Below are 57671 nucleotides of genomic sequence, written 5' to 3' on the forward strand. Positions count from 1 at the left end.
TACCTGATTCTTTCTTGTAAGAGATGAGTTTGACCGCAAGACTGGCCCCTCACCCCACCCCTTTCCCCTTGGGGAAAGGGAAAAGAAAGAACGTTCTCCCCAGAGGGGAGAGGGAGCAGGTCCTTCGCGCAGTGTAGCCTCTACACTGTCGCCCCCTCCCTGTCCCTACCGTATCAATGGAAAAGCTCGACCCGCACACCGCCGCCCTGGCGTTGGTAACGTTCATCCAAGAAAACATCCCCCTCGCTCACACCATGGGGCTCGAACTGGGTAGCTACGACAGCGAGCGTCTGGTACTGAACTGCCCGCTCGCGCCCAACGTCAACGACAAGGGCTGCGCGTTCGGTGGCAGCTTGACCAGCCTCATGACGCTCACTGGCTGGGGCTTGGTGGAACTGGCCCTGCGCCAGCGCGGCGAAGATTGCGACGTATATGTAGGCGAATCCACGGTGCGCTACCTCGATCCGGTTTGGGGCGATTTCCAGGCCGAAGCACAGCTGGCTGAAGACGCGAACTGGGAAACCTTCTTCACCACTTTGTCGTCCCGCAAACGCGCACGCATCGCGGTGCGCTGTCAGGTACCCGGCGAGGGTAGCAAACCGGCTGCCACGCTTGAGGCACAGTTCGTGGCGAAGCGCCGCACAGCTGCGGCAGAATAAGCCTTCTTTGGAGGGGACTTAAGTTATGCGCCGTATTGTCGGTCCGATCCTGCTGTCGACCATGCTGCTCTTGTCTGGCTGTGCGACGGACAAGCGTAATGACTCGCTCACCCACACCATGATCGCTTACGCGAACGCGGTGCGCTGGGATGGTTTCGAAGCGGCGGAGCAGTTCGTCGATCCGAAAGTGCGCGACGCACATCCCATCACCGACCTCGACCGCGAGCGCTTCAAGCAGGTGCAGGTCAACGACTACGACGACGGCAACGGCCCGGTGGCCTCGGGCGAAAACGAAGTGCGCCAGAACGTACGCATCAGCGTGACCAACCTGCATACGCAGTCGGTGCGCAGCATCATCGATCGCCAGGTGTGGCATTACGACTCGGAAAAGAACAAGTGGTGGCTGGAGACGGGGATTCCGAACCTCAATCAGGGGGATTGAGGGATAACCGCGCCGCCATTCCGGCGAAGGCCGGAATGACGCCGTGGCGAAATCAAGCCTCCTGAAAAGATGAGCAACCCCAAGTCTTGAGGAACAGGGGCTATACTTCGCCGTTTATTCGAGCCTATTTGCGCCAGTGGCCCCCACATGAACGATTTCCTCCACAAGCTGCCCCAGTTCGTGGGCAACCATCTCGCGCTGTCCCTGCTGTTGGTGGTGCTGGTGATCGCGCTGATCGTCACGCAGATCATGCTGCTGCTGCGCAAATTCACCGAGCTGACGCCGGCCGGCCTGACCCAGCTGATCAATCGCGACAGCCCGCTGCTGATCGATCTTTCGGCCATCGCCGATTTCGAAAAAATGCACGTCCCGGGCGCCAAGCATGTGGCCATGAGCCAGTTCGATCCGGAGAACAAGGATCTGGCCAAGGCGCGCGAACTGCCGGTGGTGGTGATGGACAAGGACGGCCGCAACGTTGACGGCGCAGCCCAGCGCCTGGTCAAGGCAGGCTTCACCCGCGTCTATACGCTGGGTGGCGGTGTGCTGGCGTGGCAGCAGGCGCAGTTGCCGGTGGCGAAGGGAAAGAACTGATAACTATCGCAAGGTGGCTCGCGGCTACGCCTGCTCGGCAATACCCGCTCGCCCGGACAGAATCTGCGCCAGCACATCGGGCGCATATTCGAAGGAATCGAAATACAGCCGCTCTTCCGGCAAGCCGGATTCGATGAACAGCTTGCGGCCGGCATCGACCATCGCCGGCGGTCCGCTCATGTAGACGTCGTGGCCGGAAAGATTCGGGTGATCATCCAGCACCGCTTCGTGCACCAGTCCTTCGCGCATGCCGGCCATGCGTGCCTGTTCCGGATCGGAAAGCACAGCGTGAAAGCGCAGGCCCGGTGCCGCTGCCGCCCATTGCTCGGCAAGCGTGTGCAGATACAGATCCGCTGCACTGCGAGCGCCCCAATAGAGATCGATCGTGCGACGCGTGCCCAGCGCCAGGAAATGCTCAAGGATCGCTTTCACCGGCGCAAAACCGGTGCCGCCGGCCACGAAGATCATGGGCCGCTCCGAATCCTCGCGCGCCACGAAGGTGCCAAGCGGCCCTTCGATGCGCAGCGTGTCGCCCTCTTTCAGCACGTCGCTCACCCATGAGGTGAAACCACCGCCGGCGACATGGCGCACGTGCATCTCGATCACACCGTCCGCCTGCGGACCGTTTGCGATGGAAAACGGGCGGCGGCGACCTTCATCCAGCAGCACATCGAGATACTGGCCCGGCAGCCAATTCAAACGCAGCTCGCCCGGCGCAGGCTGCAGATGCAAGCCGATCACGTCGGGTGCGAGCTGCCATTTGCGGCTCACTTGCACATTCAGCTGGCGGCGGGCGATGTCTTCGACCGAAGTGACTTCGCGCGCCTGGACCACCAGATCGCTGGCGGGAACGGCTTGGCACAGCAGCACGGCGTGCTGCACGCGATCATGCACGTCCAGCGCTGTGGGCGGATTGCGGGGGTATTCGCAACGGCCGTGGATGAGCGCGGCCTTGCAGCTACCGCACACGCCCGCGCGACAGGAGTAAGGCAGCGCAATGCCCGCGCGCTGTGCCGCTTCCAGCACGGTTTCGCCGGGCAGGACGTCGAAGCGGCGGCCGGAAGTGGTGAGAGTGACGGTAAACACTTGAGATGACCTGAACGATCCCGCATTGTCGCCGCTGGGGTGGTCGGCGGACAATGCTGGCTTCTCTCGCGATCTCAATGCCCATGAGCATCTGGAAACAAGACACCCACCTCGAACGCCTCAACGGCTGGAGCCGCAACACCTTGATGGAGGCGCTGGGCATCCGCCTTACCGCCGTCGGCGAGGATTGGTTGCAAGGCACGATGCCGGTAGATCCGCGCACCCACCAACCGTATGGACTGTTGCACGGCGGCGCATCGGTAGCGCTAGCGGAAACACTCGGCAGCACCGCGGCCATGCTCACGCTCGATCCGGAAAAAGAACGCGCGGTCGGCTTGGACATCAATGCCAATCACGTACGCGGTGTTACCAGCGGCACCGTAACCGGCACTGCACGTCCGCTGCATCTCGGGCGATCGACGCAGGTGTGGGAAATCCGCATCGAAGACGACGCCGGCAAGCTGGTGTGCATTTCGCGCCTCACCATGGCGGTGGTGCCGGCGGCAGCGGTGGGTACTCGCTGATACATGTCCAACGAGACACCTTACGCGCGCCTAACGCCCGATCTTGTGCTCGATGCTGTTACCGCTTGCGGCTTGTGGCCGGATGGCCGCTTGCTTGCATTGAACAGCTACGAAAACCGCGTGTGGCAGGTGGGGCTGGAAGAAGGCTCGCCAGTGGTCGCGAAGTTCTATCGTCCCGGCCGATGGAGCGATGCGGCGATTCTGGAAGAGCACGCCTTTGCGCAGGAACTGGCCGAGGCAGAATTGCCCGTCGTGGCGCCGCTGCACTTCGCGGAACGCACGCTGTTGCATCACGATGGCTATCGTTACGCACTGTCGCCGCGTCATGGTGGTCGCGCCCCTTCGCTGGAATCGGCCGATCAATTGGAATGGCTCGGCCGACTGATCGCGCGCATGCATAGCGTCGGCGCACGCGCATCATTCGCGTATCGCGGCAACATCGATCGCACCACGTTGATTGCACAACCGATGCAAGCCGTGCTGTCTTCTTCGCTGCTGCCTTCTGCATTGCGCGATCGCTATCGCCAAGCTGTCGAACGTGTGAACGGATTGGTCGCTGCACGCTTTGAAAGCGCTGCCCCCTTACGTACGCTGCGTTTGCATGGCGACTGCCATCCGGGCAACGTACTGTGGACCGATACAGGCCCGCATTTTGTCGATCTCGATGATGCACGCATGGGGCCGGCGGTGCAGGATCTATGGATGCTGGCCCACGACGAACGCGCCATGGAGGCATTGCTGGAAGGTTATGCTTCGATGCGTGACTTTGATCACGCAGAACTTATCCTCATTCCCGCCCTGCGCGCCATGCGACAAGTGCATTATGCGGGTTGGATCGCGGCACGCTGGCACGATCCGGCTTTTCCGGCGGCGTTTCCGTTCGCGGCTGAAGCGCGCTGGTGGGAACAACACATAACGGACCTGCATGAGCAGGCGGATGAACTTGAATAATTCGTTCTTTCTTTGGGGTGTTGAATGCGTCAGATCCTGTTTCGCCTGATCGGTATCCTGGAAGTAGCCGGTGGTTTCTACGGCATGGCCATCGAGCTTCCGCATCTGCTCGCCTCCGGCCCGCTGCACACCGCGGTGATCCAGCTGATCGCCTTCGCACTCTATGCATTCGTGCTGGTGTCGGGTGTGCTGTTGCTTGAAAACAGCGAGCGCGGCATTCGTTTGTCCAGCATCGCGCAACTGCTGCAATTGCCGCTGATTGGCACGCCAATCTTCAGCTATGGGTTGTTTTGCGGCGCTTTCATCAACGTGTTCACCACGATCCACCTTCATCCGGAGGTCACCTGGCGCTTCGCCAGCCAGGGCTTCAATCTCGCGTTTGGTGGCCCGTCGGTGTCGTACCTGGGTATCAACTTGCTGGCACTGCTGTCCTGGTTGGTTCTCAAGTTGCGATGAACAGAACATCCTGTCGATAAGGCCGCGGAAAGGTGCTCACTTGCACGCCCTAACGAGTCGAACTTGTTGCGTGATGCGCAACACCGTATCATTACGGCGCAATGATCAAATCATTCCGGCACAAGGGATTGCGCAGACTGTTCGAGACAGGCAGCACTTCGGGTGTACAGGCGAGCCATGCAAAACGCCTTCGAATGCAGCTAGCCGCCTTGGATACCGCACAATCCATCGAGGACATGGAGATCCCTGGCTATCGGTTGCACCCTCTTAAGGGGCAAATGCGCGGACGCTGGTCCATTTGGGTTAGCGGCAACTGGCGCCTGACGTTCGAATTTCAAAATGGACATGCTTACGTTCTGGATTACGAGGACTATCACTAATGGCCATGCACAATCCTCCACATCCCGGCGAATTCATCACCGAGGTTTACCTCGATCCTCATGGGATCAGCGGCCGTGAACTCGCTGAAAAGCTGGATGTCGCCCCATCTACCCTCAGTCGCGTCCTGAAGGGCACCAGCCGAGTTACCCCGGAGATGGCACTGCGGCTGTCCAAGGCCATCGGCCGTTCTCCAGAAAGCTGGCTAGTCATGCAAGATGCCCATGATCTTTGGGTGGCCAGAAAACATGTAAATCTCCAGCGGGTAGGCAAACTCAAACTGGCCGCTGCCTGAAGCCAACCCGCTATCATTAGCGGATGAATGTTCCCGCCTCACTCCCCATCATCCGCCTGAAATCCGACCGCATGCCCGGCCACCCATGGGTGTGGTCGGCGCAGGTGCACAAGCCTGAATCACGCATACCGCCGGGCAGCGTGGTGGATGTGATCGATGCCAAGGATCGCTTTGTCGGACGCGGCTTCTGGAACGGGCATGCGCGCATTGCCTTGCGCCTGCTTACCGGCGACGCAGGCGAATCGATTGACGCGGACTGGATCACTGCACGCATCGATCGCGCCGTGACGTTGCGGCGGGAGTTGCTGCAGCTGGATGCAGTGACCGATGCGTGGCGCGTCGTGCACAGCGAAGGCGATGGGCTTTCCGGGCTGATCGTGGATCGCTACGCCGACATCCTGGTGATCGAATATTTTGCCGCTGGCATGTGGAAATTCCGCGATGCCATTCATGCCGCGTTGCTGCGGCAGTTTCCTGGTGCGCGGCTGTATGGGTTCGCCGAAAGCCACGTGCAGAAGCAAGAATCCTTCGACTGCCGAGTCAACGAAGCGCCCACGCCAGTGGAAGTCCACGAACACGGTTTGCGCTTCCACGCCGCACCGGGGTACGGACACAAGACCGGCTTTTTCGCCGACCAGCGCGAAAACCGTCGCCGCTTCGCCGAACTGGCGCGAGGCCGTCGCGTGTTGGATTTGTGCTGCAACGCCGGTGGCTTTGCCGTACATGCCATGGCCGGCGGCGCGCGCGAAGCCATCGGCGTCGACATGGATGCAGGCATTCTGGAGATTGCCCGCGCCAATGCCGCGGCGAACGATCTTGCCATCCGCTTCGAACAAGCCGACATCTTTGAATGGCTGCGCCAGGCCGTGGCGAGTGGCGAACGTTATGACGCGGTCATTCTCGATCCCGCCAAGCTGACACGTGATCGCACGAAGGTCATGGATGCTCTGAAGAAGTATTTCGCCATGAATCGCTTGGCGCTGGATGTGATTCCACCTGGCGGGCTACTGCTCACCTGTTCCTGCACAGGTTTGGTCAGCGAAGCGGATTTTCTGGAAATGCTGCGCCGTGTGGCACTCAATGCTGGGCGCGAGATTCAGATTCTGGAAGTGCGCGGTGCCGGTGCGGATCACCCCGTACGCACCGATGTGCCGGAAAGCCGCTACCTCAAGGCCGTCTTCTGCCGCGTGGATTAACGTAGGCTGGGTTAGCGTAGCGTAACCCAACGAATCGCTCCGAAAATGTTGGGTTACGCTGCGCTAACCCAACCTACGAACGACGCCACAACAACATCAACACATACGACAGCACCAGAAACGCCACCCATAGCGCTGCCGCATTGCGTAGCGTGAGCGCATAGCCAAGCTGCGACGCATCGATGAAGTGATATGGATAGCTGCCAATGATCACACCACGCGCCAGCACGTAGGCGAAATAGATCACCGGATACAAGCTCCACCACAGCGGCGCCGTCCAGCGCAATGCCACTCGATGCAGCGTGAACAAGCTGTACAGCACAACCAGCGACGGCACCACGTAGTGCATCAGCACATCCGCCACCAGTTGCAGTCCCTGCGGATTCCAGACGTGCCGCAACAACACAAAATACGAAACGCCCACGAACGCAATGCTGGTCGCTACCCAGCCAATGGCCATCGGCTGCACGAAGAACCGCCCCAGCGCTGAAGCAGACAAAACCAACGGCCACGTGGTCGCCATGCCGACCAGGATGTTCGTGAGTACGGTGAAATAGCCGAAATAGATGGCCAGCCCTTGTGTCGTGTTCATCCCCATCGAATCGGTCAAGCGCAGCGAGAGATAGAGCTGCAACCCCGCCCCAAACCATGCAAGCAGGGCGATCAACACGGCCAGTGGCTTGCCCCGGGCGATGGATGCACTCATGCAGATTCCCGCGAATGGCTGGCAATGCGCCGATACTACCCCCCGCGAGGTGATCTCAGGGATTGATACGACTGCGCGTAAACTGTACGTCGATACCATCGGGAATGCCCATGTCTCTGCTCGATATCTCACTGGCTCTGCTCGTCATTCTGCTTGTGCTGCAGGTGGTCGTACTGCTGCGCGGCCGTAGTGACGGCGGTCTCCAGGCCAAGCTGGACAGCTTGAAGGACGACGTGCGCCACCTGCGCGAAGCGCTGGCCCACGAACAACGCGAAGGCCGAAACGAACTGAGCCAATCGCTGATGCAATTCGGCCAGCGCCTGGATGTACTCACAGAGCGCACGGACAGTGGCCTGCAAGCCCTGTCGCAACGACTGGTCGAGGAAACACGCCGTGGCCGCGAGGAACTCGCGACCACACTCAATCAGCTCGGCGGCCAGCAGAAACAACAATTGGCAACGCTCACCGCCGACAACGAAAAACGCCTTGGCGAAGTGCGTACCACGCTCGAAACCAAACTCACCGCGATCCAGCAGGACAATGCCGCCAAGCTGGAGCAGATGCGCGCCACGGTCGATGAAAAACTGCAATCCACCCTGGAAACGCGCCTCGGCGAATCATTCAAGCTGGTGTCCGAGCGATTGGAAGCAGTCCAGCGTGGCCTGGGCGAAATGCAGTCGCTCGCCAGCGGCGTGGGCGATCTCAAGCGCGTGCTAAGCAATGTGAAAACGCGCGGCATCCTGGGCGAAATGCAACTCGGCGCGTTGTTGGATCAAATGCTCACCCCCGAGCAATACGCGGCCAACATCGCCACCGTGCCAGGTTCCGACGAACGCGTGGAATTCGCGATCCGTCTACCCGGCGGCGATCGCGATGATCAGGTATGGCTGCCGATCGATGCCAAATTCCCGCGCGAAGATTACGAACGGCTGCTGGATGCACAGCAACAGGCGGATGTGGAAGCCGTGGAACGCGCCGCTAACGCACTGGAACGTCGCGTGCGCGACGAAGCCAAGACCATCCGCGCCAAATACATCGCGCCCCCTGCTACCACCGACTTCGCCATTCTGTTCCTGCCGACGGAAGGCCTTTATGCGGAGATCATCCGTCGCCCTGGGTTGTTCGACAGTCTGCAGCGCGAACAACGCGTAACCATAGCCGGCCCGACCACGCTTTCAGCGCTGCTCAACAGCTTGCAGATGGGCTTCCGCACACTGGCGATCCAGAAACGCAGCAGCGAAGTGTGGCAATTGCTCGGCGCGGTGAAGAACGAATTTGGCAAGTTTGGTGATGTGCTGAAAATGGTGCGCAAGAAGCTGGACGAAGCGGGCAGGCATATCGATGCCACCGCCGTGCGCACGCGTGCGATCGAGCGCAAGCTGCGCGATGTGGAGTCGTTGCCGGGTGAACAAGCGCAGCAGTTGCTGGGGGAGTCGCTTAATGGCGATGAAGAGGTTGCGGAGGATTGATAAGCCACCCTTCAAGCGTAGGGTTTCTACACAACTTTTCGAGGCGTTTGATTGCACCTCACCGTCGTCCTGGCGAAGGCCGGGACCCAGCGACTTGTAGCTCATCAAAGTCACTAGGCCACGGCCTTCGCCGGGGCGACGGTGAGGAGAAATGTGGTTTTACGAGCGCGTAGGTTAGGGCGCAAACCCCAACAACCCCATGCTCACACATTTCGATGTTGGGGTTTGCACCCCAACCTACACGAGCTAACCGTCTTCCCGCATTACCCCAACGCATGCGAGGCCGCACGCGCAATCAACGCTTCATTCGGCCGCACGCCGGTATAAAGCACAAACTGCTCCACGGCCTGCAGCACGATTACTTCAGCGCCTGTAATCACCGGTTTGCCCAACGAACGCGCCAACTTGATCAACGGCGTCTCCGGCGGCAACGCAACCACGTCGAATACGGCTTTTGCCCGCTCCACCGCCTCACGCTCGAAGGCGAGCTGATCTTTTTCGGTACCTTCCATGCCGATCGGCGTAACGTTGATCAGCAGATCCGCTTGCACGTTCGACATATCCGCAACCCAGCCAAGACCGCTCGTTTCGGCCAATTTTCGGCCCGTCATCTCATTGCGCGCCACGATATACCCGTGCTTGAAACCGGCATCACGGAACGCGCAGGCCACAGCCTTGGCCATGCCACCGCTACCGCGCAGAGCCAAGCGCATATCGGCATTGAGGTTGTGCAGCTCGATCAAACTGCGCACGGCGATGTAATCCGTGTTGTACGCATGCAAATGTCCATCGTTGTTGACGATGGTATTGATCGAAGCGATGGCTTGGGCTGAATCGTCAATGCTGTCGACCAGCGCAATGCACGCTTCCTTGAACGGCATCGACACGGCGCAGCCGCGGATACCGAGTGCACGAATGCCGCCGATCGCCGCGGGCAAGTCACGTGTAGTGAACGCCTTGTAGACGTAATTCAAATCCAGCGCTTCGTACAGAAAGTTCTGGAAGCGCGTACCGAAATTGCCCGGACGACCGGACAAGGACATGCAAAGCTGGGTATCGCGATTGATGGAGCGGGTCATGTCGTAGTGCTTGGGAAACTGGGCGTTCCATCATACCGTCGCCCCGGCGAAGGCCGGGGCCCAGTGTCTTGTGCGTGAAAGTCGCTGGGCCCCGGCCTTCGCCGGGGCAACGGGGAGATGGGGCCTTGACGCGGGCGTTACACTTGCAAGCCTGAACCAGTATCCCTGTACCAAGGAAGCCGCATGAGCGAGCACAAGCCCACTGAAGTCACCCGCGAACAGGCCGAAGAGGCCGTGCGCACTTTGCTGCGCTGGGCCGGCGAGAATCCCTCGCGCGAAGGCTTGCTGGATACGCCGCGCCGCGTGGTGAAGGCCTATCGCGACTGGTTCAGCGGCTATCAGATCGATCCGGGCGAATACCTGCGCCGCACATTCGAGGAAGTCGCCGGCTACGACGAAATGGTGGTGCTGCGCGACATCGAATTCGAAAGCCATTGCGAACACCATATGGCCCCGATCATCGGCCGCGCACACGTGGGCTACCTGCCCACCCACCGCGTGGTAGGCATCAGCAAGCTGGCGCGCGTGGTGGACGCCTACGCACGCCGCTTCCAGGTGCAAGAAAAAATGACCGCGGAGATCGCGCGCTGCATCCAGGAAAACCTGCAGCCGGCCGGCGTGGCTGTGGTCGTCGATGCCAGCCACGAATGCATGACCACGCGCGGCGTGCACAAGCGCGGCGTATCCATGGTCACCAGCCAGATGCTTGGCGCGTTCCGTGACGACGCACGCACCCGTGCTGAATTCCTGGATTTCATCGGGATCCATGGCGGCCGCCGCTGATGCGCATAACCGCTGCGCTCCTTGTGCTTGGGCTGCTACCTGTCGCCGCGCTTGCGCAGAGCACGGCAACCGGCTTGTTCCAGGCCATGGATACCAATGGCGACGGCCGCATCAGTGAAGCTGAATATGTGGCTTATATGAGCCAAGGTTTTTATCGCCGGGACCTCAACCACGATGGCGTGCTGGAGCCGGAAGAGCTGCCCGGCGGGCATGGCAAGCCGATAACGCTCAAGGAATGGCAAGACAATTTGCGTCGCGAGTTCCATAAGCTGGATCGCAACCATGACGGGTATCTGAGCCCGCAGGAATTGATGCAGCCGCCGCGGTGACGTTGGCTTTTAAGCCCTCTCCCCTCTGGGGAGAGGGTTGGGTGAGAGACCACCCTTGCGAGATATTTTCCCGTTGCGATGCTGTTGCAATGTCTTGCGCTGAGAGAAGCAACCCTCACGCAAGATTGTCCCCTCACCCTAACCCTCTCCCCGAAGGGGAGAGGGAACTAAAAGCCGCGACATTTTCTGCACACTCCAGCCCATGCCAAGCCACGCCGCATCGGCTATCGTTGCGCCTTTGGCCCTACCCGTTCCGTGGCTATCCGCGCTCGCATGGACTCTGCACCCACCGCCCCTTCCTCACGCCAAACTGCTGCATTCGCCTTCATCTTCGTCACGGTGATGGTGGACATGCTGGCGTTCGGCATCATCATCCCGGTGTTGCCGCATCTGATCGTGGAACTCAGTGGTGGCAGCATCGCGCAGGCGGCGGTGTGGTCGAGTGCGTTCGGCACGGTGTTCATGCTGATGCAGTTCGTGTTTTCGCCGGTGCAAGGCACGTTGTCGGATCGTTTCGGTCGCCGTACCGTGATCCTGATTTCCAGCTTTGGATTAGGTGTCGACTTCATCGTGATGGCGCTCGCGCCAGCAGTGTGGCTGCTCTTCATCGGCCGTATCGTGGCAGGCATCTGTGCGGCAAGTTTCACCACGGCCAATGCCTACATCGCCGATATCGTGCCGAAGGAAAAACGCACTGCGGCCTATGGTGCAATGGGCGCGGCGTTCGCCATCGGCTTCGTAGTCGGTCCGGCATTGGGCGGCTTCCTGGGGCACTTCAGCATCCGACTGCCGTTCTGGGTGGCAGCTGTGCTGTCGTTGATCAACTTCTGCTACGGCTTCTTCGTGCTGCCGGAATCGCTGGCACCCGAACGGCGCAGCAAGCGCTTCGAATGGAGCCACGCCAACCCCTTCGGCGCGCTGGTGCTATTGCGCCGCTATCCGCAGGTGTTTGCACTCGCCAGCGTGTACTTCCTGATCAGCCTGGCGCAGTTCTCGCTCAACGCCACTTACGTGCTCTACACCGACTACCGTTACGGCTGGGGTGCGCAGGCGGTGGGCTATACGCTGGCACTGGTCGGGCTGTGCAGTGGCTTCGTGCAGGCCGTGCTGGTGCGGAGGCTGATGCCGAAGCTGGGCGAGAAGCGCCTGATCATCATCGGCTTGCTGCTCTGCGTGGTCGGCCACTTGTTCTTCGGCTTTTCTTCGGTGTCGTGGATGTTCCTGCTTGGCATCCCATTCCTGTGCCTGGGCGGACTCTCCGGGCCACCTACCCAGACGTTGATGACGCAGCAGGTGGACCCGCACGAGCAAGGGCGTCTGCAAGGTGCGTTGAGCAGCCTGGCCAGTCTGGCCGGCATCTTCGGGCCCGCGCTGTTTGCCAATCTGTTCGCCTTGTTCATCAGCGATCACGCCCCCATGCATCTGCCCGGTATCGCCTTCGTGCTGGCGGCACTGCTGCTTGTCGTCGCTACCGGTATCGCCAGCTATGCGGTACGACACGTGCACGCGGTGCCATCCGCCGATAGACATCCGACAACACCGCCGCATGGCGAACTTTCGCCCATTGCGGATGTGATTACCCACGAGTCCCTTCCTCATCATCACTCGGAGTCATCCCCATGAGTCTCTCGATGTACCAAGCCTCAGTACCGCTGTTCCTGCGCGCACTGACCAACCTGCATCACGTACTCAAGCTCGGTGAAAAGCACGCCAACGAAAAAAGCGTAGAAGGTTCGGTGATGTTGCATACCCGCCTCATCCCCGACATGCTGCCGCTGGTCAAGCAGGTGCAGATCGCCACCGACATGGCCAAGAACGGCGCCGCACGCTTGGCCGGCGTCGATCCACTGAAGTTCGAAGACAACGAAACTTCGTTCGACGAACTGTATCAACGCATTGAACGCGCCATCGAATACATCAAGAGCTTCAAGCCCGAACAGATCGACGGCAGCGAAACACGCACCATCACGCTGAAGATGCGCCGCGGCGACATGAACTTCGAAGGCCAGGCCTATCTGCTGCACTTCGTCATTCCCAACCTGTTCTTCCATTGCACCACGACGTACGACATTTTGCGTGCAGCTGGTACGAATATCGGCAAGGAAGATTTCATCGGCAAGGCGTAAGCCCATTTGCTTCCCTGCGCAGGGCGATGCTTTCGCCCTGCGCATTGTCCATCGAGTTGATGGATTTTCACTGCATCACGATTCGCATCTAGCCATCCGCGCACGGCAAGTTCTCGTACAAATCCGTAGCCGCGTCGACGAACACCCCTCTTTCCTGAGTCGCAACGACTCGCCCTACATCAAATTGGGCGAACTCCGATTGTTGCAAAAACGTTAGTGGCTTATTTGATCACTACGGTTTGCAACATCTTCCTTTTAGGGGTTGGACCGTAAGACCGCGATTGTCGCCTTCAAGCCATCTAATCGGCTTCGGAAACCTTTCGCCTTTTATCAGATGTCGCTTGTTGCTACGCAAGCAACGAGCAGCGACTCCAGGGAGAGATCACCTTGAAAACAGGAAACACTTTTAATTACTCATTGCTGTCGTTGGCATGTGTTGCCGCGTTGGCAAGCACGGGCGTGTTTGCTCAAGACAATCAAACAAACTCCAATACTCCAAGCCCAAAGAAACTTGAGGCTGTTACCGTCACTGGCTCTTTAATTCCCCAGACTCAGATTGAGACGTTTACTCCGACGACCACCATCACCTCTCAGGAGCTTAAGGCCAGAGGTTTTTCGTCGGTTGCAGACGCGCTTCAGCAGATGACGTTCTCTACCGGAAGCGTTCAGAACTCGCAGACGACCAATACCTTCACGCCAGGGGCAAAAACCCTGAGCCTGTTTGGTCTTCCAGTGGGTTACGTGAAGTACCTGATCGATGGCCGCCCGATGTCGAGCTTCTCTGCGCTTTACAACAGCACTGACGTCTTCACCAACCTCAATACGATTCCGACCGACCTTGTTGATCACATTGACATCCTTCCAGGCGGACAGTCCACGCTGTACGGATCTGATGCCATCGCTGGCGTCGTTAACATTGTGATGAAAAAGAAGATCGATGCGCCCGTCATCGACGTGCGGTACGGCTGGGACCAGCAAGGTGGTGGCGCAAGCCGCCACATCAGCTTTGCCGATGGCTTCAGCTTCGGCAAGCTCAATCTGCTGGTGGGCGCACAGTTTGAAAATACTCAGCCTGTGTGGTCCAAGGATCGTTCACTTACCTCCCACTTCTTCGAAAACGGCACATCCCCGGCTACTGCGAGCCGTGACTACCTCGTGTACAACAGCGACACGAGGAACAACTACTTGATGATGGATCCCAATCATTGCGCATTGACCACCGGTCAATTCAACGGCACCGAGGGCCTGCGCAATCGCGAAAGATTTGGCGAATACTGCGGTTCGTTCTATTCCCCAGGTCAGTCCACGCTGTCAAACGGCAGCAAAACGGCGAATGTCTATACTCATGCGACGTTTGACGTGAACGACAATGTTCAGCTGTACAGCGACGTCATGCTGAACTTCGATCGCGAAAAATATAGCCCTGGTTCGTCGGTTCTCTGGTGGGGAACAAACTCGAAGTACGGCTATATCTATGACCCGAACCTCGATGACTTCATCAACTTCCAGAAGGCCTTCAGCCCTGAGGAAGCCGGCGGGTTCCAAAACATCATGTACAAGACCTACGAGCGTAACTACACGTTTACGTTCGGCGCCAAGGGCGCACTCGGTGCCTCCAACTGGGAATATGACGCCTTTGCCATGCACGCGGAGGACAAGCTGAACGAAATGAACTTCGCTCGATTTACCGAGCCGATGGAGGCTTTCTTCGCTAATCGCGTGCTTGGCCCCGATCTCGGCCCGGATCCTTATGGTTTTGGTTTCAGCACGTTCCAGCCAAACTACGCAGCGTTTTATACGCCGATTTCCAACGCCGACTTTCGGACCTTCACCGGCTACACCTCCACACAAAGCAAGACGTGGCAAAACGTTGGACGCGTTACTCTGACTAATCCATCGTTGTTCCAGATGCCAGGCGGGGACGCGGGCGTAGCCTTCCTCTTGGAAGGTGGCAACGAAGGCTGGGACTACTCCCCCGATTCTCGCCTGCTGAGTGGTGACGTATGGGGCGCCTCTGCCGTACAAGGTGCGGGCCATCGCTCTCGCTACGCCGCAGCGACCGAATGGCGATTACCACTGCTATCGCAGCTGACAATGAGCGCTTCAGCTCGCTACGATGCATTCAACGTCGCTGGCGCCACGGTGAGCAAACCTACATACAGCGTGGGTCTTGAGTACCGCCCGTTCGACATGCTGCTGCTGCGTGCTCGCTATGGCACATCTTTCAAAGCCCCGACGCTGGCTGATGAGTTCCAGGGCGAAAGCAGCTCCTACGTGTCCCCCACCGACTACTACAACTGCGCAAAGCTGGGTTACGACGCAGCCGTCGCTCCCATTTCGTGCCCGGCAAAATACAACGGAGCCTCTGTGATTGCCGTGCAATCAGGCAATCCTTCCTTGAAGCCGATTTCTGCCTCCAATTGGAGCGCGGGCCTGGTGTTTTCACCCGTGTCGCGGATGGCCCTTTCGATGGATTTCTATCACTGGAACATCAAAGATGAAGTCAGTGCCCAAAATCCCGATCAAATTCTGCTACAGGAAGCTGCATGCCGACTGGGCCAGCTTGATATCAATTCGCCAAGCTGCGTAGCAGCCATCAACCAGGTCACGCGAAATGCGAAGGGTGACATCACTGAGATTTACACCCCCAAGGTCAACGTGTCCAACGAAGTGCTCGACGCTATCAGTGCGGGCTTCAACTATTCTTTCGGTATTGGTCGTTTCGGCGAATTGAATACGAACCTGGCATATACCGATATCCTGCAGCACAAGCAGCAGATGTATGCAGGCGATCCCTATGTCGACCTGCTGCGCTCGCCGTACTACAGCACGGACTTCAAAACCAAGTTGAATGCTTCGTTGACCTGGAAACTGGACGACTGGAGCGCCACGTTGTACGCCACCCGCTATGGCAAGTCGCCCAACTATCTGGCAACCCTTGACCTTGCCACCCCGTACCAACAACCGGGGGAAGGCACGCTACCGGCATGGGTTATCTACAACGCCAGCGTCTCCTATAGCCCGATCTCCAACCTGAAGCTGTCCTTCGTCGTTGACAATCTGTTCAACACAATGCCGCCCGCGGACAACAGCTATCCAGGTACATCACTCTCCCCGTACAACCAGTACAACTACAACGTGTTCGGGCGCACGTTCTTCTTGGAAGCCAACTACAAGTTCGGCAAATAAGCGCATATTGCTTGCCTACTAGCCCTGCATTCTCTTGCAGGGCTTTTTTTCGTGTTTGACCATATTCCACCACACGATGTCACATTGAATCGACCGGACCATGCCCCCACCAAAGCGGAACCAGCAGAACCCGCAAGGGGTTATCGTCGTGACCAACCTGCCTCAAGTAAAAATCGACTTCGTCTCCGACGTCGTCTGCCCCTGGTGCGCCATCGGCCTGAAATCGCTCGAACAGGCGCTTCAGAAGCTGGATGGGGAAGTGACGGCGGAATTGCACTTTCGCCCTTTTGAATTGAATCCGCAGATGCCGCCGGAAGGCGAGGATGTGGCCGAGCATCTGGCGCACAAATACGGCAGCACGCCGGAGCAGATGTCCAAGAACCAGGAAGCCATCCGCCAGCGTGGTGCATCCGTGGGCTTTACCTTCAACATGGACAAGCGCAGCCGCATCTACAACACTTTCGATGCGCATCGGTTGCTGCATTGGGCAGAGCTGCAGGGACAGCAGCCGGCGCTGAAGATGGCTTTGCTGGAGGCCTATTTCGGTCACGGCGAAGACGTCAGCTCGCATGATGTACTGACTCGGGTAGCTGGCGAGGTGGGGCTGGATGCCGCCGCAGCGCGCGAGGTGCTGGGCAGCGGTCGCTACGCGGACGAGGTTCGCCAGGAGGAGCGCCTCTACCAGCAGCAAGGTATACGCGCCGTGCCGTCGGTGATCGTCAATGGCAAGTACCTGATTCAAGGCGGCCAGCCACCTGAAATGTTCGAGCAGACCTTGCGCAAGATCGTGGCGGAGGTTTGAGTCAGGTTGGCGGTGAACACCCCAACACGGCAATGACGCATGCCATGGTGATGTTGGAGTTTTTACCCCGACTTACTTCAGTTTGAGGCGAGGTTGGCCCCTCACCCCAACCCTCTCCCCGGAGGGGAGAGGGAGAATGTGGGGCGACGTGAGAGAATACCGCTCCCGCTCAGCCTCATTTTGCAATGCTGCGACTCACCGACATCAAGCTCCCCCTGGACCATCCCGAGGAAGCGCTCACCGCTGCCATTCGCGCCAAGTTGCATGTCGGCGCCTCGGCCATTCGCGGCTATTCGGTGTTTCGCCGCGGCTATGACGCCCGCAAGCGCGGGGCGATCCAGTTGATCTACACGCTGGACGTGGATGTCGCCGACGAAGACAAGCTGCTGGTGCGTTTCGCGGATGATCCGCACGTGCGCCAAACGCCGGATACGAACTACCAATTCGTTGCGAAAGCCCCATCGGTATTTTCACGTGACATCCCTGTCACGGAGAGCGAAAGTCAAAAATCGGCCATCCATGGCCGAACTCCTCAAAAACACCCACACCGCCCCGTTGTCATCGGCCTGGGCCCATGCGGCTTGTTCGCTGGCTTATTACTGGCACAGATGGGCTTCCGACCCATCATCCTTGAGCGCGGCAAGGCGGTGCGCGAGCGCACCAAGGACACCTGGGATCTTTGGCGCAAGCGCAATCTGCATCCGGAATCGAACGTGCAGTTCGGCGAAGGTGGTGCGGGTACGTTTTCGGACGGCAAGCTTTACAGCCAGATTTCCGATCCCAAGCATTACGGCCGCAAAGTGCTTACGGAATTTGTGAAAGCCGGTGCTCCGGAAGAAATCATCTATGTGAGCAAGCCGCATATCGGCACCTTCCGCCTGGTGACGATGGTGGAGAACATGCGCAACACCATCGAAGCCTTGGGTGGCGAAATTCGCTTCGAGCATCGCGTCGACGACCTGCAGGTTGAAACCGACGCCGACGGTGTTCGCTACGTTCGCGGCGTAACGTTGGCGAACGGCGAGCAGATACGTACGGATCATGTGGTACTGGCGCTAGGCCACAGTGCGCGCGATACGGTTGCCATGCTGCATCAACGCGACGTGTATCTGGAAGCCAAGCCCTTTTCGATCGGTTTTCGTGTGGAGCATCCGCAGTCGATGGTCGACCGCGATCGCTTCGGCTCACAGGCAGGTCATCCGCTGCTTGGGGCGGCGGATTACAAATTGGTGCATCACTGCCGCAACGGCCGTTCGGTCTACAGCTTCTGCATGTGCCCAGGCGGGACAGTGGTTGCTGCCACCAGTGAACCCGGCCGCGTGGTGACCAACGGCATGAGCCAATATTCGCGCAATGAACGCAACGCGAATGCGGCCATTGTGGTGGGTATCGAGCCCAACGACTTCGCTCCCTATGACAGCAGTGGCAGTCCGCTGGCCGGCATCGCTTTGCAGCGCGAGCTGGAAAGCCGTGCATTCGACCTCGGTGGCGGAACCTATGAAGCACCGGGCCAGCTCATTGGAGACTTTCTCGCCGGCAAGGCATCAACCGTGCTTGGCGACATCATGCCTTCCTACAAGCCCGGCGTGCACCTCACCGATCTATCGACAGCACTGCCGGACTATGCCGTGGAAGCCATTCGCGAGGCGATGCCCGCGTTCGATCGCAAGATAAAAGGTTTCGCACGAGCAGATGCTATTTTCACCGGCGTAGAAACGCGCACCTCTTCGCCAGTTCGCATACGCCGCAATGACGATGATCTGCAGAGCCTCAACACACGCGGGTTGTTTCCGGCCGGTGAAGGTGCTGGCTACGCAGGCGGCATTCTCTCCGCGGGCGTGGACGGTATTCGCGTAGCTGAAGCCGTAGCGCTAAGCATCACACAGCAAGAAGTGCATGCTTACTGACGCAACCAAAGACAGTATTCGCGAAGCCTATGCGCGAGTGAAAGACGGCTTACCCGGTTTCCGCGCACGTGCGGCGCAAACGCGCATGATTGCAGAAGTGGCCAAGGCACTGGCGCAAGGTGGCGGCGCGGCGGTGATCGAAGCGCCGACTGGCACCGGCAAATCCATGGCGTATTTGATTGCCGGTGTGGAAGCGGCGCGTGCGCTCAAGAAGAAGCTGCTGATCGCCACCGCAACCGTCGCTTTGCAAGAACAGTTGGTGGAGCGCGATATCCCGCTGTACTTGAAACTCAACGGTTGCGAACTGAAAGTGGCGCTTGCCAAAGGACGCGGCCGTTATCTTTGCCCACGCAATCTACGCATGGCCGGCAACAGTCTTGCCGAAAGCGCGCAGATGGGCCTTGGGCTGGATGCGGATCTCGCGTTATGGAGCAAACCTCCGGCAGAACGCGACAAGCAGGTACTGCGCAAACTCGCCGACACCTTCGACCGCAACGAGTGGAACGGTGACATGGATGCCGCGCCTGAAACGCCCGGCGACATGCTGCGCGCGATGATCACCACCAGCACCGGCGGCTGCACCGCCCGCCGCTGCGCGTACTTCATGCAATGCCCGTTTTTCGCCGCGCGCCGCGCTGCGGCTGATGCGGACATCATTGTCGCCAATCAGGATCTGGTGCTTTCCGATCTCACCTTGTCCAGCGGCGAGGAAAGTTGGGGCGGCGTTTTTCTGCCCAAGCCGGAAGAAACGCTGTATGTGTTCGACGAAGCGCATCACATGCCCAGCAAGACCATCGACCGCGGCGCCGCCGATGTCATGCTCGGCACAGCGGTTCGGCAGATCAGCCGCCTTGGCCGCCAGGTGCATGCAGCCTATTCGCTTACCGACAAAGAAGTTATCGGCAAGCTCACACTCGACGCAGGCGATCAAAAACTGCAGGAGCTGAGCGACGCACTAGAGGCATTGGAAAAGGAAATCCGCCAATCGTGGATGCCGGACCCAGCAGAAACCGAACCGGTGTATCGCGGCTCGCTGGGGCAACTGCCCGACAACTGGGTCCAACAGGCCACTTTCCTCTACATTGCGGCTTCTGAAGTGCAACGCTGGCTCACCGCAGTGCGCCGCACCGTCACTGAGATGAGCGAGGGTGGCCCCACGCAGGAAGCCTTGGCGCGCGAACTAGGCATGGCGCTGGAACGCATCGATCGCCAGGTGCGCACGTGGCGCGCGTGGTCCAGCGATGATCCGGAACATGCGCCGCCGCTCGCTCGTTGGGTCACGCTATCTAACGACCAGCAACTGGTTTGCCACGCCTCCGCGGTTTCTGCAGGCGCACTGCTGCGCAATATTCTCTGGGACAACGCCAGCGCCGTGGTGATGACGTCGGCCACGTTGAGCGTGGGCGGCAATTTCCGCGGTTTTGCCGATGCAGTGGGTTTGCCGGATGATGCGGTTACCGTAAGCCTGCCTTCGCCCTTCGATCTTGGTGCGCAAGCGCGCCTGGAAATACCCGCGGTATCCGCGCTGCCCGACGCACGCGAACAACACGCACAGGAAATCACCGAGTGGCTGGCCGAGCATCTTGACTGGGACGCCGGCAACCTGGTGCTGTTCACCTCACGCGCGAAACTGGAACGCGTGTTGCAGCGCCTGCCGATCGACAAGGTACGCAAGGTGCGCGCGCAGGGCTCACTGGGCAAAACGCAATTGATCGCCGAGCACGTTGCGGCGATCGAAGCCGGCAAGGGCAGCACACTGTTCGGACTGGCATCATTTGGTGAAGGTCTGGATCTACCCGGCAAGCTGTGCGAAACGGTCGTGATCACGCAATTGCCGTTCGCCGTGCCGACCGATCCCGTCGGCGCCACCTACGCCGAATGGCTGGAATCGCGCGGACGCAATCCCTTCATGGAAGTCGCCGTACCGGAAGCCACCCGTTTGCTGATCCAATACTGCGGCCGCCTGATTCGCAGCGAGACCGACCGCGGCCGCATCGTGCTGCTGGATCGACGCGTCATCACGCGGCAATACGGCAGCCAGATGCTAAAAGCCCTGCCACCGTTCCAGCGTGTGATCGAGCGTACTGCATGAGCATCATCCGCCTGCGCGATTGTCCTGCCGTGCCATGGAAGAACGGCATGGGACGCACACGTGAATTGGCTATCCATCCTGCCGGAGCCGGCATGGGGGATTTCATCTGGCGAGTGAGCGTGGCTGAAGTGGATAGCGCGGCGCCGTTTTCTTCGTTCGAGGGCGTCGATCGCTACATCGCGCTGTTGGAAGGCGCAGGTTTTACGATGACGCTGGATGATGGTCGCAGTCATGCTCTCACTGAACCTTTCTCGCCTTTTGCATTTCCGGGTGAAGCGAAAGTGACGATTGCGCTGCAAGGCGGCTCCACGCGCGATTTCAACCTGATGTTGCGTCGCTCGAAAGCACGCGGCGAGCTGGTGACTTGGGAAGATCCAGGCCGGCAGGTGGTCGACGATGCGGTTGCGCTGATCTACTGCGCACGCGGGCATGTCGATACGTCCGATGGGCGCCTGCAGCCTGGGGATGCGTGGTTGCCTACGCCTTCAACGGGGCGCGTTGCGCTGGATCGCGGGACGTTGGCACTTGTCGCGCGGGTGGAATTGCTGGGTAATTAGTAGTCGGCATCGTCGTCATTGACCAGCTTCGCTGTTGTAAAGCGCCTCGGCGAAGAAGGGCGTAGGTTGGGTTAGCGCAGCGTAACCCAACAGGTCTTGCCAAACGCGATGGAATCGTTGGGTTACGCTAGCGCTAACCCAACCTACTCCGGCCTTCGCCGAGGCGCTTTACAACAGCGAAGCTGGTCAATGACGGTGAGGTAGTTGTAAGGCATTTCGGCTAGATCCCGCTCCCTTGCGCTTGAGGTTCCCACCATGCTCGTGCTGATCCTCGGTCTTATTATTTTCATCGGCTTGCATTCCATCCGCATCGTCGCCAACGACTGGCGCACGCAGCAGATCGAGCGTATCGGCCTCAATCGGTGGAAGGCCATTTACTCCATCGTTGCAGCGGTTGGTCTCGTGCTAATCGTCGTCGGCTTCATCATGGCAAAGCGGCATATTGTGCCGTTGTATGTGCCACCGGCATGGTTACGGCATCTCAACGGCTTGTTCATGCTGATCGCACTGATCCTGTTTCCCGCTGCACGCGTGCCGAACAACTCCATCAAGGCCAGGCTGCATCATCCGCAGGTGCTGGCAGTGAAAACCTGGTCGTTCGGCCACCTGCTCGCTACCGGCATGCTGCATGACGTGGTGTTGTTCGGTGCATTCTTCGTTTGGTCTGTGGTTTTATTTGCAGCTTCGCGCCGGCGCGACCGGCTCAACGGCACGGCCTATCCCCCCGGAACGGTGAAGGGCACCGTGATAGCCGTCGTGGCAGGCATTGTGCTCTGGACCTTGTTCGCGTTCGGGCTGCATAACTTCCTGTTTGGCGTGAACCCGATGGCGTGACAGGTGCCGATGGTCATCTACGCCGGCATGCCGGGCAGCGTTATAGTCGTGCCGTCCAATAGATGGAGGTGACGCCCATGGTTGGCTTTCTGCTCTGGTTGGTGCTGCTGGTGTTCTGCTGGCCGCTCGCGCTGCTTGCGCTGGTGCTGTACCCCATCGTGTGGCTGCTGTTGCTGCCGTTCCGGTTGGTTGGTATCACGATGAATGCCGTGTTCGCCTTTCTAAAAGCGCTACTGATGCTGCCTGCGCGGGTATTACGCGGGCCGGCATAAGCTCCCTCCCCTGCGTGCAGGGGAAGGCCGGGGTGGGGTTGCACGAGCTTGCCGCATAGATTGAATTCATCGCGAGGTTGCTCCACCCCACCCCAACCCTCCCCTACTGCACGTAGGGGAGGGAGCCGGTTTTGGACGAGCTGAATCCTCTTACTGCACCGACACCACCGGCAAGCTGACAAAGCTCGCATGTTCCGGCGTATGCCACACGCGCTGCGTGGCCTTCACGTAATCACTCGACTTCGCATCGAAGATATTCGGCACAAAGGTTTGCGGATTGCGGTCGTAAAGCGGGAACAAGCTGGATTGCACCTGCACCATGATGCGGTGGCCTGGTTCGAATACGTGGTTCACCGTGGGCAGACGGAAACTGTATGCCAGCGGTGTATTTGCTTCAATCGCCTGCGGATGCTCAAAGCTGGTGCGATAACGGCCGCGGAAAATATCCAGCGAAATCGGCAGCTCGTAACCACCCATGCCAGGGTTCGAAGGCACGGTGTCGGGATAGACATCGATGATCTTCACCACCCAATCGCTATCCGTGCCGCTGGTCGACGCCACCAGATTCACTTGCGGCGCACCACTGACGCGTACGGGTGAATTCAGCGTCTCGCTCACGTAGGTGAGCACATCCGGACGGTCATCGACGAAGCGTTGATCGTTAAGCAGCCAGCGCGTCCATGCTTCATGATCGGAGCCCACCACCGGCCGTGGCTGATACGGCACCGGCTTGGCCGGATCGGAAACGTACTCATCGTAGTTTGCATCGCCGGCTTTTGGCGCGTCGAACGAAACGCGGCCATTCGCCAGCAGGTAAAGCGGCTTGGCCGTGGCATCGCAACCCTGATCGCACGAGAGCGGCCAATGCGTGAAACGATCCCAATGATTCTCGCCGGTGTTGTAGATCAGCACGGGCGGGGTATCGGCTTTCGGTGCGCCATCCTTGAGATATTGATTGAAGAACGGCAACAACACATCACGCCGGAATTGCAGTGCGGTGTCGCCATCCCATTTCATCGGCCCGAGTTCGCTGCCGTCGTAATTCACCTGGCTGTGGCGCCATGGACCCATCACCAGGTAATTCATGGTGTTGCTGCTGTCTTTCGGCTCCATCGCCTCGTAACTGTGAATAGCGCCATACATGTCCTCCTGATCCCACAGGCCCTGGATCCACATGGTGGGCACTTTGAGCGGCTGTTGCGCCATGGTTTTATCGAGCGCCTGCGCCGACCAGAACTGCGTATAGGCCGCGTTTTCGTGAATCTTGCGCCAGAACGGTAATCCATCCAGTCCATGGTGGCGTGCGTAATCACCCGCCGAGCCTGCGCGCAGGAAATTGCCGTAATCGTCGTGCCCCTGGCGCGGAATGATGTAGCCCTTGGCACGCACAGTTGTCTGGGCGGTGATGTAGTCGAAATTGGTCTGACGGAAAGCGCCGTAATGGAACCAGTCGTCGCCCATCCAGCCATCCACCATCGGGCTTTCCGGCGCAGCGACCTTCAGGGCGGGATGCGGATCGACCAGCGCCATCACCACCGTGAAGCCTTCGTACGATGAACCGAGCATGCCGACTTTGCCGTTCGATTCGGGAATGTTCTTCGACAGCCATGCGATGGTGTCATAGGCATCGGTGGATTCATCCACCTTGCCGTGATTGAGCGGGCCACGCAGCGGCAAGGTCATCACGTACGTGCCTTCGGAACCGTATTTGCCGCGGATGTCCTGGAACACGCGGATGTAACCGGCTTTGACGAACACCTCATCGCCTTGTGGCAGCAAATCCAGCATGTGCGAAGAGTTCGTGCGCTCGGTGCGTCCATCCGCGTTGTACGGCGTGCGCGTGAGCAGGATCGGCGCGTTATTTGCGCCCTTCGGAATCACGATCACGGTGTGCAACTTCACACCGTCGCGCATCGGGACCATCACTACGCGCTTGATGTAATCGTTGGCGTTGGTTGGCGCGGTGAAGTTGGGCGGAATGTCCGGCGTCATCGACGCCGTCTGCGCATGCACGCCGGCGGCCATCAAACCCATGGCAAGCGCCGCGCACGAAAACAGGGAACGAATCGGGTGCATGAAAATCTCCGCGGCATCAGCCGCCCATACCCTGACGGCTGATGCATTCGATGTGGGGAATGCTGCTCTCCCGGCAGCACCCAGACTTTAGGCCATCCCGCCCACCACGCGTGCATGACTTCCTGCACTACCTCTTGCAATTACGTGCCGCCGGAGCAGGATGTAAGCCTGAGTTACCGCTGGACCAGTACCTTGCAAGCCGTCGACACCCTCACGCCCTGCCCTTGCGGCCATCACACCAGTTACACGCGTTGCTGCGGTCCGCTGCACGATGGCGCCATCGCAAGCACGGCCGAGGCGCTGATGCGATCGCGCTATAGCGCCTATGTGCTCAAACGCGAAGATTATCTGCTGGCAACCTGGCACCCCAGCACACGGCCGGCCAGCCTGAAGCTGGCAGCGCAGCAACCCTCACCCACCTGGCTGGGGCTGGACGTAAAGCAGCATAAACAGGATGGCGAGCACGCCACGGTGGAATTCATTGCACGCCTGCGCTACGGCGGCGGCAAGGCGCAGCGCATGCACGAGATCAGCCGCTTCGTGCGTGACCAGGGGCGCTGGTATTACGTGGATGGGCAGTTTCCGGAGTAGGTTGGGATGCAAACCCAAACCTACGTGCTGATCGACAGCTCGCTCTCGCCTTCGAAGTGTCCGTTCGGCCCGAAGCGGCGTTCGATGATCAGCCCCTTGCCGTCATAACCCATCGCCACGATGGTGCTGGCGCGCGTACCGTATGCTTCGCCGCGAATGAAAGCAGAAGACAGCCAGCGCTCGCGCTCCACTCCCACACCCGTATCGGGCAACAACTCATCCGGCGCTTGGCGCTCATCGGCCAGCGCACGGAACAGCGGCGCGAAATCCACTTCGTGACCCGCATCCATCCATGCCTGCAAGCGTTGCATCAGCGCGCGCGTCTTGGGCCACGGCGTGTTGAAGTCGGCATTGGAAAGGCCATGCACGCCGGGATCGATAAGCTGCGCCCGCGATGAAGGCCGGTTGCTGATGTAAAAACCGTGCTCGACGTCGAAAGTAAGCAAGTTGAAGGGACGATAGCTGGATGCGGTGGCGACAAGTTTCTGCGCATGCTCCACCGCATCGTCGGTACCGGTGAGGTAATCGGTGGCAAGCAGTCCGCGCGACACGCCATGCTGCGGGTCGCGTGGGTCGCGCACGTTGGTGACCACACAGCATCGACCTGTCGGTGTAACGCCCAGCCAGGTGCCGCCTGCTTCGAGATCGCGTCCGCCGACAATCCGCGCATCGTTCCAGCGCGACAACGGTGCACTGGGCCGCGCATGAAATTCATCGCGATTGCCAGCCAGCAATAAACGCCAGCGGGGATGTACTTGCCAAGCGAAGGTGATCAGGCACATGACGACACCATAACTCCCTCTCCCCCTCGGGGAGAGGGTTGGGGTGAGGGGGCACGCTTGCCGTGGTGTACACACCTGACACCACAAGCGGCACTCATATTTTGCATGCTTGGAAGTGAGCTTGGTCGCAAGATTGTCCCCTCACCCTAGCCCTCTCCCCGTAGGGGAGAGGGAACCAAAGTCGCACGCTTTCGCGCAGCATCGGCCCAGCGTGCAGCAACGCGTGGCGATGTCATGCACACCGCACCGTCAGTCACCGTGGTTACCGCGCGTTCCAACAACTGGATATCGGCTTCGTGCTGGCGCGCGACGTGCGGGTCTTCAAAGAAAATGGCGCGCTGACAGCGCCGCTCCAGCACCAGATCGGCAATCTGCGCATCACCACCCATCGGTCCGCTTTGAAAGCGCTCCACCCAGTTCTCGCCTTGCGGCCACCCGCGACTCCACGCCAACTCGTTCAACTGCTGACCTGTCGTTCCCGTGGCGACGCGACGCGCAAAACGCGCAAGCACATCGAAGTGATCGGATGCGTACGCCATCATCTGCGGCTTCATCGCATCATGTGCAATCAATGCAAGCGTGTGTGTTTCAAGCGCATGCAAATCATCGGCACCGGCGTCGGGCACCATGCTGGCCTGGATACGCTCCATCTCGATCCAATCGCGCGCGGAGGCCACAGTGGAAATAAACGGCTTCTGGTGAATTACGCATTGGCGCTTCAACGCTACCGCTTCGGGAAAGATGGACGACGGATCGACCGGGTCGATCAAATAAATCGCGCCATCCAACGTGCGGCCCGGCCCATGCATGCCGACTATCTCGGCCACCAGCTTCATGAGCCCGCCTTCGCGGCCATACGGATAGCGCGCCAGGCCGGGGTAATCGCTGAGATAACCGCTCCGCTCGATGGCGGCATGCGTACGTCCCACCGCGTGCAGGTGCAGATTCAACTCACGAATGCCTTGCTCGCACGCACGCAACCAACGGAACAGCGCCGCGTCGTCGTGATCGTGATGAAGCGCGTTGGCGGCAAGACCCATCCGCATGTTGCTTTTCCCCTTGTTTGAAAGTTCAGCTAAAGAACCAGTGACACGCCCTGATGGACACCGGCACGCCGGCCAGGTCCATCAACAAGGCACAGCCTACCGTATACCGTACGCGTCATAGCTGCATTGTCCATGACAACGCATATGCCATCTCGACTTAAGCAAGAAAAGAAAAAGGCGCGCCGATTAACCGGCGCGCCTCACGTAACACTTGGAAGATGTCTTGCCTGACAGCCTTAGAACTTCACCTTCACACCGACGTTCCAGAAGCGGCCGATGATGCCGGCGTAGTCGTAGGTAGGGTTGTAGAAATTAGCCGCATAGTTCAGCGGAGCAAGCGGCGGCTTGCGGTCCGTCACGTTGTCCACCGAGGCTGTGAGCGTGATGTGATCATTCAACTTGTAGCTGCCCACGAGATTGCCGTAGGTGAACGAGGACATCGTACAGTTGCCGGCCAGCGGCCCGCCGCCGGGACCTAGAGCATCGAAGCATGCCGTGGTGCCGGTGACGTCCTGCGCCGACTCGTATTCCTTGCTGACGAAGTAGATCGTGCCCGTCAGGCTGAGCGGACCCCACTCGATGGTGTTTGCCCAGTTGCCACGAGTACGTGGCGTACCCGCACCGGAGGACAGGTTGAACGGACCCTGCGTACCGACGTAGCTCTGGATCTGCCCGGCGGAGTCCTGCTTCCACTGGAAGATCTGCGTGCCCTGCAGTTCGCTGATGTACGTGATGCCATTGCTGAACTGGAAGTGCACCTGCATGTCCAGATCGACACCCGTCGTCTCCAGCCAATTACCGTTGACGTAATCGGCACCCACGAAGATCGGACGCAGCGGCGCAGTCGGATGCGCCGGATCGGGTATATCGAAGGTCATCGTGTAGCCCGGCAATACCGTGCCGGTGTTGTAATAGTTCAACAACGCAACACCCGGGTTCGCCGGCACGATCACGTTGCTCTTCCTGATGTTGTAATAGTCGATCGAAGCGTTGAACCAGCTGACCGGTTGCACTACTACACCGAAGGTGAAGCTCCGCGATTTCTCAGGCTTCAGGTTGGGATTACCCGAGCTGCCCTCTTCGAGCGCGTAGGGCACAGTCACGTAATTCGAATTGCCGTGCGCTGCCAGGAACGACGCCGGTGCACCCTGACCCGCGACCGAATTGGCGACGAAGCCTGCACTGAAGCTGCCGGGGCCCTCGCCAAATTGCGGAGCGCGGAATCCCTTCGAGTAAGTAGCACGCAGCGCGACCCAATCCAGCGGCTTCCACTTCAGGCCGACTTTTGGCGAGAAATTGTTGCCGACACGCGGGTAATGGTCGAAGCGGCCAGAGACGTCGACTTCCAGACTCTCCAGCAGCGGCGCATCGAACTCGGTGTACATACCGCTTACGTTACGAGAGCCGGTAATGAAGGTGTTACCCAACCCTTGATAGATACCGCCCGGATTGAGCTGCTCCTGTAGCTGTCCTTCATGACGGAACTGGAGACCGGCAGCGAAGCCCGTTGGGCCACCTGGCAAGTCGAACAGTTGACGGTTCACAGTGAAGTCGAACACGTCCATGTCCGAGTGATTTTGTGCGATATCGGGTGGCGCAATCTGATTGCGAATGGCCGCACTGTTTGCCGACGGATTGACGAAGTTGTACGTGCCGTTCGCAACGGCGTTGAGCAAGGCCTGATAGCTGAGAAAGCCCAGGTTTTCGTAGCCCTGCCACTCATGGTTGCCCACTACCGACGCTTCGTAATTCCAGTCGCCGAAGGTGCCTTGTATATCGAGTACGGCGCGCAGGTTATGGGTGTCGACGTTTGTTCCGCCCGGAATATCACCGAACAAATAGTTGATGTACGCATACTGGCCCGGGAACGGGTTGGACGGATTTCCAGGCGGCAACTGAATGTTGTCGGTGTTGTTCGGTACGCTGGATTGGATCTGAGGCGGCGTCCCAAGCTCATGAACCACGGACTGGTAATAGCTCACCGCGGCATAGGCCTTGGTGGTGTCGTTGAACTTGTAAGTGAAGCGGCCATAGAGGCCATCCTTGTTCGAGTACTGCTGTGCATGTCCGTATTGATAGGCGGCATCTTGTGCGCAGTACGAGCCCGCGGCATTCGTCTCGAGCTGGGTACCGCCGGTGCAAGGACCCAGCGGCTGGCTTGGGCCGGTAGCCGCACCGCCTGGAGTCGGCCCGGCCGGTGTTACGGAGCCGACCGAGGAACCGTTGAAGTTCGCCGGATTGCCGATGCGAAGATCCGGGCCGCCGATGGAGGTGAGATTCGTGCTGTTGAAGGGAAAGCTGCGATCCTTCAAGGGAATCGCCTGATCCTGCTCCCATTCCGCGCTGAAGTAGGCGTTGTAGCGATCCGTGTTCAAATCACCGTAACCCGCCACCAATGACGCATGTTTGTGGAAGCCGCCACCGTGCTGCGAATTGCCGACTTCAGCCGTGCCTTCCACGCCCTGGAATGTAGGCTTGAGAATGATGTTGACCACGCCGGCGATCGCGTCGGAACCATAGATCGACGAGGCGCCATCTTTCAGTACTTCGATGCGCTCGATGGCAGCCAGCGGAAGCGTCTGCAGGTCGACGAACGAACGAATGCCGTCGTCCACCAGCGGGTAGCTTGCCGAACGCTTGCCATCGACCAGTACCAGTGTTGAGTTCACCGTCAGGCCGCGCAGCGCGACACCCGAAGAACCTGTCGCGAAGCCGGCATAAAACGCGGGCGGGATGGTACCGCTGTTGTCAGCGGAAATCGCACGCACCACATCGGATACGTTGGTGAAACCGGAACGTGCAATGTCCTGCGCAGTAATCACCGTGACGGGTGATGGTGTTTCAGTATCGACGCGTGGCAACGCAGAACCCGTAACGGTGATGGTCTGCAATTGCTTTGCGCTGGATGGCGCGGGTTGCTGTGATTGTGCAGATTGCTGGTCTTGCGGGGCAGTGCTTTGTGCAAAAACCGCTCCGGAAGCAGGCGCTAGCAACAAACCTGCAAGCGAAAGCGCAAGTTGATTACGTTTCATTTGGAACCCCTCCAAGGTTTAACCGGTTATATGGGTGTAACCGCTTGTGAGTTGCCCAATCGATCCGCTGGATGACAAGTAGTAAGGAATCCCTCCAGACCCCGAGCCGGATCTACCACAGTAAGGCTTTATGGACAAGCCATTAACAATGGCAATTATTTACGAAACCGCTTTGCAGAAATGCCGATATTTCTTGGAAAGATGAGCACAACTGCCTATCTGTGGCCGCTTAAACGATTACAAAGCGGCGTCGTTTTTGCGTAATTACTTACGAATTCACTTAATTTTGAAGTGATATAACGCGTTTCAACAGTCAGCTAACTTTTCACCTTCGCAAAAATAACGGCGCGTCGAAAACGACGCGCCGTTATTGAAAACAACAATCCGGTTTAGTCGTGATGCATGACGCGGATAACGTCATGCATCACGTTTCGGATCTTAGAACTTCACCTTCACGCCAACATTCCAGAAACGACCGATAACACCAGACTGCGTGTAGGTCGGGTTGTAGTTGTTGCCGGCGTAGTTGGCCGGATCGAACGGTGCCTTGCGATCAAACACGTTCATCAACGAAGCAGTCACAGCGATGTGCTCGTTGATGTCATAGCTGCCAGTGAGGTCGAAGTCGTAGAACGAACCGACGTGGCAGCTCCCCGGCTGGAACGCGGTACCGGCGCCGTTGAGGGTCAAGCAGGAGCCCGGACCCACACCAACGTCTTCGGCGATTTCCTGGTAACCGCTGGTGTAGTACAGCGTGCCGGTCACGGTCAGCGGTCCGTACATGACGGTGTTGGACCACGAACCCTTGTTGCGCGGCGTACCTGCGCCGGACGACAGGTTGTACGGCCCCTGCGTACCAACGTAGCTCTGCACGATACCGCCCGGCAGGATCATCTTCCATTCGAAGATCTGCGTGCCCTGCAGCTCGCTGATGTACTTCACGCTGCCGAAGTCCCAATGACCCTGGATATCCACATCCACGCCAGTGGTCTTGAGCGAGTTGGCGTTGGTGTACTCACCCGTAAGCAAGGCTGGACGCGCCAGTGCGGTCGGGTGTTGCGGATCAGCCAAGTCTGGCGTAATCGTCACGCCCGGCACAGTGCCACCGTTGGCCCAGTAGGCGGCGAGCGCGCTACCGTAGTCAGGCGTAACAATGACGTTGCTCTTGCGGATGTTGTAGTAGTCCACCGAGGCATTCAGCCAGCTGGTCGGCTGCACGACCACGCCGAAGGTAAAGCTGTTCGCTTTTTCCGGCTTGATGTTGCGATTGGCCAGCGTGTACTCGGAGATCGCGTACGGCGAGGAACTGTAAGCGTTGCCGCCATGCAGTGCCTGGAAGCTAGCCGGCGGCGTGACGGTGACGAAACCCTGCGCGGAGCTGGAACCGTTTTCGGCGAAGCTCGGTGCACGGAAGCCCTTCGAGTACGTACCGCGAACCGCAACCCAGTCCAACGGCTTCCACTTCAGGCCAATCTTCGGCGAGAAGTTGTTGCCCACGTCGGAGTAATGGTCAAAGCGGCCGGAGACGTCAGCTTCCAGTGACTCCAGCAGCGGCAAGTCGAACTCGCCATACACACCGGCAACGTCGCGGCTGCCCTTGGTCGTGGCATTGCCCAGGCCCTGGAATTCGAAGTTCGGGTTGAGCGTCGGGTCATTCTGCGCTTCGTGGCGCACCTGCGCACCCACGGCCAGACCGGCTGAGCCGCCCGGCAGATCAAACAGGCTGCGGCTGGCATTGAAGTCCAGCGAATCCAGGTCGGACGTGGACGTCTTGGCATAGCCCGGCGCCAGCGACGCGCGCACAGCCGCCGAATTCGACGACGGATTGGCGAAGTTGTAGGTGCCGTTGTTGATCGCGTTGACCAGCGCCTGATAGTTGATGAAACCGAACTGGTTTGTATCAAGCGAGGTATGGTTGATCACCGCAGTGGTGTTGTAGTTCCACTCACCGATGGTGCCCTGGACACCACCCACCAAGCGCATGTTGTGATTGGTGTAGTTGTTACCCTGCGGAATGTCGCCGAACGCGTAGTTGATCGGCGCAGGCGCATTGAACGGGTTGGACGGATTGCCCACCGGCAACGTGATGTTGGTCGTGTTGACTGGCGTGGTGACCTGAATCTGCGCCGGCGTGTTCACCGACCAGGTCTTGGACTGCATGTAGCTGGCCGACAGGTAGGCCTTGGTGGTGTCGTTGATCTTCACCGTGATGCGGCCGTAGATGCCGCCCTGCTCCATCTGCGGAGCCACCAGCGTGTACTGATTGATCAGATCCTGGTAGCAATAGCTGCCGGCGCTGCTGGTGACCAGCTGGGTACCGGGCGTGCAGTTGCGTAGCGGCTGCAGCAGGCCAGTGGCCGGGTTGGTGATCGAACCTACCGTGGAGCCAACGTTGTTACCCGGCACGCCCGGATTCGGACCACCGATCGAGCTGAGATTGTTGGTGTTGTAAGGGAACTCGCGATCACGACTCCAGATCGGGTTGTCCTTCTCGTACTGCACGCTGAAGTAAGCGTTGTAGCGATCCTTGTCCAGATCGCCAGCACCGGCCAGGAAGGTGGCCTTCTTGGTGAAGCCACCGCCATGCTGCGAGTTGCCGACGTCGGCCGTGCCCTCGATGCCCTTGAAGTTGGGACGCAGGATGATGTTGACCACGCCCGCGATTGCGTCAGCGCCGTACAGGGACGAAGCACCGTCCTTCAGCACTTCGATACGCTCGACGGCTGCGAGCGGAATGGTGTTGAGGTCGACGAAGGAGCGCTGACCGTCATCCGACACCGCATAGTTGGCGGCACGCTGACCATCGATCAGCACCAGGGTCGAGTTCACGGTGAGGCCGCGCAGCGCCACACCCGAAGAACCGGCCGCAAAGCCAGCGGTGAAAGCGTTGGGGATCGAACCGGAGTTGTCCGCCGAGATCGAGCGAACCACATCGGAGATGGTGGTGTAACCGCTACGTGCGATCTGCTGTGCAGTAATCACGGTCACCGGCGACGGCGTTTCCGTGTCCACGCGCGGCAGTGCCGAACCGGTCACCGTAATGGTCTGCAGTTGCTTGGCGTTACCCTGGCTCGGGGCAGCCTGGGATTGATCCTGCGTAGCCGGGGCGCTCTGGGCAAAAGAGGTTCCGGCAATCGGGGCAAGCAGAAGGCCCGCCAACGAAAGCGCAAGCTTATTACGAGTCATTTTTCATACCCTCCAAGGTACAGCTGATTGTGATTCGCCCAACTAGGGGTTGTTGCGGGTAGGGGGAAGTTGGGCGTGTGGGGACACGACGCCGAAGTCTTCCACACCCTTTAGCCTTCAGACAAGTCCTTAACATTGCGAAAGTTATTGCGATGCCGGTGGCCGGCATTGATCGCAAAAATTTGCCAGCCTTTCCCCTGCTCGCCAACTACTCCCTCACGCGTTACGCATGAGCCAAACCGAGGGATACGCAAGATATTGCTTGTTCAAACAAGTATATGGATCGCCGTGCGGGTATACCCCTACACGCAAATATGGCCCTTAAAGACAAGCAAAAAGCAAAGCTTTTGCCCTGCATCAACACAACTGTTGCGCGGTAGCGCCCCGAGCTAGTTCCGTCGATTTCGTAATTTCATGCAAAGACGTAGAACTCGTTCAAGCGTCAGGAAAGGCCCTTAGAAAATTACGTAGCTGCCTATGTTTTCTCGCGGAAATGGACGAAGAACTCGTAAGTTCTTGACTGGCGCAATTTCTTCCGTTAAACAAAGATTAGCGGGCATGGCGGGGGAACCAATCAAATCCCATGCCCGAGCGCAGTAAAACCATTGTTATCGGGGAAAAAAGCTATGAAGAATTACTTGGGCGGCTATCGGCCGCACCGTAAGGCGCTTGCTGTCGCGTTGGGCATGAGCCTGGCCGGCGTGGCCATGGCGCAGTCCACTACCGGCACATTTGTGGGCCAGGCGCCGGTCGGCGATTCGGTTACGGTCGTGAGTGCAACCGGCCTTACCCGCGAAGCACCGGTCGACAGCTCCGGCCACTACCGCATTGCCAACATGCCGGTCGGCACCTACACGGTGCAGCTGAAGAAAGACGGTTCGGTGGTCGACAGCCGCGACAACGTGACGCTCGCCGTAGGCATCAGCACTGAAATTTCCTTCGCAGCCAAAACGCTGAGCACCGTTACGGTGAATGCGAATGCGCTGCCACAGATTGACGTTGCATCGGTGGATTCGCGCTCGGTCATCACGTCCAAGGATCTGGAGCGTCTGCCGCTTGGCCGTTCGGCCGAAGCCATCGCGCTGCTGGCGCCAGGCGTTGTGCAAGGCAGTGGTTACTTCAACAACTCGCTCTCCTTCGGTGGCGGCAGCCCCAGCGAGAACGCGTATTACATAAACGGTTTCAGCAGCTCCGATCCGCTGTCCAATCTGGGCGGCGTGGGCCTGCCCTACGGCTCGATCGATCAGCAGGAAACCTACATCGGCGGTTACAGCGCGAAGTACGGCCGCTCGGACGGCGGCGTCATCAACCAGATCGGTAAGCGTGGTACCAACGAGTGGCATTTTGGTGGCCAGATGCTTTGGGAACCGCGTTTCCTGGAATCCGATCCGCAGAACCGCTACTACCCCAACATGGCGCTGCCTTCGGGCTACAGCTATGCCAAATCGAACCTGCCGGGCACGCTCTATCAGTACCGCAAGGGCGATAAGCAATGGCGCACGGTGTATGACGCTTACGTGGGCGGCCCGCTGATCAAGGACAAGCTGTTCTTCTTCCTGTCGGCCGAAGCGGAGAAGGTGGAAGGTCGCAGTACCAATACGGTGGATGCTTCGCAGGCGGCTTATCTCAAGTACATCAACAAGCTGCAGAAGTTCTACGGCAAGATCGACTGGAACATCACCGACAACCATCTGCTGGAACTCACGCACATCGTGAACAAGCAGCCTGCCGATGCAGGCGCGAGTGATCCACTGAAGCCGAGCTCCGGCGAATACTACGCCTTCAACTACGCCAACCTCGGTACCGGTGGTGCGAAGGGTCTGTACCCGGTGTGGTCCAAGGACTCCACCACGCTAGACATCATCAAGTACACCGGCTACATCACGCAGGACTTGACGGTGAGCGCGACCTACGGTCGCAACAAGGTGACGAACTTCACCCAGATTCCAGGCCAGAATGACACCGACCCGTTCATCGCCAACCCGCTCAACCAAAATCCCGCATATACCGGCGGCGGCACGATCACCAACGGCAACACCGTTCGCCTGATCAATTCGCCAGACGCCCAGACCCGTACGCACGGTCTGCGTTTGGACGTCGATTACCACCTGGGTAGCCATGATCTGTCGGTGGGTATCGACAACATGTACTACCACGCTGCCGATCAGGGCCAGGTCACCAGCGGCCCCGGCTACGCTTGGTATTACTTCATCACCAAGACCCCGAACAGCCCCATCAACAGCTACTCCGCTGCACCGGGCACTCCGTACTACGTGCGGCAGCGCATTTTCCACGACGCCACCAGCATGTCCGTGGCGCAGAAGGCGTACTACCTGGAAGACAAGTGGCAGGTCACCGACCGCTGGATGGTGGACGTTGGTTTGCGCAACGACAAGTTCACCAACTACAACAATAGCGAGCAGCCTTATGTCCGCAGCGGCAATCAATGGGCACCGCGCCTGGGCGCGAGTTGGGATGTGTTCGGCGATGCCAGCCTGAAGCTATACGCCAACCTTGGCCGTTACTACCTCGCGCTGCCGAGCAGCGTGGCCATCCGCGGCGCTTCGGCATCGACGTATACGGATCAATACTTCACCTACACAGGTATCGCCGCGAACGGTGCACCTACCGGCGTAGCCGCTCTTGGTCCGGCTCACTCGGCAGACAACGAATACGGCGTCACGCCCGATCCGAAGACCTTCACCGCCACCAACCTGCGTTCGGAATACCAGGATGAGCTGATCCTCGGTTTCGACAAGACGCTTGGCCCGAGCTGGACCACCGGCGCGAAGTTCACGCTGCGTAAGTTGGAAAGTGCGATCGACGACGTCTGCGACATGGACAAGTTGGCGGCCAAGATGCAATCGATGGGTTTGGATCCCTCGTTGTACAACACCACTCAGCCGGGTTGCCGTCTGATCAATCCGGGCCAGAGCAACGACTTCCTGGTGTCGCGCATCGACGGCAGCGGCTACAGCAAGGTGACGATGACCAAGAGCGACTGGGGCTTCACCGATGGTGCGAAGCGCAAGTACTACGCGCTGAACATGTACCTGGAGCACCCGTTCGATGGTAAGTGGCAGGGTCGCCTGGATTACACGTTCTCGCGTAGCTATGGCAACACCGAAGGTCAGGTGCGTTCGGACATCGGCCAGACCGACGTCAGCAAGACCGAGGACTGGGACTTCGCGTCGATCATGGCGAACAGTAACGGTGTGCTGTTCAACGATCGTACGCACCAGATCAAAGCTTACGGTGCTTACGCGGTGACGCCGGAGTGGATGGTGTCGGCCCGCGTGTTGCTGACCTCGGGTGCACCGAAGAGCTGTCTCGGCTACTACCCTGCACCGGACACCGATCCGTCGGGATATGGTTCGGCCTATCACTACTGCTTTGCCCAGGCTTCGGCTCCGGGTGCAGTGGGCCGCATGCCCTGGAACCAACGCCTGGATCTGGGCGTGAACTATCGCCCGATGTTCGCGCAGCAGAAGCTGGCCTTCGGCCTGGATGTGTTCAACGTGTTGAACCGTCAGGTGCCGACTCAGTGGAGTGCCACCAGCGAATCCGCGTCGCCTGGCACAGTGCTCAATACGTACGGCATCGGCATGTACTACACGCAGCCGCGTTACGTACGTCTGTCGGTGTCTTACGACTACTGATAGCAAGTTCGGTAATGGGCGTTCTTCCCAGAGACGTCCACTTCCCCGCTCGCCCCGGTTTACGCCGGGGCGAGTTTTTTTCGGCTGCCCGGGAAAAGGTCACGTAAGTTGGGGCGCTATTTTCATCGATCTTCGTAAAACAAAACGGCGCGCCGATCACTCGACGCGCCGTTTTCACATCAACTGCATCGCCATGACGCGATACAGCCTTTCAACCACTGCTTACTCGAACGTGTACTTCGCACCCACCGTGAAATAACGGCCGATGGCGCCGGTGGAATCCAACGGGTTGTAGTTCATCGCGCCGTAGGTCGTCGGGTCGAGCGGAGCAATTTCGTCGGTCACGTTCTGGATCGAACCGAACACTTCGAAGTTGTTCGCGAAGTGATAACGAGCCGAGAGATCCACTGTGGTGAACGACGGAATGCGGCAATGCTCCGGTGCGTCCGTGCCATCGGCAAACGACGTGTTGCACGGAGCGCCCGCATAAGGCACGTTCTTGAACGCGCTGCGATAGTTCACTGTGGCACCCAACGAGAAGTTGTTGATGTCCCAGCCGGCAGTGATCTGTGCACGATGGCGCGGCGTACCGATACAGTTGGTGGTATCGCAGTTGCCGTGCGTGCCCGCGTACTGCACGGTGCCACTGGCGTCCTCACGTGCATACGAGATCAAACGCGTAGCATTCAGATCGAAGTTCAACCTGCCGTACGTGCCCAGGTCGAAGCGCTGCGTGAAATCCAGATCGACGCCACGCACCGAGGTCGCTGCGGAGTTGATGTAGCTACCTTCCGCTGCCAGCAGCGTACCGCTGTTGGGGATGCCGGGCAGATTGTTGTCCGAGCGGATCACGTTGCCCGCGGCGATTGCCGAAGCGGCCGTGCTCTGATTGATTTCATCGGTACGACGAATGCGCCAGTAATCGACGGTCAACGACGTATCCGCAGTCGGTGCCAACACGATGCCGCCGGTGTAGCTGCGCGAACGCTCCGGCTTCAGATGTGCATTCGGCCCAGTGATGATGGCAATAGCGGCATTGCAGTCCGCCTGCGAAGCACCCGGCAACGGAGCGCCGTTCGGGCAACGCACTGGATCGGGAGCATTGGTGAACGCGGCCAGGCGGCCACCGGTTTCAGCCGGGTTCGGTGCACGGAAACCACCTGCGAACGTGCCGCGCAGCGACAGCCATGGCGTTGGCGACCACTTGAGGCCGAACTTCGGTGTGACCGCGGTGCTGCCGGATTTGTAGCTATCCACGCGGCCCGCAGCCGAGACTTCCAACGTGCTCAGCACCGGTGCATCCAATTCGAAATAGCCGGCCGCCACGGATTGCGAGCCCTTATAGGCCGAGTAACCCAGACCGATGATGTCGCCCGTGTCGGTATACGTGGTTGGCGTGAGCGACACGGCCGTGCGGCGATATTCAGCGCCAAGTGCCAAGCCGAGCGGACCGCCAGGCAGATCAAACAGAGTGCGCGTGACCTTGGCGTCGATCGAGTCGAGCACACTGCTGGCGTCCGCGTGCAGCGTCGGCGAGATGTAGTTGTAGATACCCGGGTTGTTCAAACCGGAGTTCTCACCGATGCGCCAGTAGCCGAACGGACTGTTGGGATTGGTGAGCGCATCGCGCACCGCGCTGTAACGCAGATAGCCCCAGCGCGAGCTGGTGAGATCGGTGCCCGAATGCATGTACGCGGCATCGTAATCCCACGAACCAAAGGTGCCCTTCACGCCGACCAGGAAGCGATAGAAGTCATTGTCGGTGCGCGTCACGCGCGGACCGACATCCCACGCGGAGTAACGCAGACGTGCGTTCGTGCCGTAGGGATTGTCGGGATCGCCAGGTCCAAGCACCACGGCGCCTGCGCCGCTGCTGGCATTGACCGGGCCGCCCGGATAACCCCAGGCACCGGAGACGCCCGACGGTGTGGTCTGGAACTTGGAAACCTTGTTCGAGTAGCCAAATTCGCTATACACCTGCGTGTCGTCGGATACCTTGTAGGTGCCGCGCACGAACAAGTTGATCGAGCGATCGCTCGGCGTGATCCAGCGGAACTTCGCCGTATCCCACAAGCAGCCGCCACCGCCGCCAGCCTGCGAAATGTTGGAGAACTGTCCGCAGCCAGGCAGCGACGTGTAGAGACCCGTAGCCGGATCGCGCACCGCACCCGTCGGCGAACTGCCTGCCACGGCGCCACCGCTGGTGATCGCACCGCCGAGGAACTGGCTGCCTGTCGCGCTGTAACCCCACGGACGCAGATCGCCCGTACCAATCCATTTGCGATCGCTGCGATCGGTCGCGAGGATCGCGTCGTCCTTGATGCCTTCCAGGTTGAACAGGATGTTGTAGCGATCCTTGTTGAGGTCGCCCGTACCTGCCGTCAGCGAGGCCTTGTAACGATTGCCGTCGCCGTTGCCGGAAACACCGGTCGAAACTTTGGCCACTGCGCCGTGGAAGTCGCTTCTCAAGATGATGTTGACCACGCCGGCGATGGCGTCGGAACCGTAAATAGCGGATGCACCGTCCTTCAGCACTTCGATGCGTTCCACTGCTTCCATCGGGATGGTGCTGAGGTCGGTGAAGACTTTCTGGCCGTCATCGGCCAAGCCGAACGACGCCATGCGGCGACCATTGAGCAGCACCAGCGTGGAACCAGCACCGAGGCCGCGCAGCGAAACGCCGGTGGCGCCGCTGGCAAAGCCGTTGCCAAACGTGGAAGGAATCGAGCCGGCACCATCAACAGTCAGGCGCTGCAGGAAGTCGGCAACCGTCGGCAGGCCGCTCGCCTGCAGATCCTTGGCAGTGATGACTTGCACCGGCGAAGCGGTTTCCAGGTCGGTACGCGGAATGCTGGAACCGGTCACCACGACCTTCTCCAGCGTCTTCGTGGATTGCGTTGCGTCTTGCGATTGCGCGTTCGCCGCGAATGCAAAACCGGCGGAACCCGCGAACAAGGTCCACACGATAGCGTCGCGCAGCCGTGTCGTTCTCATACGCATGAATGAAATCTCCCTCGTTTCGGCAGCAGATGTGGGGTATGGGTAGGGCTCTGCTGACTCCCCTAGCGCATAAACCTACGTCGTAAGAAGATGCGCATTTCAGGATAGTACCCACACTTCGCAAGAAATTAACAGTACCGCTTGGCCCAAGAAGACGGCTTAAATGGCCTCATTTGGCTCGAAAAATTTCTTAAATCTTTGAACTATAAGGGTCAGCGCATACGACTGTCGCGCATGTGCAATCGCAGCATTTTGCGATTCCACATGACGTGTTTGGACAAATTCGTAGGTGCGATCGAATGATTTCGAGCTCGCGTCGTGCGTGGGTCGCACCCCAACCCCTAAAACATCCTGGCCATGCAGATCGCGGCAATAAAAAAAGCGGCGCATTGAACATGCGCCGCTTTTTTGAGCCGAACTTGGTTGCGCGTATGGGTTAGCCGACGGCGACTTCTTCTTTTACCGACGACACATTCGCCAACATGCTGGCGATACTCCTACCCGCTTCACGGCCGTCGTACACCGCACGTACCACCAGATCCGCACCACGCACATTGTCGCCACCCGCGAAAATTTTCGGATGGCTGGTCTGGTGCGGAAGGCGGCCGTGAGCACCAGTGATCACTTTGCCCGACGAGGCGAGATCCACGCCGTGCGCCTTCAACCAATCCGGCGGACTGGGCAGGAAGCCGAACGATTGGATCACCACATCCGCGGCGATTTCCGATTCAGTGCCAGGCACGTTCTGTGGACGCGCACGTCCATCGCCCGTATCCACCAGACGCGTTTCCACCACGCGAACACCACGCACATGGCCCTTGCCGTTGTCGAGAATCGCCACCGGCTGACGGTGGAACATAAAAGTGACACCTTCCTCGCGGCTGTAATTCACCTCGCGCGCGGAACCCGGCATGCTCGCTTCATCGCGGCGATATACGCAGGTGACGGATGCGGCACCAAGGCGGATCGCGGTGCGGTTGCAATCCATGCCAGTATCACCACCGCCGAGCACCACCACGTGCTTGCCGTGGAAATCGAACATGGAAGCTGGTTCGTTGCGCAGCAAGCGTTCGGTGTTCGCGATCAGGAACGGCAAGGCATCGTGCACACCCAGCAGTTCGCGTCCTGGCAATTGGCCGTCCACAAAGGTGTAAGCGCCGGTGCCGACGAAAACGGCGTCGTATTCTTCCAGCAGCGCGCCAAATTCCACATCACGCCCCACTTCCTTGCCGAGCAGGAAACGCACGCCCATGCCTTCAAGCACTTCGCGACGCGTGCGAACCACGCCCTTGTCCAGCTTGAACGGCGGAATGCCGAAGGTGAGCAAGCCGCCGATCTCGCGTTGACGATCGTAGACATCCACTGCAATGCCTTCGCGACGCAGGCGATCTGCACACGCAAGCCCTGCTGGGCCGGCGCCAACTACCGCCACGCGATAACCGGTTTCATGCACTTTGGAAAGATCCGGACGCCACCCCTGACGCAACGCTTCGTCGGTAACCCAGCGCTCGATGCTGCCGATGGTCACCGCGCCGAACGCGGTCTGCTCCAGTGTGCAGGCGCCTTCGCACAAACGATCCTGCGGACACACGCGCCCACAGATTTCCGGCAGCGGATTGGTTTCGTGCATCAGCGTGGCCGCTTCCATGATGCGACCCTGCTGCACCAGTTTCAGCCAGTTCGGAATGTAGTTGTGCACCGGACAGGCGTGTTCGCAATACGGATTGCCGCAATCGATGCAGCGCTCCGCTTGCGAAGCTGCTTGCGGCGAAGCGAAGTCGCCGCCGATTTCACCGTAGCCCAGCACGCGCACCGCCACGGGGACGGTGCGCGGCGGCTGTCGAGGCAAGTCGAGGAATTGGAACAGTTTTGCGCTCATGCCGCCCTCCGCAGTTCTTCGGCCAACACGGCAAGGCTCGCGGCTTTTGGTTTCACCAGCCAGAATTTGTATTGCAGGCCGCGGAAGTCGCGCAGAATCTGCCGACCCCATTCGCTGCCAGTCAATTCAACATGGCGGGTGACCAATTTCCGCAGGTGCTGCATGTAGTTTTCCATCCCCTCGGGTGAGATACGCAGAATGTCGACCAGCTCGTGGTTGTAGCAGTCGACGAAGTCGCGCTCGATGTCGAGCACATACGCAAAGCCGCCGGTCATGCCCGCACCAAAGTTGAGGCCAACCTTGCCGAGCACGGCGACCACACCACCGGTCATGTATTCGCAGCAGTGATCGCCCGCACCTTCGACCACGGCGATCGCACCGGAATTGCGCACGGCGAAGCGTTCGCCCGCGCGACCCGCAGCATAAAACTCACCATCCGTCGCGCCGTACAGGCAGGTGTTGCCGATGATCGATGCGTCCTGGCTGGCATAGGGCGCATCCGCCGGCGGACGCACCACGATACGACCGCCTGCCATGCCCTTGCCGACGCCGTCGTTGGCTTCGCCGACCAATTCGATGTGCACGCCGCCGGCGTTCCACGCGCCCAAACTTTGACCGGCTGCGCCTTCCAGCTTCAATTCGATGGGGTTCGCGTCCATACCGTGATCGCCATGACGACGCGCGACATCACCGGACAAGCGCGCACCGATCGCGCGATCTGTGTTCTCGATGCGATAAGCAAACGTGCCGCTGGTCTTGTTTGCCACCGCGTCCGCTGTGTCGATCGCAATGCGCGAAGCCAGTGCGGCTTCGTCGCGCATCGGATTGCGCGGCAGCGTGCATGCGAATTCGCTGCTGGCACTCAAGCCCGTGCCGTCAATCAGCGGCGTAAGGTCAAGCCTGTGCTGCACCGGCGTGACGCCTTCGAGCTGTTCGAGCAGATCGGTGCGACCGACAATTTCACCCAGCGAACGCACGCCGATCTGCGCCAAATGGGCACGCACGTCCTGCGCGAGGAAGGTGAAGTAGTTCATCACCATCTCGGGCAGGCCGACAAAGTGATCTTTGCGCAACACAGGATGCTGCGTAGCTACGCCGGTGGCACAGTTGTTCAAGTGGCAGATGCGCAGGTACTTGCAGCCCAGCGCCACCATCGGACCGGTGCCGAAGCCGAAACTTTCCGCACCGAGCAGCGCGGCTTTCACTACATCCAATCCAGTCTTCAAACCACCATCGGTCTGCAGACGCACGCGACCGCGCAGATCATTGCGGCGCAATGTTTGCTGCGTTTCGGCCAAACCGAGTTCCCACGGCGTACCGGCGTACTTGATCGACGTGAGCGGACTCGCGCCGGTACCACCGTCGTGACCACTGACGGTGATCAAATCCGCACCGGCCTTTACTACACCTGCAGCAACCGTACCGACGCCTGCATGCGAAACCAGCTTTACCGAGATCAGCGCATCCGGATTCACTTCCTTCAGATCGTGAATCAACTCGGCGAGATCTTCGATGGAATAAATATCGTGATGCGGCGGCGGCGAAATCAGACCAATGCCCGGCTTCGCGTAACGCAGGCGCGCAATGGTCGCATCCACCTTGTGGCCAGGAAGCTGACCGCCTTCGCCCGGCTTGGCACCTTGCGCAATCTTGATCTGCAGCACTTCGGCATTCACCAGATAAGCAGGCGTTACGCCGAAGCGGCCGGAAGCCACCTGCTTGATCTTCGATGCTTTCTCCGTGCCATAGCGCGCGGGATCTTCGCCGCCTTCGCCGGAGTTGCTGCGCGCGCCAAGGCGATTCATCGCGATCGCCAGCGCTTCGTGTGCTTCGGGCGAAAGTGCGCCCAACGACATGCCGGCGGAGTCGAAGCGCTTCAGGATCGCATCGACAGATTCCACTTCATCCAATGCAATCGGCAACGAGGCGGGCTTCAAGCCCAGCAGATCGCGCAACGCTGATGGCGGACGATGATCGACGTAATTCGCATACGCGCGGTAGTCGTTGGGATTACCGGTGCGCACTGCTTTTTGCAGCGTACCGATCACGTCCGGGTTGTACATGTGGTACTCGCCGCCGTGCACGTATTTGTACAGGCCGCCAGCACGCAAAGATTGCGCTTGGTTCCAGGCTTCCGCGGCAAGCAGTCGCTGCTCATGTTCCAGGTCGTTGAAGTTGGCGCCGCCGATGCGCGACGGTGTGCCCGGGAAGCACAGTTCCACCACTTCCGGCGCGAGACCCACGATTTCGAACAACTGCGCACCGCGATAGCCGGCGACGGTGGAAATGCCCATCTTCGACAGGATCTTCAGCAAACCCTTGCGAATGCCGCGACGATAGCTGCGCCCGATCTCCAGACGATCACCTTCGATGTGACCTTCGCGACCCAGCTCGAACAGGCTCTGATACGCCAGCCACGGATAGATCGCCGTGGCGCCATAACCGATCAGACAGGCGAATTGATGCGGGTCGCGCGGTGTGGCGGTTTCCACGACGATGTTGCAATGACAGCGCAGGCCTTCGTCGATGAGATGCGCGTGCACGGCGCCCGTCGCCAGCAACGAGTGAATCGGCAGCAGATCGCGCTGCGGATAGCGATCGCTCAAAAACACCAATGCACAGCCATCGCGCACGGTTTGCGCCACTTCGCGGCACAAACGACGCAATGCCGCCTCCAACCCCTCTTCCGGCTCATACATCAGATCGAAGCGCTGCGTGTTAGCGTATTGCGGCATCGCCAGCAGCTGTCGCAACTTGCGCTGCGAAAGAATCGGCGAGTTGATCAGGATCTGCTTGGCGTTTTCCGGCTTCAGATCGAACACGTTGCCTTCCGGCCCGATCTGCGTCACCAGCGACATCACCAGCTTTTCGCGCAGCGGATCGATCGGCGGATTGGTCACCTGCGCGAATGCCTGGCGGAAACGGTCGAACACCGGACGCACCTGACGCGACATGGCGGCCATCGGTGTGTCGTCACCCATCGAGCCGGTGGCTTCGGCCTCCAGCTCGGCGATCACCTTGAGTACGGTTTCGCGCTCTTCGCGCGACAGGCCATACAGCTTTTGATAGCAGCGCAATTCATCCGCCGGCAACGGCTCGGCCGCCAGCGACGGATCGATCAGATCCGATTCCAGATAGCTCACGCCCGCGCGCAGCCAATCGCGGAAGGGTGCGCGCTTGCGGTTGATTTCGTCGATATCCGCATCGTGCAGCAGACGGTTTGCCTTGAAATCCACGGCGATCATTTCGCCCGGCGCCAAGCGACCCTTGGCGATCACACGCGAACTCGGCACATCCCATAAGCCGGCTTCGGAGGCGACGATCAAATGATTGTCATCAGACAGCGCCCAGCGTGCCGGGCGCAGACCGTTGCGATCGAGCGTACACACCGCGTAACGGCCATCGCACATCACCAGACCGGCGGGACCATCCCACGGCTCGCTGTGCAGTGCGTAATACTCATAGAAAGCGGCGAGGTCTTCGTCGATGCCTTCGCGCGCGGCGAACGCTGGCGGTACCAGCACGCGCATCGCGGCGATCATGTCCAGCCCGCCGGCCAGCAACAGTTCCAGCGCGTTGTCGAGGCTTTCCGAATCCGAACCGCTTTGACGCACGAACGGACCAATGTCAGAGAGATCCACCAGCGGCGAGCGCCACACGTGCGCACGCGTCTGCATCCAGCGGCGATTGGCGCGAATGGTGTTGATTTCGCCGTTGTGCGCCAGCAGTCGGAACGGCTGGGCCAGGCGCCATTGCGGTGTGGTGTTGGTGGAGAAGCGTTGATGGAACACCACAGCATCGGCGGCGAGCGCTGGATGGCGCAGATCTTCGAACACATCACGCAAGCGTCCCGGCGCGGCCATGGCCTTGTAGCCGATCACCTGGGCGGAAAGCGACACCACATAGAACTGCGCATCATCGGCCAGCGCACGCTCGGCACGACGGCGTGCACGGAACAGCGCGCGCTCGAAGCCGGCATCGTCCATATCGTCCGCTGCGTTGACGAAGATCTGCCGCACCACCGGCATGGCCGCGGCAGAGAGGGGTCCACACGCTTCAACATTGACCGCCACATCACGCCAACCGGCGACGTGCAGACGTTCCTCTGCCACATAACGCTGCAATGTCTTGGCCGCTTCGCTCTCGGCCGATTCAAGAAACACCAGGCCAGCAGCGAAACGCTCGCCCAGGGGAATGCCTGCCTGCACCGCCAGTGCGCGCAGCCACGAATGCGGGTGATGGATCAGCACGCCGCAACCGTCGCCGGTCACGCCATCGGCGTTCACGCCGCCGCGATGCGAAAGTTTGGCGAGCGCCGTGAATGCCGTATCGACCACCCATTTGCTGGCACGGCCGTCGATCTGGGCAACCAGACCAAAGCCGCAGCTATCGTGTTCAAAACTGGGGTCGTACAACCGCGGTGCCACCAACATGAGTTTTCTTCCTCCCGGCTCGCTAGGGCGCAAAAAGCCCGCCGCCGAGGAGGCGGCAAGCTGCATGCGAATAAGGCTTGCAACCCGACTTTAAGCACAACTTGTGCGTCGCGTCAAAGCCGGCTAGACGTCCAAATGAAAAATGGTCGTTAGGCGTAACAGTGCGCGCTAACAGACCAGTCCCGTGCGCTCGCCCCCAAAGGCGCAACGGAGCGCCGTTTACGGCGTCTCGCGAGAACAGTCCAGCTCATAGATAATTCGCGCATGCTCATACATCTCCGCGCCTCCCGCCCGCTCGCTTTCATCCTGATCGCCATTGCGATCGCCCTTTCTTCCAGCTTTCCCGTCAGCGCCGCACAGGACAACAAGGCCGAAGCCGAACAGGCCCAGACCAAGCAGCAGCTGACAGACCTGCGCGCCAAGATGCAGGCGTTGGCCAAAGAGCAGGCCGACACCGCCGCCAAGCGCGACAGTGCGAACGCCGAGCTGGCCAAGCAATCCGATGCTGTGGCCACCGCTGCCAAGCTGGTACGCGACACCGACGCCCAGATCGCCGCCAAGCAGCAGCAACTCGATCAGTTACAAACGCAACGATCGGTACTCAACCAGAGCCTCAGCAGTCAGCGCGCCGCGATTGCCGATTTGCTGCGCGCCACCTACGCCGTCGGTCACGGCTCGGATCTGCGCCTATTGCTGGGCGACGAAGACATCGCGCGCATCGCCCGTTCGCTGGCGTATTCCAAATATTTCCAGCAAGACCGCATGCAGAAAGTGCAGCAGCTGATGACCGAACTGGCCAAACTGCAGGATCTGGAAAACCAGATCACTACCGAGCAGCAGGCGCTGGAAGCCACCCGCACAGAGCGCCAGCAACAGGCCTCGACGCTGCAACAGCAACGCAAACAACAGCAGCAGCTCGCCAGCCAGATCGACGCACAATATAAGAATCAGGCGCAGAAGCTTGCGACGATGAAGCAGAACGAGCAATCGCTCAACGATCTGCTGACGAAATTGCAGAAGGCCATCGACGACGCGGCCCGCGAAGCGGAGCGCAAGGCCCACGCCAATCCCACTGTTCCCAGTGGCAGCACCGGCAAGGCGATGGCCAACATCCGTGGCAACCTGCCTTGGCCGGCGCCCGGGCCCGTGCATACGTTTGGTAACGGCGTGCTGATCGGCGCGCCACGCGGCGCAGATGTGAAAGCTGTGGCGCGCGGACGAGTGGTGTACGCGCACTTTCTGCGCGGCTACGGGCAACTTATCATTCTCAGTCACGGCAATGGCTGGCTGAGCATGTACGGGAACAACGAAACCCTGCTGCACGGCGTGGGCGACGATGTCGCAGCGGGCGAAGCACTGGGCACCGCCATGCTGAGCACTGGCGACAACACCGGGGTGTATTTCGAGCTGCGGCAAAACGGGAAACCGATGGATCCGCGGACTTGGTTGAATCAGAAGCGCTAACGCTTGTGACGCCATGCCCCCTCTCCCCGCCGGGGAAAACATTTCTTCCTTTCTCTTTCCCCAAGGGGAAACGAGGTGGGGTGAGGGGCTGAGCTTGCCCGAAACTTGTTCTAGCCTGCGAACATTTTCACAAATCATTTCGCGCAGCGGAGCAAGCCGCGCGGCAAGATTTGCCCCTCACCCCGGCCCTCTCCCCGGAGGGGAGAGGGAGTAGAGATATTTGAAGCCCACTTCGGCGTATGCTTTCAGCATGAATTTCGACGGCCCCGAGCGGTCTCAACGAGGTCGTCACATCACTTCTTGTGGAGTTTTGCCCCATGCGTTTCCCCCGCTCCTGCCTGCTCGCCCTGTTGCTGGCGACGCCCCTGTTGCACGCGCAGGCGGCGCCTGATGCGGCGCCCGCCGCCAGCGATCCCGCCCCCGCCAAGGCGACGAGCAGCGCGGCACCGGCAGACCAGGTAAACATGGATGACGTGCGCAACTTCGCTCACGTCTACCAGATCATCCGCCAGGCTTACGTCGAAAAGGTCGACAGCAAGACCCTGATGAACGATGCGATCAAGGGTATGCTCGCCGGCCTCGATCCGCACAGCGCCTATCTCGACAAAGAGGGTCTGCAGGAACTCAACGAGGACACCACCGGCCAGTACGGCGGCTTAGGTATCGAGGTCATGCAGGACAACGGCATGCTGAAGATCGTCTCGCCGATCGACGACACGCCTGCTTCGCGCGCCGGCATCAAGCCGGGCGACGTGATCACCTCGGTCAACGGCAAAGTGATCACGCCTGACAACATCGACAGCATGTTCGACGCGCTACGTGGTGATCCGGGCAGCAAGATCACGCTGGGCATCCTGCATGAAAAGGCCGACCAGCCGGTCAATATGACGCTCACCCGCGAGCGCATCTCCATGACCAGCGTGAAAGTGCGCGAACTCGAACCCGGCTACGCCTATATCCGCATCAGCCAGTTCCAGGACGACACGGCCAGCGATCTGGAAAAGAAACTGGGTGCACTGACCCAGAAGAACGGCGCACAGAAGGGTGCGATCCTGGATCTGCGCTCCAACCCAGGCGGTCTGCTCACGGCGGCGGTATCGGTGAGCGATGACTTCCTCGACTCCGGCAACATTGTTACCACGCGTGGCCGCCTGCCCGACTCCAACCTCACCTTCGCCGCGCATCCCGGTGACTTGTTGAACGGCGCGCCGATGGTGCTGCTGGCCGACAACGGCACTGCCTCTGCGGCAGAGATCGTGGCCGGTGCGCTCAAGGACAACCATCGTGCGTTGATCGTCGGTCGCCGCACCTTCGGCAAGGGTGTGGTGCAGACCGTGCTGCCGCTCGACAGCGATCATGCGGTAAAGCTCACCACGGCGCGCTACTACACGCCCAACGGCACGTCGATCCAGGCCGAAGGGATCAAGCCGGACATCCCGCTTGCCGACCTCACCGTGGCCAAGGTGGACGATACGCAGAACCCGATCAGCTCCGAAGCTGACTTGCCGCATCACCTGGCCAATGAAGCCAATGCGAACAGTGACGGCATCAATAACGATGGTAGTGCGGAGAATGCAAAGCTGGCGACCAGCGACTATGCGCTGTCGCAGGCATTGAACATTCTGAAGGGCCTGGCGCTGCGCAAGGATGGCGGGCAGTCGGCGGCGTCGGCTCACTGATAAATCCCCCTCTCCCTCCGGGAGAGGGGTTAGGGTGAGGGTGCAATCGGCGCGCGATCGCAACGACTTGCGTGAGAGGTTGGCATCGCGCTTCGCCCGAACCCTCACCCGCCTCTCGGCACCCTCCCCCGAAGGGAGAGGGTTCACTAAGGTGGATCTGGCCGAATTAGAAATCGAACGGCTTTTCCAGCGTCAGAAACACACCACGACGCGGCCCATACTGCGGCGCACCCACGCCGACACCGGTGCCGCTACGCAGCCGGTACGAACGATCCAGCGCATTGATCAGCGCAAGCTGCGTGTGCACCTTGCCGATGCTTTCGAAGTCGAAATCATGTGACACGTTGAAGTTGAGCTGGAAGTAGTACGGCAGCGAAAGGCCATTCGGCACCAAGCCCGCCTGACGCAAACCGCTACCGAACAGATAATCGGCGCCGACCTTGGTGGTATCGGTGATGGCGTAAGTAACACCACCCGATGAAGCCAGCTTCTGATCGTGATCGAGGTGAATAAAGTTGTTGGTGATGTAGGCCAGTTCATCCACACCGAAGTTGTACTGGCCGGTGATCACGTCCTTGCCCATCGCACGGCTGTACGCGGCGTTGAAATACGCGGACAGCGGGCCATGGTTATACGAAAGCGTGAACTCGGTACCACGCACGCGGCCGTACTTGTAGTTGAACGTGGAGTACACCAACGCGGTACCGAACTGCCCAAGATCCTGCAGGCGCTCCACCTTGCGATAGTAGGCATCCAGACCCAGCGTCCAATCCGAGCCGATGTTCTGCTGTACGCCCGCGTCGAAGTAGTTGGAACGTTCTGTCAGCGGCGTGTTGTTGCCGTAGTTTTTCACCGCATTGGTGGTGTTGGCGAACGCGTCGATGTTCTCACTGGAGATCAGCTCCGTCTGCGGCGGCGTGAAGTAACGCGAATAGCCGGCATGGAACGTGGTGCTGTCGGTGGCCTGCCACAGCATCCCTACGCGCGGACTGAGCTGACTTTCTTCACGGAACGCCGTGTAACGGTCGCCGCGCAAGCCGTAGTTGAGGGTAAAGGTGTCGGTGATGTCCCATTCGTCCTGCAGATAGATCGCCGCCGTCTTCGCGAGAATGCGATCGCCCGAGAAGATATTGAACGGTACCGTGCTGGCTTGGCTGCCATCCGGGTTGGTCGGGAACACCAACGAATTGGTGTTGGTCATGGCGCGATCGAATTCGTAATAAACACCGTAGCGCAGCGTGTGCGAACCACCCCACGGCGTGGCGAAATCCGCCTGCAGCGTCGATGCGCGGTCGTTCTGGTTGATCTGACCCGCGACGCCGTTGAACATCAGATCGCCGATGTCATCGGGGTAATACTGCAATCCGCTGTAACGCTGGCCGATCGACACCTGATAGGTGGTATCACCGAGTTTCCCCTGCAGCGCCAGCATGCCGAAGCGCGTCTGTTCGTTCTGGCGCTCGTTTAAGTTGGCGGAGTTGAAATCAGTCTGGTCCAGATAGCCGAACTGCGGCGTCTGGCTTGGATTGTTCGGAATCTGGAAGCGGTTGTTGGTCACGCCAAACAGGAAACTCAGACGCGTGTCGTTGTTGATCAGATAGGTGATGTCGCCGAAACCCTTCACCTGATTCGTGTGGTCATGGATCGGATCGCGGCTACGCGTCGGGTTTTCGATGCCGACGTTGTTCTCCAGATAATTGCCGGTGAAGAAGTAGCTCCAGTTACCGCTGTGCCCCCAGATCGACGCATACGGATTGACGGTGCCGAACGTTCCGCCGGTGATGCCGACCACACCACCGTTGCTGAGGTCCGTACCATTCTTGGTAGTGATGTCTACGACCGCAGCTGTGCGCTCGCCGTATTGCGCTGGCAGCGCACCGTCGAGCAGTTTCACGCTCTGGATGGTGCGCGCATCAATGGTTTGTCCGAAGCCGGCAATCGATTCCGGCAGCATGACGCCGTTGATGCGGTACTGCAGATTGGCGTGATCACCGCGCACGTGCAGCTGACCGTAGGAATCCTGCACCACGCCCGGCGCTTGCAGCAGCACCTGATTGAGCGGCGTGGAGGCACCCAGCGGCAGAGCCTGGATGTCCTGGGCGTTGATCACATACTCACTGCTACCCGTATCCGGCGACAGGTTGTTGCGCGCCACGTCCAGTGCCGCGGTGACGTTTACCGCACCGAGCTGCTTTGCCTTGGTGGCGCGACGGTTGCGTGACGCCTGGTCGGCGGTATCGCCCGAGGTATCGTCGCCAGCCGGCGGCTGCGCCGTCGCGGCGGGAGGCTGGGTGGGCGCCTGACCAGTAACGGACTCGGCGTAACTGGCGGAGGCATACAGCGCGAGGCAAAGGCCTAAGGCAAGCGGAGACACTTTCATGCAGGGGAATCCGGGCGGTTGTTGTTAGACGGAAAGGAAGCAGACTGAAATGTTATAACATTTCCATTACGCCGAACGAACGCCCCAGAAGTCATGCCCAGTGACATAAGGGGTTCATGCCGCCCTCATCAGCCGTGCACATGGGCGGTCTATGATCGCCCGGTCTGATATTTCCCCACGGAGCGCGGCATGACCGAGCCCAACGGCACGCAAACCACCCCCAACCTGCCTGCAGTAGTCACTCAGGATGAGGCAAGCAGCCGGGTGACCCGGGCGATTCTGGATTTCATCAGCCAGATTCCCGACAGCAAGGTGCACAGTCAGAGCAATCCGGACGCTGAGGCGCGCCGGCTTGCCAGCCGCGCCGCCCAACGCGCAGCGCTGACTGCCGGCACGCTAGCCTTGCCGCCCGGCCCGCTCGGCTGGCTCACCATCCTGCCGGAACTGATTTCGATCTGGAAAATCCAGGCGCAACTGGTCAGCGACATCGCCGCGGCTTACGGCAAGCATGCGGAATTGGGCCGCGAACAAATGTTGTGGTGCCTGTTCCGGCACACCTCCGCACAGGCATTTCGCGACTTGGTCGTGCGGCTAGGCGATCGCCTGATCTTCCGGCGCGTCTCCTATGGCGTGATCGAACGCGTTGCCAAACAGATCGGCGTGAAAGTGACGCAGCGTGCGCTGGGCGAAGGGCTCTCACGCTGGATGCCGGTGATCGGTGCCATTGGCGTAGGCGGTTATGCCTACTACGACACTCGACAGGTGGCGGCGACCGCCATTGCGATGCTGAAGAGCGAGATTGGGACAGCCGACAGCGAAGACAGCGCGAACACGGTGACGCAGGAAGTGCAGGCGACGCGGATGCATTAGATTTAGCAACGCAATAGCTCGGCAAATCCCCCTATTTCCTCAGCGTCATTCCGGCGACGGCCGGAATGACGCCAAGGCTAGATCGCGCATAACCATAGGAACATGCATATGGATTCGTCCAAACCGCGCCCGGTCGCACTGATCACTGGTGGCGCCAAGCGCGTAGGTGCCGTGATCGCGCGCACCCTGCATGCCGCCGGGTACGACCTCGCCTTGCACTGTCGCCATTCGAGAACAGACGCGGATGCGCTTGCTGACGAACTTTCCGCGCAGCGCGCCAACAGCGCGCTAGTCGTGCAAGCGGATCTTGCGGACCTACCGGCACTGCCGAATCTGGTCGACACAACGGTTTCACGTTTCGGTCGTCTCGACGCACTGGTCAACAACGCCTCCGCGTTTTATCCCACGCCGTTGGAAACGGCCACGTTGACGCAATGGAACGAGTTGTTCGCATCCAACGCGCAAGCGCCCTTCTTTCTTGCACAAGCCGCGCTGCCGGCATTACGTGAAGCGCGCGGCGCTATCGTCAATCTCGTGGACATCTACGCCGAGCGTGCGCTGGCGCAACATCCCATCTACGTGATGGCAAAAGCGGCATTGGCGGCGATGACGCGCTCACTGGCGCTCGATCTCGGCCCGGACATCCGCGTCAACGGCGTCGCACCCGGCGCGGTCATGTGGCCAAGCGATGGCAAACCGTACAGCGATCAGGAAGCCATGCTGGCGCGCACACCGCTCAAGCGTGCCGGAGCGCCGGAAGATGTGGCCAGCGCCGTGTTGTGGCTGTTGCGCGATGCGCCGTTTGTCACCGGCCAGATCATTCGCGTGGATGGCGGGCGCAGCGTATCGGTCTAGAGTTGCTCGATGATGAGCGGCTCGCTTTCAACCGGAAATGCCGCCCACAGCTCAGCCATAGTGCGTCCGTTGACCGGGTGACGCATCTCCGGCGCGATATCGGCGATCGGCTTCAGCACAAACGCATGCTTCAGTTCCTTGCGCGGAATATCCAGATGCCCCGGCCCCTGCGTAACGAGGTCGTCGTAAAGCACGATATCCACATCCAGCGTGCGGTCGGCGTAACGCGGCACATCGCGGCGACGGCCATGGCGATCTTCCAGCGCATGCAGCCAATCGTTGAGTTCGTTGGGCGAAAGCTCTGTATCCAAGCCCACGGCGAGATTGATGAAATCCGCACCGTCGAAGCCGACCGCGGCACTGCGATAGGCAGGCGATACGTCGATATCGCCGAAGTGCGCACGCAACTCGTTCAGCGCGGCGCGCAGATAGCGATGCGGCTCCTGATTGGAGCCAAGACTCAAGTAAACGCGCGCCATGTCTATGGGATGCTCCGATCCATTCTGCGTGGGCGTCACCGGCTCTGTCCGTTCGCAGGCCACAGGGCCATCGGCGAAGGCAGACTGGCCGTCTGTCGAGGCGATGGACCGAAGGCATGCGGACGGACAGAACCGGCCCGAAGGGTGATGTCCAGAAGGCTCGCAGGCTGCGCCGCGCGACTTGAAAAGACGGCCAGTCTTCCCTGCGCCGCGCAACACAGCCTGCGAGCCTTCTGGACATCATGCCGCCTACGCAGAATGGATCGAAGCATCCCTAGGGCCGCTTCCCGCGCTCAATGCGTACACCGACGGCTTTCGCACCGCGCACCGCGCCGGGCTTGGACAGTTTCAGCCGCACCCACACCACGCCGAATTCCTCGCGAATGATCGCGACGCAACGCTCGGCCAGCGTTTCGACCAAGCCGAATTTCGATTCACTCACGTAAGCGATGAGCCGCTTGGACACATCTTTGTAATTGAGTGTGTCGGTGATGTCGTCGCTGGCGGCGGGCACGGTGTTGTCGAACGCCATCTCGATGTCGAACGACAAGGTCTGGCGCACGCGGCGCTCCCAGTCGTAGATGCCGATGACGGTGTCGATGCGCAGATCTTCGATGAAAACTATGTCCATGCGTGCAAGCGTCGCGGATGCGAGCGATACGATCAAGCGGCGGGCGGCAGGGTCTGCAGATCCCAGCGCGGAAAGACCTGCACGGATTCATCCTGGTGCTGGCCATGCGCCAGCCGGATCGCACCGGCCAGCGCGATCATTGCGCCATTGTCGGTACAGAACTGCAGGCGCGGAAAATACGTTCTGAAGCCATCTTTTGCGCCGGCGGCAGCGAGCTCTTCGCGCAGACGGCGGTTGGCGCCGACACCACCGGCAATCACCAACCGATGCGCGCCGGTTTCGGCAAGGGCACGACGGCATTTGATCAGCAGCGTATCGACGATCGCTTCCTCGAACGCGCGAGCGATGTCGGCACGCGTTTGTTCGCTCTGATCGGATTGCTGCCAAGCCAGCAGCACCTGCGTCTTCAGTCCGGAGAAGCTGAAATCGAGCCCGGGACGATCGGTCATCGGACGCGAAAAACGGAACACCCCCGGCCGCCCCTGGCCCGCCAAAGCCGCCAGTGCGGGACCACCCGGATATGGCAAACCCATCATCTTGGCGGTCTTGTCGAAGGCTTCGCCGGCGGCGTCGTCCAACGTGTCGCCCAGGATGCGGTAATGGCCGATGGCCTCCACCTCTACCAACATCGAATGACCGCCGGACACCAGCAGAGCCACAAATGGCGGCGCGGGCGGATCGTCTTCAAGCAGGGGCGCGAGCAGATGTCCTTCCATATGATGGACACCGATCGCAGGCACGCCCAAGGCCCAGGCCATTGCCCGGCCTGTGGCTGCGCCCACCAACAATGCGCCGACCAGGCCAGGTCCGGCGGTGTAAGCTACGCCGCCGAGATCCGCGGGAGTCAGTCCGGCCTCCTTAAGAGCTTCACGCACCAGCGGCAACAGCTTGCGCACGTGATCGCGGCTGGCGAGTTCTGGCACCACGCCACCGTAGTCGGCATGCAGCTTCACCTGGGTGTACAGGGTGTGTGCCAGCAGCCCATGTCCTGGCGCCTGCGGCTCCCAGCGCAGCAGGGCGACGCCGGTCTCATCGCAGGACGTTTCGATGCCCAGCACGGGGCGGGGAACGGGGGATGGGGAATGGGGAACAGAAGACATCTCGATAGGTACCGTCATCAGCGCCAAATGGCATTTTGCCGATGCAGCCCGCCTTGCGATACCTTTCCACGCCCTCGCCACCTAATTTCTGTCGCCCGCTCTTTGAATTTTTCACCCACACCAGCGTATACTTGGCGGCTCGCCGTATTTTTCACCCAATTCACCATCCCGGAGTTTCCATGCCCAGCGTAAAAGTCCGCGAGAACGAGCCATTCGAACTCGCCCTGCGTCGCTTCAAGCGCACCTGCGAAAAGGCCGGCATCCTCGCCGAGACCCGCAAGCGCGAGTTCTATGAAAAGCCGACCCAGGAACGCAAGCGCAAGCGCGCCGCTGCTGTGAAGCGTCATCTGCGCCGTCTGTCGCGCGACGTTTCGCGCAAGACCCGCCTGTACTGAGCCTGCCCTTAGCGGGAGTGTTCCGCTTCGGCGGGGATTGAGGTCCTGGCGCGCCTCGCGCCGCACTCGTTCAGCGCTCGCAGCTGGCGCGTCCATTCGCAGCCACTGCCTGCAAGGCACTTGCACTAGCCGACGTTGCTCCGCAACGTCGGCTTTGTGCTTTCCGAAGGAGTCATTCCATGACACTAAAGCAGCAAATTACGGAAGACATGAAAGCCGCCATGCGAGGCGGCGACAAGCACCGCCTCGGCGTGATCCGCCTGATCCTGGCTGCCGTGAAGCAGCGCGAAGTGGACGAACGGATCGAGCTGGACGACACCCAGACCCTCGCCGTGCTGGAGAAAATGCTCAAGCAGCGCAAGGATTCCGTCAGCCAGTACGCTGCCGCCGGCCGCGAAGATCTTGCCGACGTAGAGCGCGCCGAGATGGCGGTGATCGAAGGTTATCTACCCGCCAAGCTCAGCGAGGCCGAAATCGATGGCCTGATCGACGCTGCCATCGCCGAAACCGGCGCCAGCGGCGCGCGTGACATGGGCAAGGTGGTGGCAGCAGTGAAGGCCAAGGCCGCTGGCCGTGCCGACATGGGCCAAGTTTCGGCCCGCATCAAGACTCGCCTGGGCGGCTGATCGTAGGTTGGGGTGCAAACCCCAACATGGCCATATCAATCAGGATCGCGATGTTGGGGCTTGCACCCCAACCTACACCTGCGAACAGATATCCCTGGGCAGCGGAACGAAGCAGAAACGCTAGACTATCCGCTTATGCGCGGCCGCATCCCTGACAGCTTCATCGACGAACTGCTTGCCCGCGTCGACATCGTCGACGTGATCGAGCGGCGCGTGCCGTTGAAGAAAGCCGGACGCGAATGGACCGCCTGCTGCCCGTTTCATAACGAACGCACACCCTCGTTCTACGTAAGCCCCGCCAAGCAGTTCTTCCACTGCTTCGGCTGCGGCGCGCATGGCAGCGCCATCAAATTTTTGATGGATTACGAGCGACTGGAATTTCCGGACGCGGTGGAGGAACTGGCGCAATCGGTGGGATTGAAAGTCCCCTATGAAGGTGCACGCGACAACGCGCCACGCGAAGACAAAACCGATCTTTACGTCGTGCTCGACGCTTCCGCGCGCTGGTACGAAGGCGAATTGCCGAAAAGCGCCGATGCCAAGGCGTATTGCGCCAAACGCGGCCTGGACGCAGACACCATCGCGCGTTTTCGCATCGGCTGGGCGCCGGCCGGTTTCGACGGTGTGATCCGCCATCTTGGCACCACCGAAAAGCGCATGCAGCTGCTGACCGAAGCAGGCATGGTCGCCAACAACGAACGCGGCAACAAATACGACCGCTTTCGCGAACGCCTTATGTTTCCGATCATGGATCGCCGCGGCCGTGTGATTGCCTTCGGCGGCCG

45 protein-coding genes (1 of these 45 cut by a window edge) are annotated in these 57671 nt (G+C 59.9%); 30 read left to right on the top strand and 15 right to left on the bottom strand.

The window, feature by feature from the left end; genetic code table 11:
* The first annotated feature begins 176 nt into the window (after window positions 1-176).
* The 3 genes from QQJ86_RS03980 (at window position 177) to QQJ86_RS03990 (ending at window position 1692) form a co-directional block, all read left to right on the top strand.
* Window positions 177-659, top strand: coding sequence for a YiiD C-terminal domain-containing protein (locus tag QQJ86_RS03980; RefSeq protein WP_284319615.1), 483 nt, complete (start codon window positions 177-179; stop codon window positions 657-659).
* A 25-nt stretch (window positions 660-684) separates the two neighbouring features.
* Window positions 685-1101 carry a hypothetical protein gene (locus QQJ86_RS03985; RefSeq protein ID WP_284319616.1) on the top strand — a complete coding sequence of 139 codons (417 nt, stop codon included), beginning with the start codon at window positions 685-687 and terminating at the stop codon, window positions 1099-1101.
* 147 nt (window positions 1102-1248) lie between these two features.
* On the top strand, window positions 1249-1692 hold the full coding sequence (locus QQJ86_RS03990) for a rhodanese-like domain-containing protein (protein ID WP_284319617.1): 444 nt from the start codon (window positions 1249-1251) through the stop codon (window positions 1690-1692).
* Window positions 1693-1716: 24 nt separating this feature from the next.
* On the opposite strand, the gene QQJ86_RS03995 is transcribed toward QQJ86_RS03990, so the two are convergent.
* The gene (locus QQJ86_RS03995) at window positions 1717-2778 is read right to left on the bottom strand and encodes a 2Fe-2S iron-sulfur cluster-binding protein (protein ID WP_284319618.1); all 1062 of its coding nucleotides are present in this window, start codon (window positions 2776-2778) and stop codon (window positions 1717-1719) included.
* 83 nt (window positions 2779-2861) lie between these two features.
* Between QQJ86_RS03995 and QQJ86_RS04000 the strand changes: the two genes are divergently transcribed.
* The 6 genes from QQJ86_RS04000 (at window position 2862) to QQJ86_RS04025 (ending at window position 6578) form a co-directional block, all read left to right on the top strand.
* A complete protein-coding gene (locus QQJ86_RS04000) occupies window positions 2862-3302 on the top strand; it encodes a hotdog fold thioesterase (RefSeq protein WP_284319619.1) in 441 nt (146 codons plus the stop codon).
* Window positions 3303-3305: 3 nt separating this feature from the next.
* On the top strand, window positions 3306-4253 hold the full coding sequence (locus QQJ86_RS04005; protein WP_284319620.1) for a serine/threonine protein kinase: 948 nt from the start codon (window positions 3306-3308) through the stop codon (window positions 4251-4253).
* A 24-nt stretch (window positions 4254-4277) separates the two neighbouring features.
* Window positions 4278-4709 carry a hypothetical protein gene (locus QQJ86_RS04010; RefSeq protein WP_284319621.1) on the top strand — a complete coding sequence of 144 codons (432 nt, stop codon included), beginning with the start codon at window positions 4278-4280 and terminating at the stop codon, window positions 4707-4709.
* Between the two features lie 101 nt (window positions 4710-4810).
* Window positions 4811-5089 (top strand): type II toxin-antitoxin system RelE/ParE family toxin, encoded by a 279-nt coding sequence (locus tag QQJ86_RS04015; protein ID WP_284319622.1) that lies wholly within the window; start codon window positions 4811-4813, stop codon window positions 5087-5089.
* A complete protein-coding gene (locus QQJ86_RS04020; protein WP_284319623.1) occupies window positions 5089-5382 on the top strand; it encodes a HigA family addiction module antitoxin in 294 nt (97 codons plus the stop codon). The genes QQJ86_RS04015 and QQJ86_RS04020 overlap by 1 nt, the downstream gene beginning before the upstream one ends.
* A 23-nt stretch (window positions 5383-5405) precedes the next feature.
* Entirely contained in the window at window positions 5406-6578 is a 1173-nt protein-coding gene (locus QQJ86_RS04025) for a class I SAM-dependent rRNA methyltransferase (RefSeq protein WP_284319624.1), read from the top strand.
* Window positions 6579-6651: 73 nt separating this feature from the next.
* Here the strand turns inward: QQJ86_RS04025 and QQJ86_RS04030 are convergent, their stop codons facing one another.
* Complete coding sequence (locus QQJ86_RS04030) at window positions 6652-7284, bottom strand: Pr6Pr family membrane protein (RefSeq protein ID WP_284319625.1); 633 nt, start codon at window positions 7282-7284, stop codon at window positions 6652-6654.
* A 110-nt stretch (window positions 7285-7394) separates the two neighbouring features.
* Here QQJ86_RS04030 and QQJ86_RS04035 point away from each other — a divergent pair, with 110 nt between their 5' ends.
* Window positions 7395-8753, top strand: a complete 1359-nt coding sequence (locus tag QQJ86_RS04035) for a DNA recombination protein RmuC (protein ID WP_284319626.1) — start codon at window positions 7395-7397, stop codon at window positions 8751-8753.
* A 263-nt stretch (window positions 8754-9016) separates the two neighbouring features.
* Here the strand turns inward: QQJ86_RS04035 and QQJ86_RS04040 are convergent, their stop codons facing one another.
* Entirely contained in the window at window positions 9017-9832 is an 816-nt protein-coding gene (locus QQJ86_RS04040) for a shikimate 5-dehydrogenase (RefSeq protein ID WP_284319627.1), read from the bottom strand.
* A gap of 183 nt (window positions 9833-10015) precedes the next feature.
* Between QQJ86_RS04040 and folE the strand changes: the two genes are divergently transcribed.
* From folE to QQJ86_RS04095, 11 genes are all read left to right on the top strand, one after another.
* Window positions 10016-10615 carry a GTP cyclohydrolase I FolE gene (folE, locus tag QQJ86_RS04045; protein WP_284319628.1) on the top strand — a complete coding sequence of 200 codons (600 nt, stop codon included), beginning with the start codon at window positions 10016-10018 and terminating at the stop codon, window positions 10613-10615.
* Window positions 10615-10944, top strand: a complete 330-nt coding sequence (locus tag QQJ86_RS04050) for an EF-hand domain-containing protein (protein WP_284319629.1) — start codon at window positions 10615-10617, stop codon at window positions 10942-10944. Before folE ends, QQJ86_RS04050 begins: the two co-directional genes overlap by 1 nt.
* Window positions 10945-11217: 273 nt before the next feature.
* Window positions 11218-12567: a TCR/Tet family MFS transporter gene (locus QQJ86_RS04055; protein WP_284319630.1), complete on the top strand. Its 1350-nt coding sequence runs from the start codon at window positions 11218-11220 to the stop codon at window positions 12565-12567.
* Window positions 12564-13070, top strand: a complete 507-nt coding sequence (locus QQJ86_RS04060) for a DUF1993 domain-containing protein (protein WP_284319631.1) — start codon at window positions 12564-12566, stop codon at window positions 13068-13070. Before QQJ86_RS04055 ends, QQJ86_RS04060 begins: the two co-directional genes overlap by 4 nt.
* 459 nt (window positions 13071-13529) lie before the next feature.
* Window positions 13530-16259 (top strand): TonB-dependent receptor plug domain-containing protein, encoded by a 2730-nt coding sequence (locus QQJ86_RS04065; protein ID WP_284319690.1) that lies wholly within the window; start codon window positions 13530-13532, stop codon window positions 16257-16259.
* Window positions 16260-16407: 148 nt separating this feature from the next.
* A complete protein-coding gene (locus tag QQJ86_RS04070) occupies window positions 16408-17061 on the top strand; it encodes a DsbA family oxidoreductase (protein ID WP_284319632.1) in 654 nt (217 codons plus the stop codon).
* Window positions 17062-17246: 185 nt separating this feature from the next.
* On the top strand, window positions 17247-18968 hold the full coding sequence (locus tag QQJ86_RS04075; RefSeq protein ID WP_284319633.1) for an NAD(P)/FAD-dependent oxidoreductase: 1722 nt from the start codon (window positions 17247-17249) through the stop codon (window positions 18966-18968).
* Complete coding sequence (gene dinG / locus QQJ86_RS04080) at window positions 18958-21060, top strand: ATP-dependent DNA helicase DinG (protein ID WP_284319634.1); 2103 nt, start codon at window positions 18958-18960, stop codon at window positions 21058-21060. The genes QQJ86_RS04075 and dinG overlap by 11 nt, the downstream gene beginning before the upstream one ends.
* On the top strand, window positions 21057-21617 hold the full coding sequence (locus QQJ86_RS04085) for a HutD/Ves family protein (protein ID WP_284319635.1): 561 nt from the start codon (window positions 21057-21059) through the stop codon (window positions 21615-21617). The genes dinG and QQJ86_RS04085 overlap by 4 nt, the downstream gene beginning before the upstream one ends.
* A gap of 255 nt (window positions 21618-21872) precedes the next feature.
* The gene (locus QQJ86_RS04090; RefSeq protein ID WP_284319636.1) at window positions 21873-22451 is read left to right on the top strand and encodes an NnrU family protein; all 579 of its coding nucleotides are present in this window, start codon (window positions 21873-21875) and stop codon (window positions 22449-22451) included.
* Between the two features lie 77 nt (window positions 22452-22528).
* The gene (locus tag QQJ86_RS04095) at window positions 22529-22723 is read left to right on the top strand and encodes a hypothetical protein (protein WP_284319637.1); all 195 of its coding nucleotides are present in this window, start codon (window positions 22529-22531) and stop codon (window positions 22721-22723) included.
* A gap of 150 nt (window positions 22724-22873) precedes the next feature.
* Here the strand turns inward: QQJ86_RS04095 and QQJ86_RS04100 are convergent, their stop codons facing one another.
* On the bottom strand, window positions 22874-24790 hold the full coding sequence (locus QQJ86_RS04100) for a CocE/NonD family hydrolase (protein WP_423372970.1): 1917 nt from the start codon (window positions 24788-24790) through the stop codon (window positions 22874-22876).
* Between the two features lie 201 nt (window positions 24791-24991).
* Here QQJ86_RS04100 and QQJ86_RS04105 point away from each other — a divergent pair, with 201 nt between their 5' ends.
* Window positions 24992-25390, top strand: a complete 399-nt coding sequence (locus tag QQJ86_RS04105) for a YchJ family protein (protein WP_284319692.1) — start codon at window positions 24992-24994, stop codon at window positions 25388-25390.
* Between the two features lie 20 nt (window positions 25391-25410).
* Here QQJ86_RS04105 and QQJ86_RS04110 read toward each other — a convergent pair whose 3' ends face one another.
* The 4 genes from QQJ86_RS04110 to QQJ86_RS04125 form a co-directional block, all read right to left on the bottom strand.
* Window positions 25411-26172: an NRDE family protein gene (locus QQJ86_RS04110; RefSeq protein WP_284319638.1), complete on the bottom strand. Its 762-nt coding sequence runs from the start codon at window positions 26170-26172 to the stop codon at window positions 25411-25413.
* A 146-nt stretch (window positions 26173-26318) separates the two neighbouring features.
* A complete protein-coding gene (locus QQJ86_RS04115; protein WP_284319639.1) occupies window positions 26319-27218 on the bottom strand; it encodes a methylglyoxal synthase in 900 nt (299 codons plus the stop codon).
* Between the two features lie 236 nt (window positions 27219-27454).
* Window positions 27455-30250: a TonB-dependent receptor gene (locus QQJ86_RS04120; RefSeq protein WP_284319640.1), complete on the bottom strand. Its 2796-nt coding sequence runs from the start codon at window positions 30248-30250 to the stop codon at window positions 27455-27457.
* A 438-nt stretch (window positions 30251-30688) separates the two neighbouring features.
* Entirely contained in the window at window positions 30689-33436 is a 2748-nt protein-coding gene (locus tag QQJ86_RS04125) for a TonB-dependent receptor (RefSeq protein ID WP_284319641.1), read from the bottom strand.
* 626 nt (window positions 33437-34062) lie between these two features.
* Between QQJ86_RS04125 and QQJ86_RS04130 the strand changes: the two genes are divergently transcribed.
* Entirely contained in the window at window positions 34063-37095 is a 3033-nt protein-coding gene (locus QQJ86_RS04130) for a TonB-dependent receptor (RefSeq protein ID WP_284319642.1), read from the top strand.
* A 222-nt stretch (window positions 37096-37317) separates the two neighbouring features.
* Here the strand turns inward: QQJ86_RS04130 and QQJ86_RS04135 are convergent, their stop codons facing one another.
* From QQJ86_RS04135 to gltB, 3 genes are all read right to left on the bottom strand, one after another.
* Complete coding sequence (locus tag QQJ86_RS04135) at window positions 37318-40089, bottom strand: TonB-dependent receptor (protein ID WP_423372969.1); 2772 nt, start codon at window positions 40087-40089, stop codon at window positions 37318-37320.
* A 442-nt stretch (window positions 40090-40531) separates the two neighbouring features.
* Window positions 40532-41974 carry an FAD-dependent oxidoreductase gene (locus QQJ86_RS04140; RefSeq protein WP_284319644.1) on the bottom strand — a complete coding sequence of 481 codons (1443 nt, stop codon included), beginning with the start codon at window positions 41972-41974 and terminating at the stop codon, window positions 40532-40534.
* Window positions 41971-46407 (bottom strand): glutamate synthase large subunit, encoded by a 4437-nt coding sequence (gene gltB, locus QQJ86_RS04145; RefSeq protein ID WP_284319645.1) that lies wholly within the window; start codon window positions 46405-46407, stop codon window positions 41971-41973. The genes QQJ86_RS04140 and gltB overlap by 4 nt, the downstream gene beginning before the upstream one ends.
* A gap of 264 nt (window positions 46408-46671) precedes the next feature.
* On the opposite strand from gltB, the gene QQJ86_RS04150 reads away from it, so the two are divergent.
* Window positions 46672-47871 carry a murein hydrolase activator EnvC family protein gene (locus tag QQJ86_RS04150; protein ID WP_284319646.1) on the top strand — a complete coding sequence of 400 codons (1200 nt, stop codon included), beginning with the start codon at window positions 46672-46674 and terminating at the stop codon, window positions 47869-47871.
* Between the two features lie 317 nt (window positions 47872-48188).
* The gene (locus QQJ86_RS04155; protein ID WP_284319647.1) at window positions 48189-49550 is read left to right on the top strand and encodes a S41 family peptidase; all 1362 of its coding nucleotides are present in this window, start codon (window positions 48189-48191) and stop codon (window positions 49548-49550) included.
* Between the two features lie 166 nt (window positions 49551-49716).
* Here the strand turns inward: QQJ86_RS04155 and QQJ86_RS04160 are convergent, their stop codons facing one another.
* Window positions 49717-51930: a TonB-dependent receptor gene (locus QQJ86_RS04160; protein WP_284319648.1), complete on the bottom strand. Its 2214-nt coding sequence runs from the start codon at window positions 51928-51930 to the stop codon at window positions 49717-49719.
* A 189-nt stretch (window positions 51931-52119) separates the two neighbouring features.
* Here QQJ86_RS04160 and QQJ86_RS04165 point away from each other — a divergent pair, with 189 nt between their 5' ends.
* Both QQJ86_RS04165 and QQJ86_RS04170 read left to right on the top strand, forming a co-directional pair.
* Window positions 52120-52800 (top strand): hypothetical protein, encoded by a 681-nt coding sequence (locus QQJ86_RS04165; protein WP_284319649.1) that lies wholly within the window; start codon window positions 52120-52122, stop codon window positions 52798-52800.
* Between the two features lie 108 nt (window positions 52801-52908).
* Window positions 52909-53655, top strand: a complete 747-nt coding sequence (locus QQJ86_RS04170) for a pteridine reductase (RefSeq protein ID WP_284319650.1) — start codon at window positions 52909-52911, stop codon at window positions 53653-53655.
* Here the strand turns inward: QQJ86_RS04170 and folK are convergent.
* From folK to tsaD, 3 genes are all read right to left on the bottom strand, one after another.
* Window positions 53652-54134 carry a 2-amino-4-hydroxy-6-hydroxymethyldihydropteridine diphosphokinase gene (gene folK, locus QQJ86_RS04175; protein ID WP_284319651.1) on the bottom strand — a complete coding sequence of 161 codons (483 nt, stop codon included), beginning with the start codon at window positions 54132-54134 and terminating at the stop codon, window positions 53652-53654. The two genes, QQJ86_RS04170 and folK, sit on opposite strands and share 4 nt — an antisense overlap.
* Before the next feature lie 274 nt (window positions 54135-54408).
* Window positions 54409-54765, bottom strand: a complete 357-nt coding sequence (folB, locus tag QQJ86_RS04180; RefSeq protein WP_284319652.1) for a dihydroneopterin aldolase — start codon at window positions 54763-54765, stop codon at window positions 54409-54411.
* 32 nt (window positions 54766-54797) lie between these two features.
* Window positions 54798-55865, bottom strand: a complete 1068-nt coding sequence (gene tsaD, locus QQJ86_RS04185) for a tRNA (adenosine(37)-N6)-threonylcarbamoyltransferase complex transferase subunit TsaD (protein ID WP_284319653.1) — start codon at window positions 55863-55865, stop codon at window positions 54798-54800.
* A 179-nt stretch (window positions 55866-56044) separates the two neighbouring features.
* Here tsaD and rpsU point away from each other — a divergent pair, with 179 nt between their 5' ends.
* The 3 genes from rpsU to dnaG form a co-directional block, all read left to right on the top strand.
* Window positions 56045-56260, top strand: coding sequence for a 30S ribosomal protein S21 (rpsU, locus tag QQJ86_RS04190; RefSeq protein WP_109724432.1), 216 nt, complete (start codon window positions 56045-56047; stop codon window positions 56258-56260).
* A gap of 179 nt (window positions 56261-56439) precedes the next feature.
* A complete protein-coding gene (locus QQJ86_RS04195; protein WP_284319654.1) occupies window positions 56440-56886 on the top strand; it encodes a GatB/YqeY domain-containing protein in 447 nt (148 codons plus the stop codon).
* Between the two features lie 135 nt (window positions 56887-57021).
* Window positions 57022-57671, top strand: partial view of a DNA primase gene (dnaG, locus tag QQJ86_RS04200; protein ID WP_284319655.1) — the start only. Its footprint extends 1087 nt past the window's final position; 650 of the gene's 1737 nt are visible here — the first part of the coding sequence; its start codon is at window positions 57022-57024; its stop codon lies off the right edge, out of view.

This window comes from Dyella acidisoli (assembly GCF_030160295.1).
Taxonomy (GTDB): Bacteria; Pseudomonadota; Gammaproteobacteria; order Xanthomonadales; family Rhodanobacteraceae; genus Dyella_B; species Dyella_B acidisoli.

Excerpts from the sequence above, each read along its gene's own strand:
- QQJ86_RS04135 (WP_423372969.1), bottom strand. The coding sequence starts at position 40,089 with ATGAGAACGACACGGCTGCGCGACGCTATCGTGTGGACCTTGTTCGCG.
- QQJ86_RS04010 (WP_284319621.1), top strand. The coding sequence starts at position 4,278 with ATGCGTCAGATCCTGTTTCGCCTGATCGGTATCCTGGAAGTAGCCGGT.
- QQJ86_RS04120 (WP_284319640.1), bottom strand. The coding sequence starts at position 30,250 with ATGAAACGTAATCAACTTGCGCTTTCGCTTGCAGGTTTGTTGCTAGCG.
- QQJ86_RS04090 (WP_284319636.1), top strand. The coding sequence starts at position 21,873 with ATGCTCGTGCTGATCCTCGGTCTTATTATTTTCATCGGCTTGCATTCC.
- QQJ86_RS04130 (WP_284319642.1), top strand. The coding sequence starts at position 34,063 with ATGAAGAATTACTTGGGCGGCTATCGGCCGCACCGTAAGGCGCTTGCT.
- QQJ86_RS03990 (WP_284319617.1), top strand. The coding sequence starts at position 1,249 with ATGAACGATTTCCTCCACAAGCTGCCCCAGTTCGTGGGCAACCATCTC.
- QQJ86_RS04000 (WP_284319619.1), top strand. The coding sequence starts at position 2,862 with ATGAGCATCTGGAAACAAGACACCCACCTCGAACGCCTCAACGGCTGG.
- QQJ86_RS04110 (WP_284319638.1), bottom strand. The coding sequence starts at position 26,172 with ATGTGCCTGATCACCTTCGCTTGGCAAGTACATCCCCGCTGGCGTTTA.
- QQJ86_RS04055 (WP_284319630.1), top strand. The coding sequence starts at position 11,218 with ATGGACTCTGCACCCACCGCCCCTTCCTCACGCCAAACTGCTGCATTC.
- QQJ86_RS04025 (WP_284319624.1), top strand. The coding sequence starts at position 5,406 with ATGAATGTTCCCGCCTCACTCCCCATCATCCGCCTGAAATCCGACCGC.
- QQJ86_RS04160 (WP_284319648.1), bottom strand. The coding sequence starts at position 51,930 with ATGAAAGTGTCTCCGCTTGCCTTAGGCCTTTGCCTCGCGCTGTATGCC.
- rpsU (WP_109724432.1), top strand. The coding sequence starts at position 56,045 with ATGCCCAGCGTAAAAGTCCGCGAGAACGAGCCATTCGAACTCGCCCTG.
- dinG (WP_284319634.1), top strand. The coding sequence starts at position 18,958 with ATGCTTACTGACGCAACCAAAGACAGTATTCGCGAAGCCTATGCGCGA.
- folB (WP_284319652.1), bottom strand. The coding sequence starts at position 54,765 with ATGGACATAGTTTTCATCGAAGATCTGCGCATCGACACCGTCATCGGC.
- QQJ86_RS04005 (WP_284319620.1), top strand. The coding sequence starts at position 3,306 with ATGTCCAACGAGACACCTTACGCGCGCCTAACGCCCGATCTTGTGCTC.
- QQJ86_RS04075 (WP_284319633.1), top strand. The coding sequence starts at position 17,247 with ATGCTGCGACTCACCGACATCAAGCTCCCCCTGGACCATCCCGAGGAA.
- QQJ86_RS04030 (WP_284319625.1), bottom strand. The coding sequence starts at position 7,284 with ATGAGTGCATCCATCGCCCGGGGCAAGCCACTGGCCGTGTTGATCGCC.
- QQJ86_RS04085 (WP_284319635.1), top strand. The coding sequence starts at position 21,057 with ATGAGCATCATCCGCCTGCGCGATTGTCCTGCCGTGCCATGGAAGAAC.
- QQJ86_RS04165 (WP_284319649.1), top strand. The coding sequence starts at position 52,120 with ATGACCGAGCCCAACGGCACGCAAACCACCCCCAACCTGCCTGCAGTA.
- QQJ86_RS04015 (WP_284319622.1), top strand. The coding sequence starts at position 4,811 with ATGATCAAATCATTCCGGCACAAGGGATTGCGCAGACTGTTCGAGACA.
- QQJ86_RS04170 (WP_284319650.1), top strand. The coding sequence starts at position 52,909 with ATGGATTCGTCCAAACCGCGCCCGGTCGCACTGATCACTGGTGGCGCC.
- QQJ86_RS04035 (WP_284319626.1), top strand. The coding sequence starts at position 7,395 with ATGTCTCTGCTCGATATCTCACTGGCTCTGCTCGTCATTCTGCTTGTG.
- QQJ86_RS04125 (WP_284319641.1), bottom strand. The coding sequence starts at position 33,436 with ATGACTCGTAATAAGCTTGCGCTTTCGTTGGCGGGCCTTCTGCTTGCC.
- QQJ86_RS04140 (WP_284319644.1), bottom strand. The coding sequence starts at position 41,974 with ATGAGCGCAAAACTGTTCCAATTCCTCGACTTGCCTCGACAGCCGCCG.
- QQJ86_RS04115 (WP_284319639.1), bottom strand. The coding sequence starts at position 27,218 with ATGCGGATGGGTCTTGCCGCCAACGCGCTTCATCACGATCACGACGAC.
- QQJ86_RS04155 (WP_284319647.1), top strand. The coding sequence starts at position 48,189 with ATGCGTTTCCCCCGCTCCTGCCTGCTCGCCCTGTTGCTGGCGACGCCC.
- QQJ86_RS04050 (WP_284319629.1), top strand. The coding sequence starts at position 10,615 with ATGCGCATAACCGCTGCGCTCCTTGTGCTTGGGCTGCTACCTGTCGCC.
- QQJ86_RS04150 (WP_284319646.1), top strand. The coding sequence starts at position 46,672 with ATGCTCATACATCTCCGCGCCTCCCGCCCGCTCGCTTTCATCCTGATC.
- gltB (WP_284319645.1), bottom strand. The coding sequence starts at position 46,407 with ATGTTGGTGGCACCGCGGTTGTACGACCCCAGTTTTGAACACGATAGC.
- QQJ86_RS04060 (WP_284319631.1), top strand. The coding sequence starts at position 12,564 with ATGAGTCTCTCGATGTACCAAGCCTCAGTACCGCTGTTCCTGCGCGCA.
- QQJ86_RS03985 (WP_284319616.1), top strand. The coding sequence starts at position 685 with ATGCGCCGTATTGTCGGTCCGATCCTGCTGTCGACCATGCTGCTCTTG.
- tsaD (WP_284319653.1), bottom strand. The coding sequence starts at position 55,865 with ATGTCTTCTGTTCCCCATTCCCCATCCCCCGTTCCCCGCCCCGTGCTG.
- QQJ86_RS04195 (WP_284319654.1), top strand. The coding sequence starts at position 56,440 with ATGACACTAAAGCAGCAAATTACGGAAGACATGAAAGCCGCCATGCGA.
- QQJ86_RS04095 (WP_284319637.1), top strand. The coding sequence starts at position 22,529 with ATGGTTGGCTTTCTGCTCTGGTTGGTGCTGCTGGTGTTCTGCTGGCCG.
- folE (WP_284319628.1), top strand. The coding sequence starts at position 10,016 with ATGAGCGAGCACAAGCCCACTGAAGTCACCCGCGAACAGGCCGAAGAG.
- QQJ86_RS04020 (WP_284319623.1), top strand. The coding sequence starts at position 5,089 with ATGGCCATGCACAATCCTCCACATCCCGGCGAATTCATCACCGAGGTT.
- QQJ86_RS03980 (WP_284319615.1), top strand. The coding sequence starts at position 177 with ATGGAAAAGCTCGACCCGCACACCGCCGCCCTGGCGTTGGTAACGTTC.
- QQJ86_RS04040 (WP_284319627.1), bottom strand. The coding sequence starts at position 9,832 with ATGACCCGCTCCATCAATCGCGATACCCAGCTTTGCATGTCCTTGTCC.
- folK (WP_284319651.1), bottom strand. The coding sequence starts at position 54,134 with ATGGCGCGCGTTTACTTGAGTCTTGGCTCCAATCAGGAGCCGCATCGC.